The organism is Pseudomonas sp. TYF_14, from assembly GCF_043105275.1.
Classification (GTDB): Bacteria; Pseudomonadota; Gammaproteobacteria; order Pseudomonadales; family Pseudomonadaceae; genus Aquipseudomonas; species Aquipseudomonas alloputida.
Window position 1 is genome coordinate 1 of sequence record NZ_JBICLK010000061.1, and the last position, 57,128, is coordinate 57,128.

General features: G+C 62.6%; 49 protein-coding genes and 1 pseudogene (1 of these 50 running past the window's edge). 38 read left to right on the plus strand and 12 right to left on the minus strand.

Going from position 1 to position 57,128, the window contains the following annotated elements; translation table 11 throughout:
- The 7 genes and pseudogenes from ACF8O8_RS16195 to ACF8O8_RS16225 form a co-directional block, all read left to right on the plus strand.
- On the plus strand, nt 1-867 hold an 867-nt coding region (locus tag ACF8O8_RS16195; protein WP_392509989.1), incomplete at its 5' end, for an RHS repeat domain-containing protein.
- On the plus strand, nt 861-1,337 hold the full coding sequence (locus ACF8O8_RS16200) for a hypothetical protein (RefSeq protein WP_049586064.1): 477 nt from the start codon (nt 861-863) through the stop codon (nt 1,335-1,337). The genes ACF8O8_RS16195 and ACF8O8_RS16200, both read left to right, overlap by 7 nt.
- Before the next feature lie 197 nt (nt 1,338-1,534).
- A pseudogene (locus ACF8O8_RS16205) lies at nt 1,535-2,443 on the plus strand (type IV secretion protein Rhs); the annotation flags it as partial.
- A gap of 171 nt (nt 2,444-2,614) precedes the next feature.
- Nucleotides 2,615-3,790 carry a M20 aminoacylase family protein gene (locus ACF8O8_RS16210; RefSeq protein ID WP_392509990.1) on the plus strand — a complete coding sequence of 392 codons (1,176 nt, stop codon included), beginning with the start codon at nt 2,615-2,617 and terminating at the stop codon, nt 3,788-3,790.
- An 83-nt stretch (nt 3,791-3,873) separates the two neighbouring features.
- Nucleotides 3,874-5,184, plus strand: a complete 1,311-nt coding sequence (locus ACF8O8_RS16215) for a citrate-proton symporter (protein WP_173880463.1) — start codon at nt 3,874-3,876, stop codon at nt 5,182-5,184.
- Nucleotides 5,181-6,638 (plus strand): amidase, encoded by a 1,458-nt coding sequence (locus ACF8O8_RS16220; RefSeq protein WP_350297828.1) that lies wholly within the window; start codon nt 5,181-5,183, stop codon nt 6,636-6,638. Before ACF8O8_RS16215 ends, ACF8O8_RS16220 begins: the two co-directional genes overlap by 4 nt.
- A 64-nt stretch (nt 6,639-6,702) precedes the next feature.
- The gene (locus tag ACF8O8_RS16225; RefSeq protein ID WP_350297829.1) at nt 6,703-7,476 is read left to right on the plus strand and encodes a helix-turn-helix domain-containing protein; all 774 of its coding nucleotides are present in this window, start codon (nt 6,703-6,705) and stop codon (nt 7,474-7,476) included.
- 77 nt (nt 7,477-7,553) lie between these two features.
- On the opposite strand, the gene ACF8O8_RS16230 is transcribed toward ACF8O8_RS16225, so the two are convergent.
- Complete coding sequence (locus ACF8O8_RS16230; RefSeq protein ID WP_392509991.1) at nt 7,554-8,426, minus strand: helix-turn-helix domain-containing protein; 873 nt, start codon at nt 8,424-8,426, stop codon at nt 7,554-7,556.
- A gap of 176 nt (nt 8,427-8,602) precedes the next feature.
- Between ACF8O8_RS16230 and ACF8O8_RS16235 the strand changes: the two genes are divergently transcribed.
- The 4 genes from ACF8O8_RS16235 to ACF8O8_RS16250 are packed head-to-tail and all read left to right on the plus strand — an operon-like array spanning nt 8,603 to nt 12,898.
- Nucleotides 8,603-9,430 (plus strand): SDR family NAD(P)-dependent oxidoreductase, encoded by an 828-nt coding sequence (locus ACF8O8_RS16235; RefSeq protein WP_004374198.1) that lies wholly within the window; start codon nt 8,603-8,605, stop codon nt 9,428-9,430.
- Nucleotides 9,427-11,142: an FAD-dependent oxidoreductase gene (locus tag ACF8O8_RS16240; protein WP_350297830.1), complete on the plus strand. Its 1,716-nt coding sequence runs from the start codon at nt 9,427-9,429 to the stop codon at nt 11,140-11,142. The genes ACF8O8_RS16235 and ACF8O8_RS16240 overlap by 4 nt, the downstream gene beginning before the upstream one ends.
- A complete protein-coding gene (locus tag ACF8O8_RS16245) occupies nt 11,142-11,468 on the plus strand; it encodes an NIPSNAP family protein (protein ID WP_004374204.1) in 327 nt (108 codons plus the stop codon). Before ACF8O8_RS16240 ends, ACF8O8_RS16245 begins: the two co-directional genes overlap by 1 nt.
- A 44-nt stretch (nt 11,469-11,512) precedes the next feature.
- Entirely contained in the window at nt 11,513-12,898 is a 1,386-nt protein-coding gene (locus ACF8O8_RS16250; protein ID WP_392509992.1) for an MFS transporter, read from the plus strand.
- On the opposite strand, the gene ACF8O8_RS16255 is transcribed toward ACF8O8_RS16250, so the two are convergent.
- Nucleotides 12,895-13,578 carry an HAD family hydrolase gene (locus ACF8O8_RS16255; RefSeq protein ID WP_392509993.1) on the minus strand — a complete coding sequence of 228 codons (684 nt, stop codon included), beginning with the start codon at nt 13,576-13,578 and terminating at the stop codon, nt 12,895-12,897. The genes ACF8O8_RS16250 and ACF8O8_RS16255 overlap by 4 nt on opposite strands.
- 91 nt (nt 13,579-13,669) lie before the next feature.
- Between ACF8O8_RS16255 and lexA the strand changes: the two genes are divergently transcribed.
- Genes lexA through ACF8O8_RS16275 form a run of 4 tightly spaced genes read left to right on the plus strand, consistent with a single transcriptional unit; the run spans nt 13,670 to nt 19,409 of the window.
- Complete coding sequence (gene lexA, locus ACF8O8_RS16260) at nt 13,670-14,287, plus strand: transcriptional repressor LexA (protein ID WP_012052394.1); 618 nt, start codon at nt 13,670-13,672, stop codon at nt 14,285-14,287.
- Nucleotides 14,287-14,907 carry a translesion DNA synthesis-associated protein ImuA gene (imuA, locus tag ACF8O8_RS16265; RefSeq protein ID WP_004374214.1) on the plus strand — a complete coding sequence of 207 codons (621 nt, stop codon included), beginning with the start codon at nt 14,287-14,289 and terminating at the stop codon, nt 14,905-14,907. The genes lexA and imuA overlap by 1 nt, the downstream gene beginning before the upstream one ends.
- Nucleotides 14,908-14,913: 6 nt before the next feature.
- Nucleotides 14,914-16,332 (plus strand): DNA polymerase Y family protein, encoded by a 1,419-nt coding sequence (locus ACF8O8_RS16270; RefSeq protein ID WP_010954010.1) that lies wholly within the window; start codon nt 14,914-14,916, stop codon nt 16,330-16,332.
- Complete coding sequence (locus tag ACF8O8_RS16275; protein WP_392509994.1) at nt 16,329-19,409, plus strand: error-prone DNA polymerase; 3,081 nt, start codon at nt 16,329-16,331, stop codon at nt 19,407-19,409. The genes ACF8O8_RS16270 and ACF8O8_RS16275 overlap by 4 nt, the downstream gene beginning before the upstream one ends.
- 182 nt (nt 19,410-19,591) lie before the next feature.
- Here ACF8O8_RS16275 and ACF8O8_RS16280 read toward each other — a convergent pair whose 3' ends face one another.
- Together ACF8O8_RS16280 and ACF8O8_RS16285 are read right to left on the minus strand one after the other, a co-directional pair.
- Complete coding sequence (locus ACF8O8_RS16280) at nt 19,592-20,413, minus strand: aldo/keto reductase (protein ID WP_049587817.1); 822 nt, start codon at nt 20,411-20,413, stop codon at nt 19,592-19,594.
- Complete coding sequence (locus tag ACF8O8_RS16285; RefSeq protein WP_010954013.1) at nt 20,401-21,306, minus strand: LysR family transcriptional regulator; 906 nt, start codon at nt 21,304-21,306, stop codon at nt 20,401-20,403. The genes ACF8O8_RS16280 and ACF8O8_RS16285 overlap by 13 nt, the downstream gene beginning before the upstream one ends.
- A 140-nt stretch (nt 21,307-21,446) precedes the next feature.
- Here ACF8O8_RS16285 and ACF8O8_RS16290 point away from each other — a divergent pair, with 140 nt between their 5' ends.
- From ACF8O8_RS16290 to ACF8O8_RS16330, 9 genes are all read left to right on the plus strand, one after another.
- Nucleotides 21,447-22,145, plus strand: coding sequence for a CoA transferase subunit A (locus tag ACF8O8_RS16290; protein ID WP_004374230.1), 699 nt, complete (start codon nt 21,447-21,449; stop codon nt 22,143-22,145).
- Between the two features lie 35 nt (nt 22,146-22,180).
- Entirely contained in the window at nt 22,181-22,837 is a 657-nt protein-coding gene (locus tag ACF8O8_RS16295) for a CoA transferase subunit B (RefSeq protein WP_010954014.1), read from the plus strand.
- 154 nt (nt 22,838-22,991) lie between these two features.
- Complete coding sequence (locus ACF8O8_RS16300) at nt 22,992-24,410, plus strand: short-chain fatty acid transporter (RefSeq protein WP_004576289.1); 1,419 nt, start codon at nt 22,992-22,994, stop codon at nt 24,408-24,410.
- Between the two features lie 76 nt (nt 24,411-24,486).
- Nucleotides 24,487-25,029 carry a helix-turn-helix domain-containing protein gene (locus ACF8O8_RS16305; protein ID WP_010954015.1) on the plus strand — a complete coding sequence of 181 codons (543 nt, stop codon included), beginning with the start codon at nt 24,487-24,489 and terminating at the stop codon, nt 25,027-25,029.
- Between the two features lie 251 nt (nt 25,030-25,280).
- Nucleotides 25,281-25,457 carry an EPS-associated small membrane protein EppA gene (gene eppA / locus ACF8O8_RS16310; protein WP_004374238.1) on the plus strand — a complete coding sequence of 59 codons (177 nt, stop codon included), beginning with the start codon at nt 25,281-25,283 and terminating at the stop codon, nt 25,455-25,457.
- Between the two features lie 264 nt (nt 25,458-25,721).
- A complete protein-coding gene (locus ACF8O8_RS16315) occupies nt 25,722-26,279 on the plus strand; it encodes a polysaccharide biosynthesis/export family protein (RefSeq protein WP_010954016.1) in 558 nt (185 codons plus the stop codon).
- 24 nt (nt 26,280-26,303) lie between these two features.
- Nucleotides 26,304-27,419, plus strand: a complete 1,116-nt coding sequence (locus ACF8O8_RS16320; RefSeq protein ID WP_274146919.1) for a hypothetical protein — start codon at nt 26,304-26,306, stop codon at nt 27,417-27,419.
- 19 nt (nt 27,420-27,438) lie between these two features.
- Nucleotides 27,439-29,001: a Wzz/FepE/Etk N-terminal domain-containing protein gene (locus tag ACF8O8_RS16325; RefSeq protein WP_060489564.1), complete on the plus strand. Its 1,563-nt coding sequence runs from the start codon at nt 27,439-27,441 to the stop codon at nt 28,999-29,001.
- Between the two features lie 11 nt (nt 29,002-29,012).
- The gene (locus ACF8O8_RS16330; protein ID WP_004576287.1) at nt 29,013-29,819 is read left to right on the plus strand and encodes a CpsD/CapB family tyrosine-protein kinase; all 807 of its coding nucleotides are present in this window, start codon (nt 29,013-29,015) and stop codon (nt 29,817-29,819) included.
- A gap of 62 nt (nt 29,820-29,881) precedes the next feature.
- Here ACF8O8_RS16330 and galE read toward each other — a convergent pair whose 3' ends face one another.
- From galE to ACF8O8_RS16345, 3 genes are all read right to left on the minus strand, one after another.
- Nucleotides 29,882-30,847 carry a UDP-glucose 4-epimerase GalE gene (gene galE / locus ACF8O8_RS16335; protein ID WP_010954018.1) on the minus strand — a complete coding sequence of 322 codons (966 nt, stop codon included), beginning with the start codon at nt 30,845-30,847 and terminating at the stop codon, nt 29,882-29,884.
- 105 nt (nt 30,848-30,952) lie between these two features.
- Nucleotides 30,953-33,553, minus strand: a complete 2,601-nt coding sequence (locus ACF8O8_RS16340) for a glycosyl hydrolase family 5 (protein WP_392509995.1) — start codon at nt 33,551-33,553, stop codon at nt 30,953-30,955.
- A 5-nt stretch (nt 33,554-33,558) separates the two neighbouring features.
- Nucleotides 33,559-35,085 carry an O-antigen ligase gene (locus ACF8O8_RS16345; RefSeq protein ID WP_010954020.1) on the minus strand — a complete coding sequence of 509 codons (1,527 nt, stop codon included), beginning with the start codon at nt 35,083-35,085 and terminating at the stop codon, nt 33,559-33,561.
- Between the two features lie 95 nt (nt 35,086-35,180).
- Between ACF8O8_RS16345 and ACF8O8_RS16350 the strand changes: the two genes are divergently transcribed.
- The 11 genes from ACF8O8_RS16350 (at nt 35,181) to ACF8O8_RS16400 (ending at nt 47,248) form a co-directional block, all read left to right on the plus strand.
- Entirely contained in the window at nt 35,181-36,557 is a 1,377-nt protein-coding gene (locus ACF8O8_RS16350; protein ID WP_010954021.1) for an oligosaccharide flippase family protein, read from the plus strand.
- Nucleotides 36,558-36,793: 236 nt separating this feature from the next.
- Entirely contained in the window at nt 36,794-38,260 is a 1,467-nt protein-coding gene (locus tag ACF8O8_RS16355) for a GMC oxidoreductase (RefSeq protein WP_010954022.1), read from the plus strand.
- A gap of 103 nt (nt 38,261-38,363) precedes the next feature.
- Nucleotides 38,364-38,972, plus strand: coding sequence for an acyltransferase (locus ACF8O8_RS16360; RefSeq protein WP_029615442.1), 609 nt, complete (start codon nt 38,364-38,366; stop codon nt 38,970-38,972).
- A gap of 1 nt (nt 38,973) precedes the next feature.
- A complete protein-coding gene (locus ACF8O8_RS16365) occupies nt 38,974-39,930 on the plus strand; it encodes a glycosyltransferase family 2 protein (RefSeq protein WP_010954024.1) in 957 nt (318 codons plus the stop codon).
- An 8-nt stretch (nt 39,931-39,938) separates the two neighbouring features.
- Nucleotides 39,939-40,463 carry a serine acetyltransferase gene (locus ACF8O8_RS16370; RefSeq protein ID WP_350297839.1) on the plus strand — a complete coding sequence of 175 codons (525 nt, stop codon included), beginning with the start codon at nt 39,939-39,941 and terminating at the stop codon, nt 40,461-40,463.
- 5 nt (nt 40,464-40,468) lie between these two features.
- Nucleotides 40,469-41,446: a glycosyltransferase family 2 protein gene (locus tag ACF8O8_RS16375; RefSeq protein WP_392509996.1), complete on the plus strand. Its 978-nt coding sequence runs from the start codon at nt 40,469-40,471 to the stop codon at nt 41,444-41,446.
- Nucleotides 41,447-41,455: 9 nt separating this feature from the next.
- Nucleotides 41,456-42,460, plus strand: coding sequence for a VirK/YbjX family protein (locus ACF8O8_RS16380; protein WP_049587811.1), 1,005 nt, complete (start codon nt 41,456-41,458; stop codon nt 42,458-42,460).
- 49 nt (nt 42,461-42,509) lie between these two features.
- On the plus strand, nt 42,510-43,712 hold the full coding sequence (locus tag ACF8O8_RS16385; protein WP_392509997.1) for a glycosyltransferase: 1,203 nt from the start codon (nt 42,510-42,512) through the stop codon (nt 43,710-43,712).
- A complete protein-coding gene (locus ACF8O8_RS16390; RefSeq protein ID WP_010954029.1) occupies nt 43,709-44,896 on the plus strand; it encodes a glycosyltransferase family 2 protein in 1,188 nt (395 codons plus the stop codon). The genes ACF8O8_RS16385 and ACF8O8_RS16390 overlap by 4 nt, the downstream gene beginning before the upstream one ends.
- On the plus strand, nt 44,896-45,648 hold the full coding sequence (locus ACF8O8_RS16395) for a WecB/TagA/CpsF family glycosyltransferase (RefSeq protein ID WP_010954030.1): 753 nt from the start codon (nt 44,896-44,898) through the stop codon (nt 45,646-45,648). The genes ACF8O8_RS16390 and ACF8O8_RS16395 overlap by 1 nt, the downstream gene beginning before the upstream one ends.
- Nucleotides 45,649-45,826: 178 nt before the next feature.
- Nucleotides 45,827-47,248 (plus strand): undecaprenyl-phosphate glucose phosphotransferase, encoded by a 1,422-nt coding sequence (locus ACF8O8_RS16400; protein WP_010954031.1) that lies wholly within the window; start codon nt 45,827-45,829, stop codon nt 47,246-47,248.
- Nucleotides 47,249-47,282: 34 nt separating this feature from the next.
- On the opposite strand, the gene ACF8O8_RS16405 is transcribed toward ACF8O8_RS16400, so the two are convergent.
- The gene (locus tag ACF8O8_RS16405) at nt 47,283-48,224 is read right to left on the minus strand and encodes a LysR substrate-binding domain-containing protein (protein WP_012052371.1); all 942 of its coding nucleotides are present in this window, start codon (nt 48,222-48,224) and stop codon (nt 47,283-47,285) included.
- Nucleotides 48,225-48,370: 146 nt separating this feature from the next.
- Here ACF8O8_RS16405 and ACF8O8_RS16410 point away from each other — a divergent pair, with 146 nt between their 5' ends.
- The gene (locus tag ACF8O8_RS16410) at nt 48,371-49,747 is read left to right on the plus strand and encodes an L-serine ammonia-lyase (RefSeq protein ID WP_350297843.1); all 1,377 of its coding nucleotides are present in this window, start codon (nt 48,371-48,373) and stop codon (nt 49,745-49,747) included.
- An 87-nt stretch (nt 49,748-49,834) separates the two neighbouring features.
- On the opposite strand, the gene ACF8O8_RS16415 is transcribed toward ACF8O8_RS16410, so the two are convergent.
- The 4 genes from ACF8O8_RS16415 to ACF8O8_RS16430 form a co-directional block, all read right to left on the minus strand.
- Nucleotides 49,835-50,512 carry a DUF3313 domain-containing protein gene (locus ACF8O8_RS16415; RefSeq protein ID WP_350297844.1) on the minus strand — a complete coding sequence of 226 codons (678 nt, stop codon included), beginning with the start codon at nt 50,510-50,512 and terminating at the stop codon, nt 49,835-49,837.
- 140 nt (nt 50,513-50,652) lie between these two features.
- A complete protein-coding gene (locus tag ACF8O8_RS16420) occupies nt 50,653-51,948 on the minus strand; it encodes an FAD-binding oxidoreductase (protein WP_010954035.1) in 1,296 nt (431 codons plus the stop codon).
- A 13-nt stretch (nt 51,949-51,961) separates the two neighbouring features.
- On the minus strand, nt 51,962-53,050 hold the full coding sequence (locus tag ACF8O8_RS16425; RefSeq protein ID WP_010954036.1) for a polyamine ABC transporter substrate-binding protein: 1,089 nt from the start codon (nt 53,048-53,050) through the stop codon (nt 51,962-51,964).
- Nucleotides 53,051-53,130: 80 nt separating this feature from the next.
- Nucleotides 53,131-54,489, minus strand: a complete 1,359-nt coding sequence (locus ACF8O8_RS16430) for a glutamine synthetase family protein (protein WP_010954037.1) — start codon at nt 54,487-54,489, stop codon at nt 53,131-53,133.
- Between the two features lie 183 nt (nt 54,490-54,672).
- Here ACF8O8_RS16430 and ACF8O8_RS16435 point away from each other — a divergent pair, with 183 nt between their 5' ends.
- Nucleotides 54,673-55,572 (plus strand): helix-turn-helix domain-containing protein, encoded by a 900-nt coding sequence (locus ACF8O8_RS16435; protein WP_049587807.1) that lies wholly within the window; start codon nt 54,673-54,675, stop codon nt 55,570-55,572.
- An 83-nt stretch (nt 55,573-55,655) separates the two neighbouring features.
- Nucleotides 55,656-57,128, plus strand: partial view of an AAA family ATPase gene (locus tag ACF8O8_RS16440; protein ID WP_049587821.1) — the 5' portion only. Its footprint extends 438 nt past the window's final position; only the first 1,473 of its 1,911 coding nucleotides appear in the window; its start codon is at nt 55,656-55,658; its stop codon lies beyond the right edge, outside the window.

The window sequence follows — 57,128 nt, forward strand, 5'->3', positions numbered from 1 at the left end:
GGCAAGCTGGATAGCCAAGGCGAGTACCGGTACGACAGCTTGGGGAGGCGAATAGCCAAGCAGGCTGAAATCAATGGCGAGGTCGAGCAGAAGCGCTTCCTCTGGCAGGGGCTGAGGATGCTGCGGGAGGAAACGCCAGGGCAGAGCATCTTGTACCTGTACGAGCCGGGTAGCTATGCGCCGTTAGCGCGGGTCGATCAAGTTGAAGGGGAAGAGCAGAAGGTCTATTACTTCCATACGGATCAGATTGGGACGCCGCTTGAGCTGACGGATAGCGAGGGTGAGATTGTTTGGCAGGCGACGTATCGCTCTTGGGGCACGATAGAAACTTTGTCGATCAAAGAGGTCGATCAGAATCTGCGCTTCCAAGGTCAGTACTTTGATGCTGAAACAGGGCTGCACTATAATACCTTCCGATATTATTATTCTGAAGTGGGACGTTATGTCACTCAGGACCCTATTGGTTTAGATGGCGGGCTAAATCTTTATCGCTATGGTCAGAATCCGGCAGGGTGGATCGACCCGTGGGGATGGGAGTGTTGGAGTACTGCTCGAAAAAACTATTGGAAAGCTGAGGCCAAAGCACCTACTCGTGCCTACTCACCCACAAACCTTGTGCGTATGGCTGAGGGGAAAGCGCCCAAAATGACAGTTGAGGTGATTTCGCGCAAGACCGATAAAATATCAATTAGAGAGTATGCATTAGAACTTCATCATAATGATATTCCTCAGCGAGTGGGTGGGGCGGGTGTACATGATTCGTCAAATTTGCTCGCGCTTACTCCATGGGAGCATGAGGCTGTCGACCAGTTTAGGCATGTAGGGTCTGACTTGATTAGAGTAATTAAAGGAGTTGATGTATGGTAATCAATGGCGGTTCATTGGCGGAGAATCTAGTTGGGTCGTCTGCTTATAGGGAGTTACTTGCGGAGCTAGTCGACGCTACAGGTATTGAGGTTGAGTCGGAATATGCAGAAGTATTCGCTCGCCTCGACTCTGCTAAGATTGTAAAGGCAAAGGTTGATATTGATGACTTGATGTCCATATTGACAAACAAAATGGATCTTATAAAGCAGTATTCTATTTGTAAGTTCCAAGCGCTTTCAGATGAGGAGGATGAGGAAGAGTATCCCGTTGGCGCAGAGCCTTCTGGCGATGAAAGAAGTAAAACTCTTTCGGTTGGGAAATATTCACAAGGTTTTTTGTTGACCAATCTTATTGAATTTGCATTGGCGATGTCTGGTCGTGAATGCCTGCTGGAATATATTAAATTGTGTAGAATCCCAAATGCAAAAAAATATACTGATCAAATAATCAAGTTGACAGGTCTTGGGTAGCGCTGACTGTCGCTATGGTTGGTTTTGTTTGAATTTGCTAATTGTATTTTGCAGGTGTCCGTAGTTCTTTAATAACATGTTAGGTAGTATTTCGGGGCGAAAGCCCCGATGACCCTATAAATCGTCAATTCAGAAATTGCGTCTTTCATAGGAAGGGCGCCACTTCTTTGGCAGCACTACCACAGGTCTGCACCGAAGGTGGCCACTACCGCTGGGAAACCCTCAGCGGCAAACCGCGCGTGGTCGAGCACTGGACCAGCGACGGCGAGCACTACCACTTCCGCTGATAGCCGCACCAGCCGGGCCACCGACGTACTTGGCCGCGAGCTGGAAGTGCAGTACAACGCCGACCACCGCGTGGTCGCCAGCCGCGATTATGGCGGGGAGCGTTACGCCATCGAGCTGGACGAACACGGCAATATGGTTGGCCTGACCTTGCCGGACGGTAACCGCCTGCAATTCAAGTACGACGAATTCTCCCGCTTGCTCGAAGAGACCGACCCGCTGGGCCGCAAGACCACCTACGAATATCACCACCTGACCACGCTGGTGAACCAGGTCAGCTACCCGGATGGCAGCACTTGGCGAGCGCGCTACGACGACAAGGGCAACCTGCTCTCCGAATTCGATGCCCTCGGCCAGATGACCGAGTACCTGAACAGCGATGACGGCCTGCCGCACACGATCATCGATGCGACCTACAAGTCCAAGTACCTGTGGTGGAACACCCTGGCCCAGGTCGAGCGCTACCAGGACTGTTCGGGCAAGAGTACGTACTACCGCTATGACGAACGCCAGCACCTGGTGGCGGTGACCGATGCGCTGAACCAGACCACCACGCTGGCGCGCAAGCCCGACGGCGAAGTGCTGCGCATCAGCCACCCGGACGGCACCACGGAAAGCTTCACCTACAACGTCTACGGTCAGGTGCTCAGCCACACCGACGGCAAGGGCCAGACCACCCGCCTGATGCGCACGGCCCGCGGCCTGCCGAGCAGCCGCCAGGATGCCAAGGGCCAGCGGGTTCGCTACGAGTACGACAAGGCCGCCTGACCGCACTATTCAACGAAAACAACGCCACGTACAGCTTTACCTACGACTCCAGCTCCACACCCATTCCGCTTCTCCCCCCGACTGGTTCCGCTGGGCGGAACCACATTCGTTTGTGATCCCGCGTCACTCGCGCTTATCTGTGAGCCAAGCACGACCTGCCTCACCTGTCGTGACCTGAAGGCGAACAACAAGAACGGGAAACCACCCGCGCGAGGAGACTCCACATGTCCCGACATCAGCATATCCAGGCCTGGCTCGCCGACGTGGCCAGCGACCTGCACGCGATCCGTCACGATATCCACGCTCACCCGGAACTGGGCTTTGAAGAAAGCCGCACCTCGGCATTGGTCGCCCGACTGCTGGAGGAATGGGGCTATGAAGTGCACACCGGTATCGGCAAGACCGGCGTGGTCGGCGTGCTGCGCAATGGCAGCAGCCCCCGCCGGCTGGGCTTGCGCGCCGACATGGACGCGCTGCCCGTCCACGAAGCATCGGGTGCGGCATACAGCAGCCAGCACCCAGGCTGCATGCACGCCTGTGGTCATGACGGGCACACCACCATGCTGCTTGGCGCCGCACGCTACCTGGCGGCCACCCGGCAGTTCGACGGCACGCTGACACTGATCTTCCAGCCGGCCGAGGAGGGCCAGGGCGGGGCCGAGGCGATGCTGGCCGACGGCCTGCTGGAGCGCTTCCCATGTGATGCGCTATTTGGCATGCACAACATGCCAGGGCTGCCGGCCGGACACCTGGGGTTTCGTGAAGGGCCGATGATGGCTTCGCAAGACCTGCTGACGGTGACCCTGGACGGGGTGGGTGGCCATGGCTCGATGCCGCACCTGACCGTCGACCCGCTGGTGGCGGCCGCCAGTGTGGTGATGGCGCTGCAAACCGTGGTGGCGCGCAATATCGATGCGCAGGAGGCGGCAGTGGTTACCGTCGGCGCGTTGCAGGCCGGCGAAGCGGCCAACGTGATTCCGCAACAGGCGCTGTTGCGCCTTAGCCTGCGCGCGCTGAACGCCGAGGTGCGGGCGCAGGCCCTTGAGCGGGTGCGGGCAATCATCGTCAGTCAGGCCGAGAGCTTTGGCTGCCGCGCCAGCATCGAGCACCGCCCGGCCTACCCGGTGCTGGTCAACCATGCCGCTGAAAACGCCTTTGCTACCCAGGTAGGGGTCGAGTTGCTGGGCGCCCAGGCGGTGGATGGCAACACCCGCAAGCTGATGGGCAGCGAAGACTTCGCCTGGATGCTGCAGCGCTGCCCGGGGGCCTACCTGTTCATCGGCAATGGTGTATCGCGGCCGATGGTGCACAACCCGGCCTACGACTTCAACGACGACATCCTGCTGACCGGCGCCGCCTATTGGGGCGCGCTGGCAGAGCGCTGGCTTGCACCTGCCTGATTGTCCCTTTTTGACCACTGCCGCTGGAACCCGGGCGCGACTGCGCCTGGGCGATCACCCAATCATTGTGTGGAGTGTTCCCTATGCAGACTTCGAGCACCGGCGTGTCGCGTACCCGGCAAGTGGTGGCCGCCGTTATTGGCAACGCCCTGGAATGGTATGACTTTATCGTGTATGGCTTTCTGGCCAGCATCATCGCCCGGCAGTTCTTCCCGTCCGACGACGCGTACGCCTCGCTGCTGATGGCCCTTGCCACCTTCGGCGTCGGGTTTTTCATGCGCCCGGTGGGCGGCGTGCTGCTGGGCATGTATTCCGACCGCAAGGGCCGCAAGGCAGCCATGCAGATGATCATCCGCCTGATGACCGTGTCCATCGCCATGATCGCCTTCGCGCCCGACTACCTGGCCATCGGCATGGCTGCGCCGCTGCTGATCGTGGTGGCGCGCATGCTGCAGGGCTTTGCCACCGGTGGTGAATACGCCAGCGCCACGGCATTTCTGGTGGAAAGCGCGCCTGCCCACCGCAAGGGCCTGTATGGTTCGTGGCAATTGGTAGGGCAGTGCCTGGCGGTGTTTTCCGGGGCGGCAATGGTGGCGTTGGTTACCCACCTGTGCTCGCCTGAGGCGCTGGACAGCTGGGGCTGGCGCATCCCGTTCGTGCTGGGCCTGCTGATCGGGCCGGTCGGGCTGTGGATTCGCAAGCATATGGAGGAGCCTGAGGCGTTTGTCGAGGCGCGTCGCCATGCCAAGGGCCAGTCGCCCGGCCTGTGGCAGGTGCTGCGTGAACACCGGCGCAGCCTGCTGGTGTCGATGGGGTTGGCCTGCGGCGCGACGGTTTCGTTCTACGTGGTGCTGGTGAACATGCCGACCTTCGCCCACAAAAGCCTAGGCCTGCCGCTGGACCAGGTGCTGCTGGTGCAGATGCTCGCCGTGGGGCTGATGACCCTCGTGATTCCGTTGTCCGGGGCGCTGTCTGACCGGCTGGGGCGGCGCCCGGTGCTGATGGCCTTCACCCTGGCGTTCTTCGTGATGGTCTACCCACTGTATGTGTGGGTGGCCGCTGCGCCTTCACTGGAGCGCCTGTTGGTCATGCAACTGCTGTTGTGCACGGCCATCGGTGGTTTCTTCGGCCCGGCACCTACTGCCCTGGCCGAACAGTTCCCGGTCCAGGTGCGTTCCACCGGCGTGTCGGTGGCCTACAACGTGGCGGTGATGGTGTTCGGTGGCTTTGCCCCGTTGATCGTGACCTGGCTCACCCAGGTGCTCGGCACCCCAGTGGCGCCGGCGTTCTACGTGCTGTTTGCCTGCGTGCTGACATTGCTGGGCACCTATTGCCTGAAAGAAGCACCGCGGGCAGTCAAGCCTGCCGCCTTCAACCTTGGAGTAAAACCGTGAAGCCGCTAGCCATCGACCCCATTGTTGCCCTTGATGCCGAGGCACTGTCCCAGGCCATCCATGCCCGCCAGTTGTCATGCCGGGAGGTGATGCAGGCCTACCTGGGGCATGTCGAGCGCTTCAATCGGCAGGTCAATGCACTGGTCTCGCTGCGCCCGGCCGAAGTGCTGCTGGCCGAGGCCGAGACGCGTGACCGCGAACTGGCCTGTGGCCATTCGCGCGGCTGGATGCATGGCATGCCGCAGGCAATCAAGGACCTCGCCGCCACGGCCGGGCTGCGTACCACGCTCGGCTCGCCGCTGTTTGCCGAGCAGGTACCCGAACAGGATGCGATCAGCGTGGCGCGGGTGCGGGCGAGCGGGGCATTGATCATGGGCAAGAGCAATGTGCCTGAGTTTGGCCTGGGCTCGCAAAGCTACAACCCCTTGTTTGGCACCACCACCAACGCCTACGACCCGTCGCGGGTGGCGGGTGGCAGCAGCGGTGGGGCTGCAGCGGCGCTGGCCATGCGCTTGCTGCCGGTGGCCGACGGCAGCGACATGATGGGCTCGCTGCGCAACCCGGCGGCGTTCAATAACCTGTTCGGCCTGCGCCCATCGCAGGGCCGCGTGCCGCATGGGCCGGCGCCCGAGCTGTTCGTGCAGCAGTTGGCCACAGAAGGGCCGATGGGCCGCAGTGTGGTCGACGTGGCGCGGCTGCTGTCGATACAGGCGGGTGTTGATGCCCGGGCGCCGCTGTCGCTGAGCGAAGGCCGGCGCGATTTTGCCGTTGGCTTGCCGCGCGATTTTCGCGGTGTACGGGTGGGCTGGCTGGGCGACTACAACGGCTATCTGCCGATGGATGACGGGGTAATGAGCCTGTGCGAGTCGGCGCTGGCCGACTTTGCCGAGCTGGGCTGCCAGGTCGAGGCCTGCCAGCCGGCATTCGACCTGGCGCGCTTGTGGCAATGCTGGCTGACCCACCGCCACTTCCTGGTGCATGGCAACCTCGGCGCAGCCTATGCCGACCCTGGCAAGCGTGCATTGCTCAAGCCCGAAGCACAGTGGGAGGTGGAAGGTGGCTTGCAGCTGAGTGCGGCGGCGCTGTACCAGGCTTCGTTGGACCGCAGCGACTGGTACCGCGCCATGGGCAAGCTGTTCGAGCGTTACGACTTTCTGCTGTTGCCCTCGGCCCAGGTGTTCCCTTTCGATGCACGCCAGCCATGGCCGACGGTGGTTGGGGGGCGGGCAATGGACACCTACCACCGCTGGATGGAAGTGGTGATCGGGCCGACCCTGGCCGGTTTGCCGAGCATCAGCGTGCCGGTGGGGTTCAATGCCGCCGGGTTGCCCATGGGCCTGCAAATCATAGGCCCGGCGCAGGCCGACCATGCCGTGCTGCAGCTGGCGTATGCCCATGAACAGCTCACCCGCTGGGTGGTGCGCTGCCCGCCACAACGCCTGCTTGCGCCATGAAAGCATGGGCAGGCGCGGATCTTGCTGGCTATCCTGACCATCCCGCTACAAGGAGGTCATACCCATGGGCATCACGGCAGACAGCGGCGGCGTGCGTTCGGTGGAGCGGGCGCTGGCCATTGTCGACCTGCTGGGCGAACACCAGGCGTTGGGCCTGGAAGAACTGCACTACCTGACGGCGCTGCCCAAGGCCACGGTGTCGCGCATGATCGCCACCTTGCAGGCGCAAGGCTGGGTGTACCGCGGCCTTGCCGACCGGCGCTACCGGCTGTGCGCGCGACGCCTGTTCGGTGACCGCCAGTTGCGTTTCAAGCGGCGCCTGGTGGAAAGCGCAGCGCCCATGCTGCTGGAGCTGAGTGAGCGCACCGGGCTGGTCGCTGACCTGTCGTGTTTCGACGGCCAGCGGCTGGAGGTGATGGAAAGCGCCATTCCCCAGGTGCTGCGCAAGCGCTATCCGCTCACCAGTCAGATCGTTGGGCAGCATGCCAGCCTGTTTCATTCGGCAATGGGGCGGGCGTGCCTGGGGGAGCTGGCGGTGGACGAAGTGCAGCGCCTGGCGGCCCATGAGCGGCTGGGTGACGACGGGTTGTTGCGCGATATCGAAGAACAAGCGCACAAGGGCTTTGGTCAGCGCACCGAAGGCTACTGGGAATACCCGGTGCGCCTGCCGTTCCTGATTCGCGCCATTGCCTTGCCGGTATATGCCGAAGGGCGCCTGGCCGGCAGCATTGCCTTGCAATGGCCGCTGGATCAGGCGCCGGTGGAGCGGGTGTCGAGCCTGCACCTGAGCAGTTTGGCGACCACGGTGGGGGAAGTGCAGCGGGCCTTGGCTGTTTGATGTTTCCTGCACGGGTTTCTTCGCGGGTAAGCCACAGACGCGTGCATTGCCAGTACCGCCCACAGAACCTGCGGGCGTTATTGGCCCTCCCGAAATCCGCTAGGGCTCACCCCCGCCTGCTTGCGAAAGAACCGGCTGAAATACCCCACATCGGCAAACCCCAGCTCATGGGCGATCTCTTTCACGCTCAGGCTCGAATGCCCGAGCATGCGCTTGGCCTCCAGCACCAATCGGGCATTGATCACATTCATCGGCGTCATGCCCAGGTGTTCCTGGCACAACCGCCCCAACGTCACCAGGGTCATGCCCAACTCGGCGGCGTATTCCGCCAGTGGCCAGTGCGCGCGGTAGTGCATGTCTACCAGCTCGCGATAAGCAGTCAGCTGCTGGCTGCGTCTTGATACTGGGCGCTGCTCACCTGCGGGCATGTACGGCTCATGGCGCAGGACATGGATCATCAGTGCCAGCAATAGCGCCATGCTGCTGGCCACATGCTCGCGGGCGCGATTGTGGTATTCCTCGCGCAGGGCCCGAAACAGGGGCAACAACGGGTCTTCATCGGCGGCCCAGTGGGGCAGGGCAATCACCTGTGGTTTGCGCAGTTGCACCAGCACGCTGGGTGCCAGCACCTGGGCGATGCTATCCAGCGGGTGCTGCGCAGCCGTGATTACCTGGCCTTCTACCTGGCTGGCCCAATGAAAACCATGCACCACCTGCGCCGGGACGTACACCACGCAGGGCGCATGAACCTGAAACCGGTCACTGTCGAACAGCACCTCGCCGCCACCGCTTTGCAGGTACAACAGCTGCAGCAAGCCTTCGTGACGGTGTGCGGCAATCTCCCAGTTGTGCGCGCCAGAGCGCTGGGATATCTGCTCCACATGCAAGGCTTCGTGCCACACCGGCTGCGCGGTTTCACCGTACAGGGCGTAATTGGGGATCTTGTTCATGGTGTTGTAATTGTTCTGTTCAGTACCCGCTACTGTGCCATAGCTGCCCGCAGGCTTCAGGGCGCAGTGGGCAAATTGACGGGAATGTGGGGCTGGTTGCAGGTTTTGTCCATTCTGCCGGTGGGCCTGCCGGCCATAGCCTGTTACCCAGAACAAGCAACGCTCTGGAGAACAGCATGCACAACAACAAGATCCTTTCTCAGTGGCTAGGCCTGGAGTCGGCCGTATGCGTGGTGACCGGCGCGGCCGGCGGCATTGGCGCAGCGTTGGCCGCAGCCTTGGTGGAGCAGCAGGCCCACGTGGTGCTGCTTGACCGCGACCTGGACAAATGCCGCGAACTGGCGGCCACCCTGGGGGAACACAGTGCAGGCGAAGTCAGTGCCCTGGCCTGCGACATTGCCGACCCGGCCAGCGTGGAGCAGGCTGCGGCCCAGGTACAGGCGCTGCATGGGCGCTGCGATGTACTGGTCAACAATGCCAGCGTGCTGCGCCCCGGCGCGCTGGACACGCTAAGCCTGGAACAATGGAATCAGGTGCTGGCGGTCAACCTCAGTGGCTACCTTTTGTGTGCCCAGGCCTTTGGCCGTTCCATGCTGGACTGCGGCCAGGGCCGTATCGTGCATGTGGCCTCGATTGCAGCACATTACCCGCAACCCAACAGTGGCGCCTACAGCGCGGCGAAGGCAGGCGTCAGCATGTTGTCGCGGCAGATCGCCGTGGAATGGGGGCCACGCGGTGTGCGCAGCAACGCCGTATGCCCGGGTTTGATCCGCACGCCATTGTCGGCGGCGTTCTATGCCGACCCACAGGTGGAGCGCCGGCGTAGCGCCATGACCGCCAACCAGCGCATCGGTGAGCCGCAAGACATCGCCGAAGCCGTGCTGTTTCTGGCCAGCCGCCGCGCCGACTATATCAACGGCGCCGAGCTGACCGTGGATGGCGGACTGGAAAGCATGCCCATGGCATTGATCCCGCGCCCTGGCTTCGAGGGGGCAGGCCAATGAATACGCGTAGCTGCGATGTACTGGTCATCGGTGCGGGTGCTGGCGGCCTGGCGACAGCCATCACGGCGAAAAAGCTTGGCCTGGATGTGATCGTCATCGAAAAGGAGGCGTGCTTCGGCGGCACCACGGCGTTTTCCGGCGGCGTGCTGTGGGTGCCGGGCACCCGGCACGGGAGCAATGACAGCCAAGCAGCGGCCATGACCTACCTGCGCAACGAAACCGGTGCCTGCTTCGATGCGGCCGGGGTGGAGGCATTCTTGCGCTACGCGCCGCAGATGGTTGAGTTTTTCGAGCGCGAGACGGCAGTCAAGTTCGTGCCCACGTTGTACCCCGATTATCACCCGCAGGTGGAAGGCGGCGTCGATGTGGGCCGCTCGATACTGGCCGCACCTTACGACATCCGTGGTCTGGGGCCCGACATGGCGCGGTTGCGCCCGCCGCTGAAGACCATCACCTTCATCGGCATGATGTTCAACTCGTCGAATGCCGACCTCAAACACTTCTTCAATGTCACCCGTTCGTTGACCTCGTTCGCCTACGTGGCCAAACGCCTGCTGACCCATTTGAAGGAGCTGGCCTTGTACCGACGCGGCACCCAGGTCACCAGTGGCAATGCCCTGGCAGCACGGCTGGTACGCTCGGCACTGGACCTGGGCATTCCGATTCTCACAGGCACCCCGGCGCGGCAGTTGCTGCGCGAAGGGGCGCGGGTAGTGGGGGCGGTGACCGGGCAGGCCGGCAGCGAGCAGCGCATCGAGGCCCGGCGTGGGGTGGTGCTGGCCTGTGGCGGTTTCTCCCATGACCTGCAACGGCTGCGCCAGGCCTACCCGCATGTACGGCGTGGCGGCGAGCATTTTTCACCGGTGCCAGCGGGCAACACCGGCGATGGCGCGCGCATGGCCGAGGCGCTGGGAGCAAAGGTCGATATCTGCCTGCAGGCACCTGCAGCCTGGATGCCGGTATCGAAGGTGCCGGTGGGTGGTGGGCGGCATATTGCCTTTCCGCATTTGCTCGACCGCTACAAGCCGGGTGTGATCGGCGTGCTGCGTTCGGGGCAGCGATTCACCAATGAGTCGAATGCCTACCACGACGTAGGCGCAGCGCTGATCGAGGCGTGTTCCGACCAGGCAGAAACCGCCATGTGGCTGGTGTGCGACCGCCGCACCCTGGCCAAATACGGGCTGGGCTTTGCCAAGCCTGCGCCGATGCCGCTGGGGCCATTGCTGCGCAACGGCTACCTGCTCAAAGGCCAGACCCTGGCGGAGTTGGCCGGCAAGGCCGGTATCGATGCGCAAGGGCTGGAGCAGACTGTGCGCGAGTACAACCTTGGCGCTGTCCACGGCGAAGACCGTCAGTTCGGCCGCGGCAGCACCAGCTTCAATCGCTACCTGGCCGACCCGCAGCAACAACCCAACCCGTGCGTAGCGCCGGTTGGCGAGGGACCGTACTTTGCCGTGAAAGTGATCATGGGCGATCTGGGCACTTTCGACGGGCTGCGCACCCGTGTGACCGGTGAAGTGTTGGCGGCCGACGGGCAAGTCATCGACGGCCTGTATGCGGTGGGTAACGACCGCGCCAGCATCATGGGCGGCAACTACCCCGGGGCGGGCATCACCCTGGGGCCGATCATGACCTTTGCCTACATCACCGGGCGCCACCTGGCGGGTGTCGAGCAGGGGCTGGCGGCGGGCAACGCACGGGAGGTGGCGTGATGGACAAGCCTGTGGTCGACCACCGCATCTACACCATTCGCCCGCGCGGCATGGCGGCCTTTCTCGAGGCGTTCGACCAGCTGGCGATGCCGATCCTGCTGCGCCACCTCGGTGCACCCCTGGCGTTTTACACCAGCAGCATCGGGCCGTTGAACCAGGTGGTGCACTTGTGGGGCTATGACAGCCTCGATGACTTCGAGAAGCGCAGCGCAGCGCGGGATGCCGACCCGGACTTTGCCGCGTACCTGCATGCTACCCGCGACCTGGTGGTGGCTCAGGAGACACGCATCATAAGGCCTGTGCGCTTACCCAGCCTTTTCCACTAGGGCTGCGACAAACACCGTCATAAAAACAACAACAGGTGATACCTATGAACAACACGCTCGACGTGCGCCAACTGATCGACCAGCAACCCATCGGCCGCTACCAGAAATGGGTGGTGTTCCTTGGCTTTCTCATCATCGCCCTGGACGGCCTGGACGTCGCCATCATCGGCTTCATTGCCCCGCAATTGAAAAGCGACTGGGGCCTGGATGCGCAAAGTCTGGGCCCGGTATTGAGCGCCGCGTTGATCGGCCTGGCACTTGGCGCCCTGATTGCCGGCCCCTTGGCGGACCGTTACGGGCGCAAGGCGGTGTTGCTGTGCAGCGTCCTGCTGTTCGGCCTCTGGACACTGGCCTCGGCCTTTTCACCCAACCTGGAAGCCCTGGTCGCGTTGCGCTTTCTGACCGGCCTGGGCCTGGGCGCAGCCATGCCCAATGCCAGCACCCTGGTCAGCGAGTATGCCCCGGCACGCAGCCGCTCGCTGCTCATTACCCTGGCATTCTGCGGCTTCTCCCTGGGCGCGGCGGCAGGTGGTTTCGTCAGCGCCTGGATGATTCCGAACCTGGGCTGGCGCAGTGTCCTGGCATTGGGTGGGGTGTTGCCGCTAATGGTTCTGCCGTTGCTGTATTGGCGCCTGCCGGAATCGGTGACGTTCCTGGTCAGCAAAGGGGCGGACCGCAAGCGCATTCTGGCCATTGTCCGTCGCCTGGCACATGAGCATGTCAACGCCGACACGACCTTTGTCTTGCCCGGTAAAGCCCAGGCTGCAGGCGGTGCAATCGGCACTATCCTCTCTGCGCGGTATCGCTTTGGTACCTGCATGCTCTGGGGCGGGTACGTGCTGGCGCTGTTCCTGGTCTATCTGTTCAGCGGCTGGTTGCCGACGCTGGTGAAGGAGGGGGGCGGGTTCTCGGTGGCCGAAGCGGCCATCGTCACGGCCTGTTTCCAGATTGGCGGCCCGTTGGGCGCAATTTCGGTGGGTTGGGCCATGGATCGTTACCCGGCGCAGCGCGTGCTGGTACTGACCTTCCTGTTCAGTGGTGCGGTGATTTTTGCAATTGGTCAGGTCGCTGCGGACTTAGCCTGGTTGTGCGCGGTTGCGAGCGCTGTGGGCTTTGGCCTTAATGGGGCAAGTGTTGGCATGAATGCACTGGCGGCGGCTTTTTACCCGACTGAAGCACGGGCGACCGGCGCCAGCTGGATGAGCGGCATCGGGCGCCTGGGTGCGATTCTCAGTGCCTTTGCCGGGGCACAGATGCTGGCGCTGGGCTGGAGTTTTGCCCAGGTGTTCGCTTCGTTGTTGCTACCCGCAGGGTTGGCGGCTTTGGCGGTATGGCTGCAGGGGCGAAATGCGGCGTCACGGCTTAGCGTTCAAGGCTGTACATCCGGCACCCCGGCTGCAGCGCCAGCAGGTTCGGCTCCCACTCCCTAGCCTTCGGGAACACACTCCCTATCTGAAGCCATACGCTCGATCAACGCCCACAACGCTGCATCATTGAAATCGTCGACAACCAGCCTGGCGCCCGCCGCCAGCAACCGCTCCGGGGTCTGCGTCGTGGCCACGCCCACGGTAAAGATCCCCGCGCCACTGGCCGCGGCCGTCCCCGGCAATGAGTCCTCGAAGGCCAGCGCTTGCCCGGCCTCGACACCCAGCCGCTGCAGGCCGGTGAGGTAGGGCAGCGGGTCCGGTTTGGGCCGTGCCAGCTCTTCGGCCACCAGCACATGTTCAAAGTGCTGGCCCAGGCCCATGGCGTTCAGCATGTGCTCGGCGTTCAGCCGCGGTGCGTTGGTCACCACGCACATGCCGATGCCATGAGCCTGGGCATGCTCCAGCAGGCGCAACAGGCCTGGCATTGGCTCAAGCGACGGCGACATCGCACGAAACAGCGCTTCCTTGCGGTCGGCCAACGCCTGGCACTGTTCGACACTGGCGCCGCTGAACAGCTCGGCGAACAGCTCGCCGTTGGCGCGGCCGCTGACCTGGGCGTCGAACTGCGCCTGGCTCAGCTCACGGCCGTCGTGTTCGCGCAGCAGTTGGCGAAAGGCCTGCAGGTGCAGGGTGTCAGTGTCGGTGAGGGTACCGTCAAGGTCGAACAGCAGGGCGGTCAGCATGGGATATCCAGATGAAAAAACACAAGCCAGGGGATCATAACCAAAGCTGACGACGAAGGGGGCTGTTCAGCGTGCTCCGAAAAGAGTACAAATGTGCTCCATGGACACTCTTACCCCCAAACGCCGCGCCATTTTCGAATTTATCCGTGAGCGCATTGCCGAGCATGGTCAGCCGCCGAGCCTGGCCGATATCGCCACGCGCTTCGGTTTTGCCTCGCGCAGCGTTGCGCGCAAGCACATCACCGCCCTGTGCCAGGCCGGTTACATCGATGTCACGCCAAACCAGGCCCGGGGCATACGCCTGGCCGAACCGCTGCGCCGGCCGGAAATCCTCGAAATACCCGTGCTGGGCCAGGTGGCGGCGGGTGCCCCCATCGGCCCGGACCTGGACATCCACGAGCAGTTGCTGCTCGACCCCAGCCTGTTCCGCCGTACCCCCGACTACCTGCTGAAGGTGCGGGGCGACTCGATGATCGACGACGGCATCTTTGACGGTGACCTGGTCGGCATCCTGCAACAGGCTGACGCCCGCGACGGGCAAATCGTGGTTGCGCGCCTGGACGGCGAAGTGACCATCAAGCGCCTGCAACGCCAAGGCGGCACTTACCGGCTGTTGCCACGCAACCCGGCCTATGCGCCGATCGATGTGCAGCCCGAACAGGACTTTTTCATCGAAGGCGTGTTCTGCGGCTTGCTGAGGCGCGACTGATGGGCGCCGTGGTCGACCTCGACAGGCTGCTGGAACAGCGCCGGGTATGGCGCGGCCGGCAGGCCCAGGCGCGGCCACTCGGGCTGCAGCCCACCGGCCATGCGGCCCTCGACGAACGTTTGCCGGAAGGTGGCTGGCCGGCGGCAGCACTGAGCGAGCTGTTGCTGGCCAACCCCGGCTGTGGCGAATTGCAGTTGCTGTGGCCAACCCTGGCCCGGCTGAGTGCAGAAGCCAGCAGAGTGGTGCTGGTGGCTCCACCCTTCATCCCTTTTGCACCGGCCTGGCAGGCAGCGGGGGTGGACCTGCGCTGGCTGGTACAGGTGGATGCCGAGCCTGCCGATGCCCTGTGGGCTGCCGAACAGTGCCTGCGCTCGGGCAGTTGCGCGGCGGTGCTGTGCTGGCCGGAACGCGCCGATGACCGCGCCCTGCGGCGCTTGCAGGTAGCGGCCGAAACCGGGCAGGCACTGGCGTTCGCCTGCAGGCCGCAGCAGGCGTCGCACAACCCTTCACCCGCAGCGCTGCGCATTGCAGTCGACACGCGCCCGGCGCAATGGCGCGTGCTGAAAAGCCGGGGTGGCATGCCGCCAGCGCTGCCAATACCCTGCCCGGGGCGGGGCTGATGCACCATGCTCTGGGCCTGCATCTTGCTCCCGCAGCTTGCGTTGGACACCGTCCTGCGTGAGCGTGACGACCCTGACACGCCTTTGGTGCTGATTGGCGGGCCGACCCAGCGTCGCGTGTTGCAGGCAGTCAACCCGGCGGCCGCTGCACTGGGCCTGCGGGCCGGGCAAACCCTGACCGCAGCGCGTGCCTTGGCCGATGGCTTCACCTGTGTCGAAGCCGACCCCAAACGCATCGATCAGGTGCAACAGCTGCTGGCGGCCTGGGCATACCGCTTCAGTGCCCAGGTCAGCCTGCATTACCCACGGGCGCTGCTGCTGGAAGTGGGCTCCAGCCTGCAACTGTTCGGGCCCTGGCCTTTGTTCGAGGCGCGTCTGCGTCAGGAGTTGGCAGAACTGGGCCTGCGTCAACGCATTGTCCTGGCCAGCAACCCGGTGGCTGCTCGCATGCTCGCCAATGGCCACGATGGCCTGGCCGTGGGCGATGTCGACGCCACCCGAGCGGCGCTGCTTGGCATGCCCATCACGCGCGTCGGCCTGCCGGCAGAGGCGGCCGAAGCGTTTGCCCGCATGGGCTTGCACCAGCTGGGCCAGGTATTGGCCTTGCCGCGCGATACCTTGGCCAGGCGCTTTGCGGCCCAGGTGCAGCTGCACCTCGACCAGTTGCTCGGCCTGCGCAACCTGGGGCTGGATTTCTACCAGCCACCGGACCGTTTCGAAACCCGGCTGGAACTCAATTTCGACGTCGAGTCGCACCAGGCGCTGTTGTTCCCGCTGCGGCGCATGCTCAACGACCTTGCTGCATTTCTGGCCGGGCGAGACTGTGGCGTGCAGCGCTTCTGCCTGCATCTGGAGCACGCCGAGGGGCCGGATACTCTGCTCAAGGTGGGTTTGCTGGCGGCCGAACGCGATGCTGCGATGCTGTTCGAGCTGGCCCGTGGGCGCCTTGAGCCGCTGCGCATACCCGCACCGGTGCGCAACCTGCGGCTGGTTGCCGAGGACTTGCCACCCTTCGTGCCACAGCATCAGGCGTTGTTCGACCCGCGGGCGCAACAGGCGCAACCCTGGGCGCAATTGCGTGAGCGGTTGCGCGCCCGCCTGGGGGATGAGGCCGTCAAGGGGCTTGGCGCAGCCGCCGATCACCGCCCCGAATGCGCCTGGCATTTGGCGGAGCAGGGTGCCCAAGGCAACATGCCGGTTGCACCGGGCAGCCGCCCGGGGTGGCTGTTGTCGGCACCGATCGCGCTGGATGACGCCGCCTACCAGGTGCAGGGCTATGCCGAACGCATCGAATCAGGTTGGTGGGATGGCGGCGATGTGCGTCGCGACTACTACCGCATCGAAACCCGTGACGGCCTGCGCGGCTGGGCCTACCGCGACCTGAGCCAGGCCGGCCCGCTTTGGCTGCAGGGTTGGTTCGCATGAACACCCCGGGTTATGCCGAGCTGCATTGCCTTTCCAACTTCAGCTTCCAGCGCGGTGCGTCGAGCGCCGACGAGCTGTTCCGGCGTGCGCGCGAGCAGGGCTACCAGGCCTTGGCAATCACTGACGAATGCACGCTGGCCGGTATCGTGCGCGCCTGGCAGGCAGCCAAGGTGCACCAGTTGCGGCTGATCGTCGGCAGCGAGGTGCAATTGTGCGACGGGCCCAAGCTGGTGCTGCTGGTCGAAAACCTGACGGGTTACCAGAACCTGTGCGCGCTGATCACCCGTGCCCGGCGGCGGGCAGAGAAGGGGGCGTACCAGCTGTTTCGTGATGACTTGCTGCTGCACCACCAAGGCCTGCTGGCCTTGTGGGTGGCCGCTGACAGTGGCGATACTGCTACCGGCGCGTGGCTGCGCAGTGTGTTCGCTGAGCGCCTGTGGCTGGCCGTGCACCTGCATCGGGGCAGTGACGATGCCGTGCGCCTGCAACGGTTGCGGGCACTGGCGGCTGATGTGGGTATCCGCGCTGTGGCCTGTGGCGACGTGCACATGCACGTGCGTGGTCGCCGTGCCTTGCAGGACTGCATGACTGCCATCCGCCAGCATTGCCAGGTGAGCGAGGCCGGGCGCTTTCTGTTTGCCAATGGCGAACGGCACCTGCGCAGCCAGGCGCAACTGGCCGAGCTGTATCCGCTCGACCTGCTGGCCGAGACCCTGGTCATTGCCCGGCGCTGCCAGTTTGACCTGAGCGAACTGAACTACCAGTACCCACGCGAACTGGTGCCCGAGGGGCATACCCCGGCAAGCTGGCTGCGCGAATTGTGCGAGCAAGGCATGCCGCTGCGCTGGCCAGACGGGCCCAGTGGCAAGGTGCGTGATGTGCTTGCCAAGGAACTGGGGCTGATCGAAGAGCTGGGCTACGAAAGCTACTTCCTGACAGTGCACGACATTGTCGCCTTCGCCCGCAGCCAGCGCATTCTATGCCAGGGCCGGGGGTCGGCAGCCAACTCGGTGGTGTGCTTCGTGCTAGGCATCACCGAGCTTGACCCCATGAAACACCACCTGCTGTTCGAGCGCTTCCTGTCGCGCGAGCGCAACGAGCCGCCGGACATCGACGTGGACTTCGAGCACGACCGGCGCGAGGAGGTGATCCAGTATGTGTTCCGTCGCTATGGCCGGCACCGGGCGGCGCTCACTGCGGTAGTCAACACCTACCATGCCGCCGGTGCGGTGCGGGATGTGGCGCGGGCGCTGGGGCTACCTGCCGATCAGGTGGATGCCCTGGCCAAATGTTGTGGTCGCTGGAGCGATCGCATACCCGATGACCAGCGCCTGGCCGAGGCCGGTTTCGAAGCGGGCAGCCCTTCGCTGCGGCGGGTGCTGGTGCTGGCCGGCGAACTGATCGGCTTCCCCCGGCACCTGTCACAGCACCCGGGCGGTTTTGTCATCTCCCAGCAACCGCTGGACCAGCTGGTGCCGGTGGAGAATGCCGCGATGCCGGAGCGCACGGTGATCCAGTGGGACAAGGATGACCTGGACATGGTCGGCCTGCTCAAGGTCGACGTGCTGGCGTTGGGCATGCTCAGCGCCTTGCGTCGCTGCTTCGACCTGCTGCAGCACCACCGTGGCCGGCACCTGACCCTGGCGACCATCCCCAGCGAAGATCCGGCCACCTACGCCATGATCAGCCGCGCCGAGACCATGGGTGTGTTCCAGATCGAGTCGCGCGCGCAGATGGCCATGTTGCCGCGGCTGCGGCCCCAAAAGTTCTACGACCTGGTCATCGAGGTAGCCATTGTCCGTCCCGGGCCGATTCAGGGCGACATGGTCCACCCTTACCTGCGCCGGCGCCTGAAGCAGGAGCCGGTCACGTATCCGTCGCCGCAACTGAAGGAAGTGTTCGAACGTACCTTGGGCGTGCCGCTGTTCCAGGAGCAGGTGATGGAGCTGGCGATGGTCGCGGCCGACTATACCCCGGGCGAGGCCGACCAGTTGCGTCGCAGCATGGCAGCCTGGAAGCGCCACGGCGGCCTGGAACCGCACCGCGAACGGCTGGTGCAGGGCATGTTGCGCAATGGTTACACGCTGGCGTTTGCCGAGCGCATCTTCGAGCAGATCAAGGGGTTTGGCAGCTATGGCTTCCCTGAGTCGCATGCGGCCAGCTTTGCCTTGCTGTGCTATGCCAGCAGTTGGCTGAAGTGCCATGAGCCGGCGATTTTCACCTGTGCGTTGGTCAACAGTTGGCCGATGGGCTTCTACAGCCCTGATCAGCTGCTGCAAGAGGCTCGCCGCCAAGGTATCGAGGTACGGCCGGTGGATGTCTGCCACAGCGACTGGGACTGCACCCTGGAGCCTGATGCTGAGGGCACCCTTGCCATTCGCATGGGCCTGCGACTGGTGCGTGGCCTGGCCGAAGCCGATGCCAGGCGCGTGCAGCAGGCGAGGGCGCAGCGGCCGTGGCGCAACGTCGAAGACCTGTGCCTGCGCGCCGGCCTGGACGCACGGGCCCGTGCCCGCCTGGCTGATGGCGGTGCGCTGCGCGCCTTGGCCAGTGATCGGCATCAGGCGCGCTGGCAGGTGGCGGCGGTGCAGCCGCAGCTGCCGTTGTTCGCCGATGTGCAGGCCTTGCCTGAAGAACCGGTGCAATTGCCCGTGCCAACCGTGGGCGAGGACCTGATGGCCGATTATCAAACCCTCGGCACTACGCTTGGCCCACATCCGCTGGCGCTGTTGCGCGCTCGCCTGAGGGCGCTGGGGTGTCGCAGCTCCAGTGAATTGCAGGGTGTGGAGCATGGCGACAACATTGCCGTGGCCGGGCTGGTGGTGGGCCGGCAACGGCCTCAAACCGCCAGCGGTGTGACCTTCGTTACTCTGGAAGACGAACATGGCATGGTCAACGTGGTGGTGTGGCGTGCGCTGGCCGAACGGCAGCGACGGGCGCTGGTGGGTTCGCAGCTGCTCAAGGTCAGTGGGCGGTTGGAGCAGGAGAATGGGGTGCGGCACCTGATTGCGCGGCGGTTGGAGGATGTGAGTCCGCTGCTGCAAGGGCTGGATGTGCGCAGCCGGGATTTTCACTGAAACCCCAACGCTCGGTACTTGCACGGTTTCCCGTGCGGGCGAGCCCGCGAAGCAGCCACCGCGTTGCAAGGCACCGGCCTTGCCGGTGTTCGCGGGCATGCCCGCTCCCACAGGGATCGCGCCAGCTTTTAGAAATTGAGCAAGACAGCTGCTCCCAAAGGTCGCGTCCAGATTGCGCTCGCCTACACCATCGCCAACCGCTGCTTGCGCGTCGGTGCAGGGAACGCCCGGTCGATCGCCCGCAGGTCTTCACCGGTCAAGGTCAGCGCTCCCGCCGCCGCATTGAGCCGCACGTGCTCGGGCGCCACCGCCTTGGGGATGGCGATCACGCCGTCATCGCGGGTCACCCAGGCCAGGCAGACCTGGGCCGGTGTGGCGCCATGGCGCTCGGCGATTTCCGCCAGTACCGGGTGCTGCAACAAGCGCCCGGCCTGCGCCAGCGGGCAGTAGGCCATGGTTGGCAAGCCACGTTTTCCGCACCACGGTAGCAAGTCGAATTCGATGCCGCGTTGGGCCGGGTTGTACAACACCTGGTTGGTGGCACAATCAGGGTTGTGCAGTTCGCGCAGGTCGTCGACGTCGAAGTTGGACACGCCCCAACGCTTGATCTTGCCTTGCTCGCGCAAGCGCTCGAAGCCTTCGACGGTTTCCTCCAGCGGGTGCTGACCACGCCAGTGCAGCAGGTACAAGTCGATGCAATCGGTGCCCAGCCGAGTGAGGCTGCGCTCGCAGGCTGCCGCCATGCCGCGCAGGCTGGCATTGTGCGGGTAGACCTTGCTGACCAGAAATACCCGGTCGCGGCGCCCGGCAATGGCTTGGCCAACGACCTCTTCTGCCCCCCCTTCGGCATACATCTCGGCGGTGTCGATCAGGTTCAGGCCCAGCTCGATGCCCTGTTGCAGCGCCGCGACTTCGGCAGCCTTGCGACCTGGGTCTTCGCCCATGTACCAGGTGCCTTGGCCGATGGCTGCAACGCTCGTGCCTGCCAGATTTACGTAACGCATGTCACCTCCGGGATCCGGGTATTGGAAAGAAGCACTTCAAGCAGTGCTTGTGCTGCGGTGGAAAGCTTGTGCTCGCTGAGGGCAATCACGCCGATGCGCCGCTCGACTGTGGGCTCGACCAAGGTGACGCAGCGGGCACCCAGCTCCTGCATCTGGTTGATGCACAGGGCCGGCACGGCACTGACCCCCAGGCCGCTGGCCACCATGCGGCCGATGGTCGTCAGCTGGTGGCTTTCGAACGCGACTGCCAGCTTGCCGTGGCGGGCCGCCACATTCTGCTCCATCAGCAGGCGCACCGCCGAAGGGCGCTGCAGGGCCACGAAATCTTCGGCCATCAGCTGTGCCCAGCTGACCTGGGGCAGCAGTGCCAAGGGCGAGTCGGCGGCCACTACGGCAACGAAGCGGTCCATGTACAACGGGTGGAAGTCCAGCCCATCGATGTTATCCGGCTCGAAGCCGATGCCCAGTTCGACGCGGCGATGGCGTACCAGTTCCTGTACCTGTTCGTTGATCACGTCGTGCACCGTGACGTTGACCTTGGGGTAGCGCTGGCGAAACACCTTGAGCGAGTGGGGCAACAGGTTGCCGGCAAAAGCCGGCATGGCTGCCACCGACACACGGCCCAATTGCAGGGTGAAGCGCTGGCGCAGCATCTCTTCGGTGTCGTCCCAGTCGGCCAGCAGGCGGCGTGCCAGTGGCAGCAGCACTTCGCCTTCGGCAGTCAGGCTGACGCTGCGCGTGGTGCGGCTGAGCAGGGCGCCGCCGAGGTTTTCTTCCAGCGCCTTGATGGTCAGGCTCAGTGCGGGCTGTGAGACGTGCAGGTGTTCACCGGCCTGGGCGAAGCTCTGGTACTTGGCAACGGCGACAAAGGCGCGCAGTTGTTTGACGTTCATGTCGGGCCTATCGTTTGTTTTGTAAAAATTATCAATCGATGACGAAAACAAAATTAACAAATCAGTCGCTTGCGGTGAAGATGTCTGCACACGCTCACCGACAGCCTCGTCGGTTAAACAACTACAAAAGGCGGATCAGCATGGCCGGACTGGACAAGCGCGTTGCAACCTATGAGCAGGCCCTCGAAGGCCTGACCGACAACATGACGGTACTGGCCGGTGGTTTCGGCCTGTGCGGCATCCCGGAAAACCTTATCAGCGAAATCAAGCGGCGCGGCGTCAAGGGCCTGACCGTGGTCTCCAACAACTGCGGCGTTGACGGTTTTGGTCTGGGCGTGCTGCTGGAAGACCGGCAGATTCGCAAGATGATCGCCTCCTACGTGGGCGAAAACGCCGAGTTCGAACGCCAGTTGCTCAGTGGCGAGCTGGAAGTGGAACTGACCCCACAGGGCACCCTCGCCGAAAAAATGCGCGCAGGTGGTGCCGGCATTCCGGCGTTCTACACCGCCACCGGCTATGGCACCCCGGTTGCCGATGGCAAGGAAGTCCGCGAGTTCAAGGGCCGCAAGTACATCCTGGAAGAATCCATCACCGGTGACTTCGCCATCGTCAAGGGCTGGAAGGCCGACCACTACGGCAACGTGGTGTATCGCAACACTGCGCAAAACTTCAACCCGCTGGCGGCCACCGCCGGCAAGATCACCGTGGTCGAAGTGGAAGAAATCGTCGAGCCCGGCGTGCTGCTGCCAAGCGAAATCCACACCCCGGGCATCTATGTGGACCGTGTCATCGTCGGCACCTTCGAAAAGCGTATCGAAAAGCGCACCGTCAAGGCCTGAGCGCCATCCACCCGAACAATAAAGAGATCCTGACCATGGCACTGACCCGCGAACAGATGGCGCAACGCGTTGCCCGTGAACTGAAGGACGGCTACTACGTCAATCTGGGCATCGGCATCCCCACCTTGGTGGCCAACTATGTACCCGCCGACATGGATGTGATGCTGCAATCGGAAAACGGCTTGCTCGGCATGGGCGAATTCCCCACCGAAAGCACCCTCGATGCCGACATGATCAACGCCGGCAAGCAAACTGTCACCGCCCGCCGCGGCGCCTCGATTTTCGATTCGGCACAATCGTTCGCCATGATCCGTGGCGGCCACGTCGACCTGACCGTACTGGGTGCTTTCGAGGTGGACGTGCAGGGCAACATCGCCTCGTGGATGATTCCGGGCAAGCTGGTCAAGGGCATGGGCGGGGCCATGGACCTGGTGGCCGGTGCCGACAACATCATCGTCACCATGACCCACGCCTCCAAGGACGGCGAGTCCAAGTTGCTGCCAAAGTGCAGCCTGCCGCTGACCGGTGCGGGCTGCATCCGCAAGGTGCTGACCGACCTGGCCTACCTGGAAATCGAAGACGGCGCCTTCATTCTGCGCGAGACCGCGCCTGGGGTCAGCGTCGAGGAAATCATCGAGAAAACCGCCGGCAAACTGATCGTGCCGGATGATGTGAAGGAAATGACCTTCTAAGGCATGACGTGATCTCACCCTGTAGGCGCGGGTTTACCCGCGAATGCGTCGGTACATTGACCGCCGCATTCGCGGGTAAGCCTGTTCCTACAGGTTTTTTGCGTTGCCTGGCAATACCGCTTCATCCCATAAAACCAATAAAAGGAATTCAACCGTGGCCGCTGAAATTCAAGACAGCCGCTCCGCGCGCTTTGCCTTGCGCTGCTCCAACTGGGCTGAACGCTGGTTCCCCGACTCCTGGGTGTTCGCCGCGCTGGCGGTGCTGCTGGTGTGTATCGGCGCACTGGCCATGGGCGCCAAACCGACCGACACCGCCAAGGCGTTTGGCGACGGCTTCTGGAGCCTGATACCGTTCACCATGCAGATGGCATTCGTGGTCATCGGCGGTTATGTGGTGGCCAGCTCGCCGCCCGCCGCGAGGCTGATCGATCGTTTGGCGCGCATCCCCGGCAATGGGCGCTCGGCAGTGTGCTGGGTAGCACTGATCTCGATGCTGGCCTCCTTGCTCAACTGGGGGCTGTCGCTGGTGTTTGGAGGTTTGCTGGTGCGCGCCCTGGCAAGGCGCACCGACCTGAAGATGGATTACCGCGCAGCGGGTGCGGCCGCTTACCTGGGCCTGGGTGCGGTGTGGGCGTTGGGCCTGTCATCCTCGGCGGCGCAGCTGCAGGCCAACCCGGCCAGCCTGCCACCTTCAATCCTGTCGATAACCGGGGTGATCCCCTTTACCGAAACCATCTTTCTCTGGCAGTCCGGCGTGATGCTGGCGGCGCTGGTGGTGGTCTCGCTGGTGATCGCCTACGCCACCGCTCCGGGCCCGAACAGCGCCCGTAGCGCAGAAGACTGCGGTGTCGACCCCAGCTTCACAGCGCCACCCGCGCCGCAACGCACGCGCCCGGGAGAGTGGCTGGAACACAGCCCGATCCTTATCCTGCTGTTGGTGGCCTTGGCTGCTGGCTGGCTGTATCAGGAGTTTGCGACGAAACCTGCGATTACCGCCATCTCGGGGCTCAACACCTACAACCTGTTGTTCATCATGCTCGGTGCTTTGCTGCACTGGCGCCCACGCAGCTTCCTTGACGCGGTGGCGCGTGCGGTACCGACCACCACCGGTGTGCTGATCCAGTTCCCGCTGTATGGTTCGATCGCCGCCATCCTCACCCAGGTGAAGGGCGTCGATGAACAGACCCTGGCCCACCATATTTCACTGTTCTTCACCCAGATTGCCACCCATGACACGTATGCCGTGCTGATGGGCGTGTATTCGGCTGTGCTGGGCTTCTTCATCCCTTCGGGCGGCGGTAAGTGGATCATCGAGGCCCCTTACGTGATGCTGGTGGCCAACGACCTGCAGTACCACCTGGGGTGGGCCGTGCAGATCTACAACGCGGCCGAAGCCTTGCCGAACCTGATCAACCCGTTCTACATGCTGCCGTTGCTGGGCGTGCTGGGGCTCAAGGCGCGCGACCTGATCGGTTTCTCGTTCGTGCAATTGCTGGTGCATGTGCCGTTGGTGCTGGTGTTACTGTGGGCGCTGGGTACAACGCTGCAGTACGTGCCGCCAGTGATGCCTTGATTCAAGGCCCCTGGAGGCTTGGCGTCAGCTTTCAGACGCGTATCATGGCTGCCTCAGCCTGGGAAACTCGCGTCACATGTCTATCCGATTGAAACTGCTGCGTAAGAAACTGGGGATGACCCTGGAAATGCTGGCCGAAAAGACTGGCATGACCAAAAGCTACCTGTCCAAGGTCGAGCGCGGCCTCAACACGCCCTCGATCGCTGCGGCGCTGAAACTGGCGAGGGCGCTGAACGTCAATGTCGAAGAGCTCTTCGCCGAAGAGCAGGCCGGGCAGAGCCGCTACAGCCTGGTGCGCCGTACCGAGCGCCAGGCCCTGGTTGGCGATGGGCAAGGGCCGGGGTACGCGGCCCTCACCAGTCAGATTGGCCAGCGCAGCCTGCTGCCGTTTCTGATTCAGCCGCCGTCCGAGTTCAGCGACCCTACGTTCAAGGAACACCAGGGCGAAGAGTTCCTGTTTGTTCACACAGGCCAGGTGGAAGTGGATTTCATGAGTGAGCGGGTGTTGCTGGAGCAGGGCGACGCCCTGCATTTCAACGCCCAGACACCGCACCGGCTGCGCTCGGTAGGTGTGACGCCGGCGCAGTTACTGGTTGTTGTTCACCACGCAGACGAATGAAAGCGCAAGGGGGGCAACTATGCCCCCCACACGTTCTCAGGCGTGAAACGCCAGGTTCATCGCGACCGCCCTCCCTTGCATAATCTGCATGTCGTTTTTTTGACGAATGCGCCCATTGCCCATTGAATTTTATTATGGTGTCGGATCATTGACGTAGTGTCATTGTGCCCATAAGCTCAAATCAAATACGAAACAACCCCCGCAGCACCGCATTAATAACTCATTGATTTTCCTGTTTTTAGGAGGGGAGTATGCGCACGACTCTGATAATCAAATCGATGTTCTTGCTGGTGATGCTAAGTGGTGCTGCCCGCGCGGCAGATTCGTATATAAATCAGAACAGTATCATTCCTGTTTCAACTGCTGGCTGGTTCTTTGCCTTTGCTGTGGTCGGTTTTGTTGCCGTTGCCAACCGCAGAAAGATCTGAGCCGGCTGCCTTGTACCTGAAGTGACTGCTCCTTGCCGCGAAGCCACAGACGTGGCTTGTGAATTCTCCAACCGTTGCTATATTCCCAGTAGCCCGTAGGACCAACATTTACAAGGCGTTGCAGCCACGTCTGTAGCGTCAAGGCAAGGGCCTCCAGGAAGGTCGAGGCCATCGCGGCAGCAGTGCGCCGTGAAGCGGAGCGAGAGTTGGTGTGTTGTTCTCATTCAGTGCTCTTTGTCGGGCCATTTGGCCGGAGGGACCCTCATGGTGCGTTCAATGTTTGCCGCTTTCTGCATGCTGACGGTGTGGTCTGGTGCCGGTAACGCCGACCAGAGCAGTGCTGCCTACCTGCTCAGCCCCGGCGATGTGGTGATGGTTTCGGTATGGCAGGAAGAAAGCCTGCGTCAAGAAGCCACCGTACTTCCCGATGGCAGTATCACCTTCCCCCTGGCCGGGCGCATCGATGTCGCCGGGCTGGACGTAACGGCAGTCGAGAAGCAGGTCGCTGCCAAACTCGAAAAATACCTCCCCGACCCTAACGTAAGCGTTGTCGTCAAAAGCATTGCCGGCAACATGGTCTATGTCCAAGGCAAAGTGATCAAACCCGGGCCTGTGCAAATGGCAGGCCCCACGGCGGTGCTGCAGGCGCTGAGCATGTCGGGTGGCCTGGACAAGTTTGCAGATGAAAGCGAAATCAAGGTGGTCCGCGGCACCGGTGCTTCCCAAAAGATCCTGCCCGTGCGATATAAGGACCTGGTGTCTGGGCGGGACATGTCCACCAACATCCAACTTCAGGCTGGCGATACGCTGGTCGTTCCTTGATCTTGCCTTTAATAAGAACATTTAATGCCTCTTCTTAGAACAACTCGCATTGCAACGGCAATCTTGGTCTTGCCGTTCACGGACGCGGTACTGGCGGCAAATTGGCAGTCTACGGTGGTGGTACCGACATCCGTCGAATACGACAGCAACCCATTGCTGTTGACCTCGGGGGAAAAGGGTATAACGCGCACTATTATCGCGCCGGATTACACCCTGATCGGCACTTTTGACCGTGACGAATTGAGGTTGGGGCTTGGCATGCATCTGCTGCGCTCGTCCGATACGGATATCGTCGATGACCGTGAAGACCCTGATATCAGCCTGGGTTGGCAGCGCACCACCGAGCGGGGGCGGTTTGGCCTGGTGGGGCGCTACAACGAAAGCTCGACGCTGTCGGGCACCGTACTGGATACCGGGGTGATTACCACCGACGGTACGCAGAAGCTTTACACCTTGACTGGCAACTGGAGCCAGGCGGTGACCGAGCGCAGTACCTTGAGCAACGAAACCACCTACAGCCGTGCCCGTTACGACATCAGCACGCTGACAGGCTACGACGAACTGGCGAACGTCTTTACCTGGACTTACGCCTGGAGTGAGCGGGCTGACCTGTATACCCGTTTTGGTGCCCGGCGCTATGAGCCCGAAGAGGACCTTACCGCGACCGCTTCCAACAGCTACAGCCCGGCAGTCGGCATCAAATACCAGCTTGCCGAAGGCTTGAGCGCCGATGCCCATGTTGGCGTCAACCAAGTGTCAGGCGACGACGGCGGCCGGCGCGGGGAGGGTGGGGTTGCGTTGCTGTACACCGGCACGCGTGCCGATGCCAGCCTCACCGCCGAGCGCAGCACGGTGGCGAGCGCCGAAGGCGGCTTCGCCGAACTGGACCAGGTGCGTGGTGTGTGGAGCTATGCGCTGACCGAGTTGTCCCGTGTGGGCGCTGACGCCGCGTGGCAGGACAGCAAAGGGCAGTCGCCCAACACGCTGCAGACTTACAGCGTATGGGCCAGCCGCCAGTTTTCGCCTTACTGGGACCTGCGCCTGTCGCTGATGTACAAGGAACGGCAGCAGGACCATGTACCGGATGCGACCGCTACGATCGTTGGTTTGACGTTGACGTACAGGTACCCCGACATCTGAACTTCAGGCAGGTGGCCCTATGAAGTCTGACTACGAGCTCTCCCTCAGAGATTACATCGCCATTATCAAGGACAGGGCCCTGGTGTTAGGGGTGAGTGCCGCAGTCATTCTCGCCGCGACCGTGGCCGTCGCGTTGATGGTGCCGCCGATCTACCAGTCGACCGGCACCATTCTGGTGGAGTCGCAGCAGATTTCGCCTGAGCTGGTGTCGACCAACAACACCAGCTTTGCCGATGAGCGCATCGAGGTGATCCGTCAACGGGTGATGACCCGCGACAACCTGCTGCGCATCATCGGCAAGTACGACCTCTTCGCCGACAAGCGCTTCAGCGAAAGCGACAAGATCGACCAGATGCGCAACGCGATCGTGGTCGAAACCCTGACCACCTACGTGCGCGGCCGTGGTGAAGCGACCGTGGCGTTCAATGTCTCGTTCGAGCACAAACAGCCACAAGTAGCCAAGGAAGTCGCCGATGAACTGGTGACGCTGTTCCTCAACGAAAACCTCAAGCAGCGCACCGAGCGAGCCAACGAAACCACCGAATTCCTCACCCAGGAAGCCAACAAGCTGGGTGCCGAGCTGGCCAGCCTGGAAAACCAGCTGGCCGATTTCAAGCAGGCCCACGCCAATGCCTTGCCCGAGCACCAGACCCTGCGCATGAACATGCTGTCGCGGGCGGAGCTGGAATTCCGTGAGGTCGACCGTGACTACAAGGCTGCCCAGGAAGAGCTGCGCTACCTGGAACTGGAGCTGTCTGCGGCCAATGCCGGCCTTGCCACCAAGGTTGCCGAGGGCACCCGGCCAACCCGTGCCGACCTGCCCGAAGACCTGCCAAGCCTGAAAGCCGAATACGCGCAACTGCTGACCCGCTACAAGGACGCCCACCCGGATGTCGTGGCGGTCAAGCGCAAGATCCAGGCGCTCGAAGCCAGTGGGGGGCGCACTGCGGCAGTGTCCACGGTCAGCCTCGACGCGGCCCGTGTCCGCGCCAAGATGAGCGCCGCCCAGGTGCGTATTGCCTCGCTGGCAGAGCAAAAGCGTGAGCTGACCCGGAAAATGGAAGGCTACGAAGCCGAGATCCTCGAGGCGCCGCAGGTCGAGCGTGGCCTGGTGACCTTGATGCGAGACCACGACAACGCGCGCAAGAAATACGAAGAGATTCGTGCCAAGGAAATGGGCGCAAAGATTACCGAAAGCCTGGAGCAGGAGAACAAGGCTGAACGCTTTGTGCTGCTGGAGCCTCCCCTGTTGCCTGAGAAGCCGATCAAGCCTAACCGCAAGAAAATCGCTGCGCTGGGCCTGGTGCTGGCACCGGCCGGTGGCGGTGCGCTGGTGATGCTGCTGGAAATGCTCAATCAGCGCGTGCGTGGCGTTGGCGCCCTGGAAAGCCTGCTGGGCAAACGGGTGCTGGTGGCACTGCCCTATATCGATACCCGGGCCGACGTGGCCCGACGCAAGCGCTGGCGCAATCGACTGATCCTGGCGGCACTGGCGTTGGCAGCTATCATGATAGGGCTGGTGCACGTGTTCTACATGCCACTGGATGTGCTGTTGTACAAAGTCATGTCTCGGTTTGTATAGGGAAAGCAGTGATGGACAGGATCAAGCCGGCTGTTGGCAACAATATTCATCAGGTTACCCCAGGTACTCCCCAGGCACTGTCTCCCGCCCCCGGTACGGCGCTGGCCGAAGTGCCGGGTCAGTTCGATTACGTGAACACCAAGGTGGTACCGCTGCGTGCAGACCACCTGGAGCGTAACCGCATCGTGGCGTACAACAAGAACTCCAACATGAACGGGCCGATCGACCTGCTGCGTACGCAGGTGCTCAGGGCCATGGACGAGAACGGCTGGCGTACCTTGGCCATCACCTCGCCAACGCCGGAAGCGGGCAAGACCATGCTGGCGATCAACCTGGCCATGAGTATTGCCCACCACACCACCAAGACTGCGTTACTGGTGGACTTCGACCTGCGCCGGCCCAAGGTCGGCAGTTACCTGGGCCTGCCCATGGAGCAGGCACTGAACGAGTTTCTGACGGACAAGGCCGAGTTGCAGGACTGCCTGGTCAACCCCACCTTGCCGCGCTTCGTGGTGCTGCCAACGCGGGTACCCGTGCCCCTGTCGACCGAGATGCTGTCCTCGCCCAAGGTGAACAACCTGATTGGCGATTTGCGCAACCGCTACGAATCGCGCATCTGCATTTTCGATTTGCCACCGCTGCTCAGCTCGGATGATGCGATCACCGTGTTACCCAAGTTCGACTGCGTGTTGCTGGTGGTGGCCAACGGAATGAACAACAAGAAGGAAATCGAGGATTGCCTGCATCACCTGGGTACGGTGAACCTGATCGGGACAGTGTTGAACAAGGCCGACGAACAGCCACGCACCTATTACTGAGCCTTCTGGCAATACGCTTTCAGGCGCAGCCTTGTGCTGCGCCTGAAAGCTATGAGGCCAACTCAGCGCCTCCAGGGATACTGCAACTCCCACTGCCACGCATGCCGCACAATCTGCTCCAGTGAGGCGAATGCAGGGCGCCAGCCCAGCACCTGCATGGCCTTGCTCGCATCCGCCACCAGCCGTGGCGGGTCGCCGGCGCGGCGCTGTGCGTCAAGGGCAGTGATCTGTCGCCCGGTCACGGCCCGGGCCGTATCGATCACCTGCTGCACCGAAAAGCCCAGGCCATTGCCCAGGTTGAACGCGGCACGCTCGCCACCGTCCAGTAGATAATCCACTGCCAGTGCATGGGCAGCCGCCAGGTCTGCCACATGCACGTAGTCGCGTATGCAGGTGCCATCCGGCGTGTCGTAGTCGCGACCAAACACTGTCACCGCCTCGCGCCGGCCAGATGCAGCCTGCAGGATCAACGGGATCAGATGGGTTTCCGGCTCGTGACGCTCGCCTAGCTGGCCTTCCGGGTCAGCGCCCGCTGCATTGAAATAGCGCAGGCTTACCGACTTCAAACCATAGGCCCGGTCGAAGTCCTCAAGAATCTGCTCGACCATCCATTTGCTCAACCCATACGGGTTGATCGGCCCCTTGGTGTGTGCTTCATCGATCGGCACGTACTGCGGGTTGCCGTATACGGCGGCACTCGAAGAAAACACCAGGTGCCTGATGCCGGCATTGACCATGGCCTGCAGCAGGGAAAGGGTGGCTGCGACGTTGTTCTGGTAGTACTTGCCGGGGGCACTGACCGACTCGCCCACTTGAATGAACGAGGCGAAGTGGAACACCGCATCGAAGCGACACACGCCAAACAGCACATCCAGTGCGGCTTCGTCGGCGATGTCGAGCTTGGCCCACTGGATACCGGGGCCAGGTGAGACCAGGTCCGCCACCAGCACTTCATGGCCGGCGGCGAGCAGGTGCTTGACCATGTGCGAGCCAATGTAGCCCGCACCACCCACAACCAGATATTTCATCCCCACCTCCTGGAATCTGCTGTTTACAGACGCAGTGAACACTCCCTGACACGTGCAGGTGGGATGATCAGCTACAGGTGACCTGAGCGTAGATGGCCATATGCTCTATTTCAAGAATAGCCAATTGGACATGTAGGTACCGTCGAAGGTAATGGTGTATTGCCCATCCTTGTAGGCCACCGGCAGCGGCTTCAGCTGCTCCCGTGCATCGCGGGCGAACAGTTTCAGGCCGGCGGGTGCCTTGATGTCCAGGCTGCCTTCAAGGGGCTCGACATTGAACGGCGTCTTGTCATCGGCCTTGGGCATGGCACGGGTGCCCAGTGACAGCAGAAGCTCGCGCGACTGGCCCAGTGGCTTGCCGTCCAGGCTCTGGACCACGACGCTGGCGTAAGGCGTCTTCATTTGTATCTGAATGGCACCCAGGTTGATCGGGCGGCCGCCCAGCCAGCCGCTGGCGGCCTGGGTCAGTGGCGTGTCGATGGTGTAGATGCCTTGTTGCCAGTTGCGCCTGAGTTCGCCTGTGTCGGTCACCGACTCGGTGGCATCGGCGGCCAGCAGCGCTTGCCCCGGGTCGTGCAGCACCTGCGCGTCTGCCGGGATGGGCGCGGGTTTGAGCCAAGGCAATTCCGGCGTGTGTGGCAGGGCGATCTGCAACTGGCCCTTTTCCATGGCTGTGCGCAGCAGCGGTGAGTTACGCGGGGTGATTTCCTGGTTGTACAGGGTGGCAGGTGTCGGTGCGAACACGTAGCGAGTGGTGGCGGGTTTCACGTCCGCACGGCGATAGAGCAGGGCAGCGGCGGGCAGGGTGGCGATCATCGCCGGGTCATTGTACGCGTGCCAGTTGTCCGCCGTGCGCCAACCGGGGTTGAACGCCTGTTGGCTGTAGGCGTATTGCAGCATGGCGTCCCAGCCTTGGTGGCTGGCGGTGCCGGCGATGTAAATCGGCAGCGAGTGACGGTCAGGCAGCGGGAAGGGCTCGGCGTTCCACTCGGTGACGGTCAGCGGTTTGCCGACGACCTGGGCGGCAGCAATCCAGTCGATCATGCCGTCGCTGGTCAGCGGGTTCTTCTCCAGTTGGCCTGTGTCGCCGTAGCTGTGGGCGTCGATGACATCGCCAACGCTCAATGCCGGCAGTGCGCTAAGCCCATTACCGCCCCAGGTGCTGGTGGTAGCAATGGGGACTTTCACGCCCACGCTGCGCAAGTGGGCGATCATGTCGGCATTGAAGCGTTGTTCCAGCTCGTTGAGCAACAGCTTCGACGGCCCATGCTCCCAGGCACGCCAGGTCAGGTCGGCGGGTAGGTCAAACTGTTTGGCAAAGGCCTTGGCCGCCGTCATGTAGCGCGCACTGTGGCGGGGTACATCCTTGTTCGGCATCAGGGCGTTGCCGTAATGCTGGGTCAGGTCATTCTCGTTGGTGATCAGCACGGCGGCGATGGCGGGGTCGTCCTTGTAGGCCAGGCCCGTGTACTCGTTGACATGGGTCAGGTACTGCTCGGCGAAGCGTTTCATCGCCTGCCGGATACTGTCGTTCACGTAGGCGTAACCCTTCAGGTCGACGCGACCGTCCTGCTCGGGCAGCTCCTTGAAGTCTTCGATGTGGTCGTTGGCGGTAAACGCACGCTGCACATGCATGTCCAGCCAGATGTAGATGCCTTCGTCCTTGAGTGACTTGATCCACAGGTCGAGCTTGCGCAGCGATTCGGTGCTGAGCTGCTGGGTATCGCGCACCACGGTGCCGTCGCCAAAGACGTTGGGGCTGACCCAGGGCGAGTCGTGGTGATGCAGGCGCACCAGGTTGAAACCCAGTGCCGAAAGGCGTTTGGCTTGTTGGCGGATTTCGTCGTCGGGGCTTTTGAACAGCGAGTAGGCCGACAGGTTGGTGCCCCAGAAGCGTACCGGGGTGCTGTCGGCGAACATCAACTGGTCGCCGACAGCCTTGACGAAGCCACGCTTGCCGGCGGGTTTTTCCGCTGCGTTGAGGAACGACAGGTCCACCGGCGAGGTGCGCCAGTCCAGCTGGTCATCAGGCCAGGTGGCGGGGTCTGCCAGGCCGAAGCGCTCGCTGGGTGTCGGGCCGAGTTCGATGTCGCCGGTCACGTTGAGCACGGCCTTGAGCTGCTGGCGGCCGGCGCTGATCGGGTCCTTGTAGAGGAATGCACGCAGCTCGGACGGGTTGCCGCGCTCGAAATAGACCTTGGCCAGTGGCGGGTCGAAACGCATTTCGATGCGTCGCCCCTGGTCAGCCTTGCCCCACGTCCAGCCGCGGTTGTCGGGCAACAATTGCGGGGCGCCCATGCCGCCGGCGATTTGCGCCGGGTCGAACTGGAACACCAGGCCGCCACCCATGACACCGCTCTGGCGGCTGTGGGCGTCGAGATCGAAGGCCCAGCTCAGGGTTTGCGCCTGTTCCTTACGGATGTCAGCCTGCAGGTCGAAGTCCAGTTCCTTGTTCTTGCCCCGCAGCGTGTAGTGGTAAGGGCCATTGACCTTGAAGTCGGTATAGAAACCGGTCCAGCTCCAGTTGGCAGCCCAGAAATCGAATTTGGCCTTCATGACCGGGCCACCGCCGTGTGTCACGTTAGGCAAGCCATTTTGCTCATCGACACTGACCTGCCAGTCTGAAGCCCAGCTGGCCAGCGGCAGCAGGGCCAGGCCGGCAATGGCCGAAAAGCGCACGTAATGACGCAGGGACAGCCTATTCATGAACATTACCTGGGTTGTAGGTCGGGTTCTGCCAGTTCCACGGCCGGGCTGTTGTGCAGCCGGCGAACCATCTGGATGTAGGCCACGCCCAGGCCTGCGATAGACCAGTACACCACCGGGATGAAGGTGATGCTGCTGACCGTGAAGATGATGACCAGAATGCCGATCAGCGTTGCCAGCAACACCCGGCCGAGCTGTCGTCGCTCGTCGTCCTTGTCGGCAAAGCTGAGCATGGCCTTGCGGATACCCCGCAGCACGACGGCAAAGAACGCCACGAACAGACCTAGCCCGACCAGGCCGACCCGCAACGCCAGGTTGATGTAGGTGTTGACGATGTCGATGATGCCGTCGCCCTGGATCATCGCCTGCATTTCGGGTGTGTTGCGGAAGTCGAAGGAGCCGAACAACGGATTGCGCTGGATGACGATCCACGAGTTGTCCATCAGCCGCTCGCGGTAGGTGATGTTCTCTTTCTCGAGGTTACCGATGAACGGCAGCAGGTCCAGCACCTTTTCGCCCCCAGGCACGACGGTCAGCAAGGGCAACGCCAGCATGCCTGCCGCACCTAGCAGCGCCAGGCGCTTGACGGCGCCTTTGCCCAGGGCGATGAACACCACCACGATGACCACGGCGCCGATCCACGGGCCACGCGACAATGGCGCGAACAGCCCGGCGGCCAGCAGCAGGGCGCCCATGGCCTTGTGCAGCGGGCGTTGCACATAGCCCTGCACGAACAGGAACAGGCCGATGGCCACGCTCATCACGTAACCCAGTGCAATCGCCTGGCCGGTGGTGACGCTTGCCCGCAGTGCACCGCCCCGGCTCAGGTAGCCGGACATGCTCCATGGCACGCCCATGGCGTCGACCAGGGCGCTGTACAACAGCCAGTGGCGCACATACTCGGCCACAGCGATCAGCGCCATGACGAAAGAGGCCAGCACGAAGGCCAGCAGGGTGTCCTTGAAGTCGCTGATCTGGCGCAGGCCACGGCTGGCCACGTAATACGGCAGGAGAACGTCGACATACAGGTACAGCGCCTGGCGCAGCGTGTCGGTAAGGGTGGTTTCGCGCAAATAGAGCACGCTCATCAGCAGCAGGCCTGCCGCCAGCAGTTTATCAGCCCAGATGCGGCCAAAGCGCAAGGTGTCACCTTGGCGGCGCAGGTACAGCGCGGCCGGCAGCAGCACGCACAGGGTCAGCAGGCGAATATGGTTCAGGTCGACCAGGTAATTGACCACGCCAAACCCGGGCACCTGCACCGATGCTGGCGGGATCAGGAACAGCAGCATGTAGAACAGCGCCATGGGGTTGTGCTCGCGGCGCCCGGCCAGCAACAGGACGACCGCGCCCACCCCCAGGTACAGCCAGAAGCTGTGGGAGAAAAAAGCCAGCAGGGTCAGCAGGAACCACAGATTGCGCCGGCGCTTGTAGTCGCTGAGCGGAATCAGGTCGGTGGCAGGCCGCCGGGCCATCAGGAAGACCACGCTCGCCAGAAACAGGATGACGATCAACGCACGAAAATGTTCAGGCATCGGCTATGTACACCTTTCCCTTGGTGGGCAACGGCTAGCATCGTGGCTAATTGAAACTATAGTGACTTTTAGCCAATCAGTCAGAGATTGAAGTCATGCCGTCGATTGATGTGTCAGCCGCCGCGAGCCTGCGCAAGCGGGCCCTGAGGGCCGGGTCTTGGAACCTGGTCTCGCAGGTGGCTTCACAGGTGATGCGCCTGGGCGGCAATCTGATCATGGCCCGCTTGCTGCTGCCGGAAATGTTCGGGGTGATGGTCATCGCCACCACTGTTTCGATACTGCTGCATTTGCTTTCCGATGTCGGCCTGCGCCAGAACATCATCCAGAGCCACCGCGGAGACGACCCGGACTTTCTCAACACCGCCTGGACCGTGCAGATCATCCGCGGTTTCCTGCTGTTTGCCCTTACCCTGCTGCTGGCCCTGGGAGCTTGGTTGGCCCAACTGGCTGAGCTGTGGCCGGCCGACTCTACCTATGCCGCGCCGGTACTGCCGATGGTACTGGCGGTCACCGGCCTGTCGGCGGCCATCTGGGGTTTCCAGTCCACCAAGATAGATGTGGCGGTACGAACTTTCCAACAAAAGCGCGTGGTATTGGTCGACCTTGCCTCGCAGGTGGCGGGCCTGGTGGTGATGCTGGTGCTGGGCTTGCTGACCCATTCGATCTGGGCGCTGGTGTTATCAGGCCTGGTTTCGGCGGTCGTCTGGACCGTGCTGGGGCATACCGCCCTGGAGGGGCCCAACAACCACCTGCGCTGGGACCGTTCGGCGCTGACCGAGCTGATCGTGTTTGGCCGCTGGATCCTGTTGTCGTCGATGGTCGGCGTGCTGGCGATGTACGGCGACCGCATATGGTTTGGCGCCAGCATGTCGGCGGCGCAACTGGGTGTGTATTCGATCGCCGTGCTGATCCTGGGTGCGGTGCAGACCGCGCTCATGAAAATTGTCGGCGCGGTGGCGCTGCCTGCTTTCAGCGAAGCGGCCCGGGCCGACGACAAGCCGCGCCTGAAAGCGCTGTATTTCCGCTTTCGGCTGCTGGTCGACCTGCTGGTGCTGTTCATTTGTGGCGGTTTCCTGACCGCCAGCCCGCTGCTGATCGGCTGGATGTATGACGATCGCTACCGCGAAGCCGGGCCGATGCTGGCGATTCTCTCGCTATCGTTCATCGTATTGCGCTATACCTTGGCTCATCAGGTGTGGATTGCCTTGGGCCTGACCAAGTACCAGGCCATGGACAACATCATCCGCCTGGTCTCGTTATGGGGGCTGTTGCCGCTGTTACTGGCGATTGGCGGGGTGGAGTGGGCTATCTGGGGGGTTGCCCTGCATGCTGCGCCAACGCTGGTGCTGGTTGTGTATGTGAACTGCAAACTGGATATCTTCAGCCTCAAACGTGAGCTGGTGGTACTGCCGATGTTGCTGGTCGGGGCGCTGTGCGGGGCACTGTTGACGGCCTTTTTCAACTGGCTGTAGCGCAGTTTGCCGGGTGTAACTTTCATGGCTACAGGTCACGGGAACATGGGGAAGCTCACTTTTTGTACTGCGCAGTTGGGTCGTAGAGGCTTTCTCCAGAGCTGTGTCTTGCTCGGCGCGGGGGGCGCGGTGTTCGGCGCCTCGGCGGCCGTTGCGGGCAAGACGGTCGAAAAGCCCGGGTTCGTGGTAATCAACGGTTGGGTATTGCCGTCCCGTTACTTTCGGAACGCGTCAGCATGATCAAGGACTTTGAGCAGCAGAAGGCGCTGCGCGATCACTATGATTTCTGCATCATCGGGGCCGGCCCGGCGGGTATAACCCTGGGCTTGCGCCTGGCAGCCGCCGGCTGGAGCGTAATGATCGCCGAAGGCGGGGGGCGCGAATATGCGCCGCACTCGCAAGACTTGTACGCGTGCTCATCCACCGGCCTGGAACTGTATGCCGAGGAAACCCGCCTGCGCTACCTGGGTGGCACCTCCAATCACTGGGCTGGCCGGTGCCGACCATTCACCCCTTCGGATTTTGCCGTCGCCCCGCCAGGCGTCTTGCCGGGCTGGCCAATTCCCTACTCGGAGATCGAAGGCTTTCTGCCGGCAGCCATGGAGATCGTCGATCTGGCGCCTGGCTCGGATTTTCGCGCGATGAATGCCGGTCTCAATGGCGGTGACTTCGAGGCGGACCGTTTTCTGCTCAGCACGCCGACACGTTTTGCGCAGAAGTACGCTACAGCACTGGAGCAGACCCCAGGCCTGGATGTGTTCATCAACTGTAATTGCGTTGACCTGGAGTTCGACAAGGCTTCCGGCCACCTGGCTGCGGTGGTTTTGTCTGACTATGAGTGCAATCGTCAACGCCTGGTGGCTGGAAATTTCATTCTGGCCACAGGGGCCATCGAGAATGCCCGGCAGTTGCTGAACAGCGAGACCCTGGTGGCCGCAGGCGTGGTGAGCAAGGAAGGGCTGGTCGGCGGGTGTTTCATGGAACACCTGAATATCGAAATGGGCACTTTCATCCTCAAGTCCGGGCAGGACCCAGAGCCGCGCCAGTACTACACCACCGATGCTTTCGTCGACGAGTACAAGGCCGGTAAAGGCAATGTCACCGCCTCCTTGCTGGCCGATGTGCAAACTTATGGCCGCACTGCCGAGGTGAAGTATTTTCTCGAGAGCCTGGCCTGCGACATGGGGTTTGCCAGCAAGGTCGCCTTCGTCGCCAAGTTCAGCTGCCCTGGTGACGGCGTGATCAGCACCATGATCGAGCAGTTCCCCAACCTGCACAGCCGCATTTCGCTGCTGGACAAGAAGGATGCGCTGGGCGTGGCCAAGGTCAATGTCAATTGGGTGCTTAGCGCCGAAGACCGGCACACCATCAAGTGCATTGGCAGCGAACTGGCCAAGCAGTTCGCCGACATGGACCTGGGGTTCGTCAAGCTCAACGATTTCGTTTACGACACCTCGATACCGCTGAGAATGGCACCCCATGCCCATCACATGGGCACCACGCGCATGGCCGCCTCGCCGCAGTTCGGTGTGGTCGATGCCAATTGCAAGGTGTTCGGTACCGAAAACCTGTATGTCGCCGGCAGCAGCATTTTTGCCAAGGGCGGCGCCTCCAACCCGACCATGCCGCTGTTGCAATTTGCCTTGCGGCTGGCCGACCACCTCGATAACAAGATGAAAGCGGCCAGCGGCGCCGCGGCGTGATGAAGGTTGTACACGGGTGAGTGCGATGCGGTCAGCACCTAGAAGAACGAGACCGGAACGCCTCAGGAGACTCCAGATTGTTCAGATCGCGAGGCCAGGCAGTATGAAAGGATGGATACGCAAGGCAGTGGCGCGCTACGCCCATGCAACCGGGCGAGGTGGCAAATTCTACAGGAGGTTCTGCAACCCCTCTGGTCTTGAATGGGGGGCCTATCTGGCCCGATGGGGCAACTTTCATTCGGTCGGCAGCAATTTCTACGTCAATACAGGCTGCAAGTTTCTCGACCCGTCGCTGGTACGTATCGGTAACAGCGTGGGCTTGTCCGACTGCACGTTGATCGGTCATGACGGGGTGGTATTGCTGATCGAGCATCGCTTTGGCAAGCACCTGGATTCGGTCGGTTTCATCGACATCAAGGACAATTGCTTCATCGGCCATGGTGCGATCGTGATGCCTCGCGTGACCATCGGGCCCGAATCCATCGTGGCGGCAGGGGCGGTGGTGACCAAGGACGTGCCGCCAGGCACCGTCTATGGTGGCAACCCTGCCGAGTTCATTTGTACCACCGAACAGTTGATCAAGCGGGTCGAGGCACGTTGCGAAGCCTACCCATGGATCGATCTGGTGAAGCAGCGCAACGGTGCCTACGACCCGGAAGTGGAACCGTTACTGATGGCGCAAAGACGTCAGTATTTCTTCGGGGACAGCTGAAATGGCTAGCAAACCTGTGGATGTCATGGTGGTCAACTTCAATACCGCTGGACTGTTGCAGCCGATGTTCGATGCGCTGCGCCGGGCCGACAGCGAGCGGCTGGCCAGTTACCTGGTGGTCGACAATGCCTCGCGCGATGACTCGGTGCAGCGCATGGCCCAGGTGTGCCCCGAGGCACTGCTGCTGAGCAACAAGCAGAACGTGGGTTTCGGCCGGGCCAACAACCAGTTGTTGGCGCACCTCAAGGGCAAGTATGCCTTGCTGCTCAATACCGATGCCTTCGTTGCCGCCGACTCGCTGCAAAAAACGCTCGACTACATGGACGCCCACCCGGAGTGCGGCGTACTGGGGGTGCGCCTGGAGGGTCGCGATGGCGACCTGCAGCCCAGTTGTCGCTACTTCCCCACACCGCTCAATGTGTTCGTCGGGCGTACCGGGTTGGGGCGGTTCTTCCCAGGGGTGAAGATGGTCGACGACATGAACTGGGACCACGCCTCGGTGCGCGAGTGTGACTGGTTGCCCGGCTGCTTCTACCTGGTGCGCCGCGAAGTACTCGACAAGGTGGGTTTGTTCGACCCGCGCTACTTCCTTTATTACGAAGAGGTGGACCACTGCAAGCGGGTGAAGGAAGCGGGCTGGAAAGTGGTGTTCTACCCGCATACCACGGTGGTGCACATCGGTGGCGAAAGCTCCAAGTCGGTGGCGGAGCTGGAGGCCGCCAGCCGGCAGATCTCGTCCTATCAGATCGAAAGCGAGTTGCTGTACTTCCGCAAGCATCATGGGGTGGCGGGGCTTGCCCTGCACATGCTGCTGGTCACGCTGGGCGACCTGGTGCTGGCACTCAAGGCGCTGTTGAAACGACGCGGCTGGGGCGCCATTCAGGCCTGCTGGCGTCATTGCCGGGCAACCTGGTCTTTGCTGTTCAAGACCCGGTACGCCAGCCAACCGACAAGGTAGGTGGAGCCATGTTCGATAATATTCGCGCCGACCTGCGGGCCCATGGCGGGGACTGGGGCGCCCAGGGTTTCTGGGTCTTGCTGGTGTACCGCTTTGGCCGCTGGCGTTATACGCTGCGCCCGGCACTGCTGCGCAAACTGTGCTCGCTCATCTACAAGGTGCTGTTCAAATTCGTCCAGATCATCACCGGTATCGAACTGCCGTGCGAGGTGGTGATCGGGCGCAACTTCGTCATCGATCATTTTGGCGGCATCGTTGTCAGCGGCTATGCCCGCTTCGGCGATGACTGCCGTATCCGCAACGGCGTGGTGGTGGGCCTGAAGAATGTCGACGAGCCGATTGCCCCGGTGTTCGGCAACAACGTCGACATTGGCACCGGGGCCAAGGTGCTGGGCAGTATTCGCATCGGCAACAACGTGATCATCGGCGCCAATGCCGTCGTGCTGGTAGATGTGCCTGACAATTCACTGGCAGTGGGGGTGCCGGCCATCATCAAGGCCCGGCAACCGGCCGCCGTGGCATCGGTCGAGTGAGGCCTATGGCAACGGTGATCGGGGTGGTGGTGATCGGCCGCAATGAAGGCCAGCGTCTCGAGCGCTGCCTTGTTTCGCTGGCGCAGGGGGCCGACAAAGTCATGTACGTCGACTCGGGTTCCACCGATGGTTCGCTGCAGTTGGCCGCCAACCTTGGCGTGGCAGTACTGGCGCTGGACATGAGTATCCCGTTCACCGCCGCACGCGCCCGCAATGAAGGTTTTGCCGCCTTGCAGCGCCTGTTGCCATCGATGCAACTGGTACAGTTCGTCGATGGCGACTGCGAGGTGAATGCCAGCTGGCTGGCCACGGCGCAGGCTTTTCTTGAGCAGCACCCCGCCGTGGCAGTGGTGTGTGGTCGCCGGCGTGAGCGCTTCCCGCAGCGTTCGGTGTACAACTTGCTGTGCGACCTGGAGTGGGATACCCCGGTCGGTGAGGCCAAGGCCTGTGGCGGCGATGCGCTGATGCGGGCAGACGCCTTTGCTGCCGTGGGTGGCTTCCGTCCTGACCTGATCGCCGGAGAAGAGCCGGAACTGTGCGTGCGTTTGCGGGCCCGCGGCTGGAAAGTCTGGCGACTGGCTGCCGAGATGACCCTGCACGATGCCGGCATGACGCGTTTCAGCCAATGGTGGCGGCGTAGCCTGCGCGCTGGGCATGCCTATGCCGAGGGCGCCTACCTGCATGGCCAGCCACCCGAGCGGCATTGGCTGCGTGAGTCACGTCGGGCCTGGTTGTGGGGCCTGGGCATACCTTTGGTGATCGCGCTGGCCTGCCTGCTGCTGGGCGGCTGGGGCCTGCTGTTGCTGTTGATCTACCCACTGCAGGCGGTGCGCCTGGCGCGCCGTGGCGGCAAGTGGACGCGCGAGAACTGGCTGCAGGCCGTGTTCCTGGTGTTGGGCAAGTTCCCGGAAATGCTCGGCCAACTGAAGTTCCTGCGCCACCGCCTTGCGGCTGGCAAATCGGCTTTGATCGAGTACAAGTGAGAGAAACCCATGATGCTCGGCACCCTCGTGAAAAGCGTGTTTACCTTGCAACCGGGTTACTCGTTGCGGGCGATGCACAACAAGTACAAGTTGGCACGGCAGATCGCCAGGCAGTGGCCTGAGCTGAACGGGTTCATGCAGCGCATGACGGCGGCGCTGGGGCCGCATGGTCTGCAGCGGCTGGGTGTGGATTGTATCGGTGTCGTGCAATGGCCTTACATCAGCCGATGCTGGGAGGCGCCACAGCGTCTGGAGGTGGTGGCTACGCACTTTGAACGGGTGGCTGGGCAGTTCCCGGCGTTGCTGTTGCTGGGGCGCGACGAAAACCTGAGGCTGTGTGACCTGTCCAGCCACTCGCCGGGCTGTTGCCTGGTACTGGACCGGCCAATCTGGTTCAAGCGCGAAGGCGAGCTGGTGCTGAACCTGTTCCAGGCCGACCTGCGTGTGGCATCCCTTGCCTTCACCCTGGGCCGCAGCCAGGGTGAAACCTGCCTGTTCATCGGTGCGGTGCAGGGCATCCACAAAGGTATCGACAGCGAAACCTCGCTGGCCATCTACCGTGACCTGACCAAGGACTTCGAAGGGCTGCGGCCACGCAGCCTGTTGCTCGAAGCGTTGAAATGCCTGGGCAGAACCTTGGGTGTGACACAGCTGTATGCCGTCAGCGACGCCTGCCGGCACCATCGCCATCCCTATTTTGGCAGCGACAAGGGCCAGGACCTGGCGGCCAACTACGACGTGATCTGGCAAGAACACGGTGCCACAGCGTCTGACCGTGAGGATTTTTTCAGCCTGCCATTAGCGCCGGCGCAACGGGCGGAAACTGACATCCCGGCCAAGAAACGGGCGATGTACCGCCGCCGCCAGGCATTGCTCGACGATGTTTTCACCCGTTTGCAGGCAGCATTGCCAAGCAGCAATCACAACCTTGGACTACAAGGAAAACAGGGGGATGCATTTGCTGTGAGTGCATCGGCAGTAGACGGACCGCCCGTAGTCGACAGCCTGAAGTGAAGGTTGCCAGGGAAGGTTGGTCATCAAGCGGGTTTGGATCTGGATTCGTATGCGCATTGCTTACTTCATCAATCAGTACCCGAAAGTCAGCCACAGTTTCATCCGTCGCGAAATACTGGCGCTGGAGCGCCAAGGGGTTGAGGTGCAACGTATAGCCCTGCGTGGGTGGGACGCCGAAGTGCAGGATGCCGAGGACGCAAGCGAACGGGGCAAGACCCGCTACGTATTGCAAGGTGGGCTCAAGGGGTTGTTGGCACCGACGTGGCAGGTACTGCGTACGCAGCCGCGGCGGTTTTTCCAGGCGCTGTGGCTGGCCATGCGCCTCGGCTTGCGGGCCGACCGTGCCTGGCCCTACCACCTGGTCTACCTGGCCGAGGCCTGCCAGGTGCTGCAGTGGTTGCAGGCAGGGGAGGCGACACATGTGCACGCGCATTTCGGCACCAACTCTACTGAAGTGGTCATGCTGGCCAACGCCCTGGGCGGGCCGGCATACAGCTTTACCGTGCACGGCCCTGAAGAATTCGACAAGCCACAGTTCCTGCACTTGGGTGAGAAAGTACGGCGCGCCGCCTTTGTCGCGGCGGTGAGCTCGTACGGGCGCAGCCAGCTGTACCGTTGGGTGGCGCACGAGCACTGGGGCAAGGTGAAGGTGGTGCACTGCGGCCTGGAGCGTGGCTTTCATGAGGTGGCGCCGGTCGCTGTGCCGTCGGCGCCACGGCTGGTGTGTATCGGGCGCCTGTGCGAACAGAAGGGCCAGCTGCTGTTGCTGGAAGCGGCGCGCTGTCTCGCTGCCCAGTCGATCGCCTTCGAGCTGGTGCTGGCGGGTGACGGTGAAATGCGCGAGCAGATCGAGGCCTTGATTGCCCGGCACGGCTTGCAGCAGCAAGTGCGTATCACTGGCTGGATCAGCAGTGCGCAGGTACGCGAGGAAATCCTGGCCGCCCGTGCGCTGGTGCTACCCAGCTTCGCCGAGGGCTTGCCCGTGGTCATCATGGAGGCCATGGCCTTGCGCCGGCCCGTGCTGACCACCTATGTAGCGGGTATCCCCGAGCTGGTGCGGCCTGGCGAAAACGGCTGGCTGTTCCCAGCCGGTGCCGTGGACGAGCTGGCAACAGCCATGGCCGACTGCCTGGCGCAACCGGCCGAGGTACTGCAGCGCATGGGCGAGGTGGCCTACCAGCGTGCCGTGCAACGGCATGACATCGATACCGAGGCGGCCAGGCTGGCCGACTATTTCAAGGCATACGCATGATAAGTGTATTGGGTTGGTTACTGGGCCTGTTGGCGATCATCGTCCTGGTACCGGTGTCGGTGCTGTTGCTGCAAGTGTTGCTGGCTTGCCTGCCGGCGCGGTCCAGGCCCAAGGGCATTGGCGAGCGCCCGCGAGTGGCGGTGTTGGTGCCCGCCCACGATGAGGCGCTGGTCATTCGTGCGATGCTGGCCAGCGTTACGCCGCAACTGCTGGACGGCGACCGCTTGCTGGTCGTGGCAGACAACTGTTCGGATGACACGGCCCGGTTGGCACGCGCGTCCGGTGCCGAAGTGGTAGAGCGCCACGATACGCGCTTGCGCGGCAAAGGTTACGCATTGGATTTCGGCGTGCGCCACCTGGCTCAGCGGCCGCCCGAGGTGGTCATCGTGGTGGATGCCGACTGCCAGGTGGGCGAGGGGGCGATCGACTGCCTGGCGCGCCGCTGCCACGCACTTGCCCGCCCGGTACAGTCGCTGTATCTGATGCGTGCACCGGCAGGTGCTGGGTTGAGGGTGCAGGTTGCCGAGTTTGCCTGGCGGGTCAAGAACCTGGTGCGGCCACGTGGCTGGGCGCGCCTGGGCCTGCCATGCCAACTGATGGGCGCGGGCATGGCGTTCGGCTGGCACGATCTGAGTCTGATCAACCTGGCCAATGGTCATCTGGTCGAGGATGTGAAGCTGGGCCTGGACCTTTGCCAGCAGGGCAAACCGCCTGCTTTCTGCCCCGAGGCACTGGTCACTAGCCAGTTCCCACTTAGCCAGCAGGGCCTCAACAGCCAACGCACCCGCTGGGAGCACGGCCATCTGGGCTTGATGCTTGCCGACGCACCCAAGCGGGCGATGGCTGCCATCACCCAGCGTAACGCTAGCCTGGCGGCCTTGACCCTGGACTTGCTGGTGCCGCCCCTGGCGTTGCTGGTACTGACCTTGCTCGGGCTTAACCTGGTGACCTGGCTGGCGTACCTGCTGTTCGGCCTGGCGGCGCCCGCGTGGCTCGCCTTTGCCGGTTTGGCCTTGCTGGCCTTTGCCGTGGTGTTGGCCTGGGCGCGCTTCTGCCGTGAAGTGATACCGTTCTCGGTGCTGCTGTACGCGCCGTTTTACGCGGCCAGGAAAATTCCCTTGTACCTGAGTTTCCTGATCAAGCGCCAGGTTGAATGGGTGCGTTCAAAACGGGATGACGACTGATGGCTCAGTGGCAGAATCGCTGGAAGCGTGTGATCGACCAGCTGGCAGTGATCGCTGATGACGCCGCCGTGCAGCACCTGCTCGATCGCCTGGCCACACCGGATACGGCCACCGTGCTGGGCTTCGTCAACGCCCATGCGATGAACCTGGTGGTGCGCGATGGTGGCTACAGCCAGGCGCTGTCGGCCGCAGATGTACTGCTGCGCGATGGTGCCGGCATGGCGATCCTGTATCGCTGCCTGGGCCTGGAACCCGGGCTCAACATGAACGGCACAGACTTCATTCCCAGGCTCATGGCTGCTTACCGAGGGCGCAAGGTCGCCTTCTGGGGCACCCGGCAACCCTACCTGGACCAGGCTGTGCAGCGCTGTAAAGCCGAATTCGGCATTGTGCCAGTGTCGGTTCACGATGGCTTCGCCAGCCTGCAAACCTATCTGCAGTTGGCCCGCGTCCAGCAACCCGAGCTGATCGTGCTGGGCATGGGCATGCCCAAGCAGGAAGCGGTGGCAGCGGCGTTGGCAGCCACTGGCGGGCCATGCCTGATCGTGTGCGGTGGGGCGATCCTGGACTTTCTCGGCGGCAAGGTCAGCCGTGCCCCCGAATGGCTGCGGCGTTTGGGGGGCGAGTGGCTGTACCGCCTGCTGCGCGAGCCCAAGCGCCTGTTCATGCGTTATGTGGTGGGCAATCCGCTATTCCTGTTGCGTACCCTGTTGTACCGGCGGGCGGCGGTTTCGGCCAGGCGGGCCCTATGAATCGGCCAAAAATCGCAAAAGCGGTGATCCCGGGTACGCCAGCGCCGGGTGGCTGCTACAGTGATATCAATCGCTTGAGGGCGCCACGAGCCTGCTGCACGGTTTTTGCTTAAGTCGGTTTTCAAGACTTGCTGTTTGATGGAAGGCACTTGCTACGCTCATCTTGATGAGGTCTGAAATGGTTTTCGAACCCAGAAGCAGTCGTTCCTTACTCCAGAGAAGAAGCAGTGTCAGTAACGCCATCCAGGCCGGCCTCGATGGTATTGCCGTCACCGGTATTGCCTGGTACCTGATCTACGACCAGTTCGGCTATATCACATCCGATTACGTGATCATGCTGCTGCTGCTGATTGGCGCACTGGCAGTCATTTATGATCATTACGCGATCTACCGCACCAACGTCGGGCTTTCGATCAAGGCGTTCCGCCTGTTCAAGGCCTGGTCGGCAACCTTTTGTTTCCTGGTGGTCATGGCTTTCCTGACCAAGCAGAGCGAGACCTATTCGCGGTTGCTGATGGGGCAGTTGTTCGTCATTGGTTATTTCGCGCAATTGTTCTTGCACTTTGCCGTGCGTGAACTGCAAAAACGCTTTACCGCCCACGCGCGTCTGGATAATGCCCTTATCATCGGCAACGGTGACCTGGCCAACTTCCTCTATCAGAAAATCAGCAACAACCCGTGGTTTGGCGAGCGGGTGCTGGGGTGCGTGGTGCTTGACAAGGGCGATGAGCAAGGGCCGGAAAGTGCCGAAGGCAAGCAGCGCCTGCCGGTGCTGGGGCATATTGGCGACCTCGACGAGCTGGTGGCCCGGCATGGCATTCGTACGGTGTACCTGGTGACGCCGCTGGGGGGCTCCGAAGTCATCAACGATGTGTACTTCAAATTGCTCGACAAGTGCATTGCGGTCAATTGGGTGCCCGACATCTTCTCGTTACGCCTGATCAACCATAGCGTGCGTGAAATTGCCGGCATTCCGGTGCTGACCTTGTCGGAAACACCCTTGACGGGCATGAGCCTGTTCTTGAAAAACCTTGAAGACCGGGTGCTGGCCGCGTTGATTTTGCTGTTTGCATCACCCGTATTGCTGGCTGTTGCGCTGGCCATCAAGATCGATAGCCGCGGCCCGGTGTTCTTCCGCCAGGAACGTACCGGCTGGACAGGAGAATCGTTCCGCATCTGGAAGTTTCGCAGCATGCATGTTCACCAACCGGAAGCAGGTGTGGTCAAGCAGGCGCAGAAGAACGACCCAAGGTTGACCCGGGTCGGCGCCTTTATCCGGCGGACAAGCCTTGATGAACTGCCACAACTGTTCAATGTGCTGACCGGGGAAATGTCCCTGGTAGGGCCGCGGCCACATGCCTTGCAACATGACACTTTGTATTCGCAGGATATCGTTGACTACTTTGCCCGCCACAATATCAAGCCCGGCATGACAGGTTTGGCGCAGGTGCGCGGGTTCAGGGGGGAGACCAAGGATATCGAGCAAATGATCCAGCGAGTCGACTCGGACATCGAGTACATCAACAACTGGTCGTTGTGGCTGGACTTCGTGATCCTGGTGCGCACGCTTAATGCCTTCACCGGTAAGCAGGCTTATTGAGCGAAGCGCTCCTGCACCAAGCGCGCCCAGCTGGTTATTCCTTGTTCAACGGATGCAACGCCCTGAACCCCCGCGCTTCTTCCACCAGCCAGTCATGCACCGCCCGCGCACCTGGCTGGTTCAAGCCGCCTGGCGGGTAATGCACCACATAACGCTTGTGGTTGGCGATCGGTACACCAAACGGCACGATCAGTGCCCCGCGTTCCAGTTCATCATTGAGCAGCGTGCGGCGGGCAATCGCCACGCCGATACCGGCAATAGCCGCCTCGATGGTCAGGTGGTTGCGGTTGAAGGTGTGACCGCGCCGCACATCCAGGCCGGCGGCGCCGATGCCTTCCAGGTAGAACTCCCACTCGGCATATTCCGAACTGCCACGCCAGGCGGTGATGTCATGCAGCAGCGGGTAGTGCGCCAGGTCAGCGGGGCCATGCAGCGGCGGGCGCCCGCGCAGCAGGGCAGGTGAGCACACCGGGAAGATCTGCTCGTCCAGCAGCGGCGTCGAGAGCATGCCTGGGTAACTGCCATCGTTCAGGTCGATGGCAAGGTCGAAGTCGCCCGGCGTCAGCGCCTGGGCACTGTCCTCAGCCACCAGGCGCAACTCGATGTCCGGGTAACGTTGTTGAAAACGCGGCAAGCGCGGCGTGAGCCATTTGGCCAGGAACGACGGGATCGAACGCACACGCAATGTGCCGCGGATTTCCCCCGCGTCCAGCCGCAGCAGCTCGGCTTCGATACTGCCGTAGGCCTCGGCCACCGTCTGGGCCAGGCGTTGCCCCTCGGCGCTCAGCTCCACGCCGCGCGCCCGGCGCAGGAACAGCCGGTAGCCCAGGCGCTCTTCCAGTTGGCGCATCTGCTGGCTGACCGCGCCCGGGGTGATGTGCAGCTCTTCGGCACAGCGGGTGAAGGACAGGTGCCGGGCTGCGCAGGCAAATACATGCAGCCAGACGAACATCTGACCATTGAGTTGTCGTCGCATCGTTTAGTACCACTAAAGGCTTGCTTAGGAAGTTTCGTTGGTCATCCGTGAGCCAGCGCGGCAGTATCGCGCAAAATCGCAATAACGCTCAATTTCTTCAGACAACCCTACCCTGGATGCATGTCAGGGCAGGGTCAGGCATTAGCATGGCTATCAGTGTTTTCGACCTTTTCAAAATTGGCATCGGGCCGTCCAGTTCCCATACCGTCGGCCCGATGCGCGCGGCGGCCACCTTTGCCCAGGCTTTGCGTGAGCAGGGGCTGCTGGCCCAGGTAACGCGCGTGCAAGTGCGGCTGTATGGCTCGCTGTCGGCCACTGGGGTTGGCCATGCCACCGACCGCGCGTGCCTGCTAGGCTTGATGGGCCAGTGGCCGGACTGTATCGACCCGTCCACGATCGAATCGCGCATCGGCCAGGTCCTGCAAGAGCACTGCCTGATGCTCGACGGCAGCCATCCGCTGGCCTTCGACTACGGCCGTGACATGCTGCTGCTCGACGAGAGCCTGCCTTATCACCCCAATGCCATGAGCCTGGAAGCCATGGACGGGCAGCGCAGCCTGTTGAGCCAGACCTATTTTTCGGTGGGCGGCGGCTTCATCGTCGAGCAAGCCGAGATCGATGCGCCGGCAAGCGAAATGAATGCCGTGATGCTGCCTTATGAGTTCGACAGTGGTGCGCAACTGCTGGCGTTGTGCAAGGCCCACAACCTGAGCGTGGCGCAACTGATGATGGCCAACGAATGCGCCTGGCGCCCGGAGGCCGAGGTGCGCGAAGGCTTGTTGCGCATCTGGGCGGCCATGCGTGAGTGCGTGGCGAACGGCCTGCGCAACGAGGGCATCCTGCCGGGCGGCTTGCACGTCAAGCGCCGCGCCGCGCGGTTGCATCGCAGCCTGCAGGAGCTGGGCAAACCCAACGTGATCGGCTCGACCCTTGGTGCCATGGAGTGGGTCAACCTGTTCGCCTTGGCGGTCAATGAAGAAAATGCTGCCGGTGGGCGTATGGTTACCGCGCCCACCAACGGGGCAGCCGGCATTATCCCGGCGGTGTTGCACTACTACATGAAGTTCAACCCCAATGCCTGCGATGCTGATGTGGTGGACTTCCTGCTTGGCGCAGCGGCGGTTGGCATCCTGTGCAAAAAGAACGCCTCGATTTCCGGTGCCGAGGTGGGTTGTCAGGGGGAGGTGGGCTCGGCCTGTTCGATGGCTGCTGCCGGCCTGGCGCAGGTACTGGGCGCTACGCCGCCCCAGCTTGAAAACGCCGCCGAAATTGCCCTGGAGCACAACCTTGGGCTGACCTGCGACCCGGTGGGCGGCCTGGTGCAGGTGCCGTGCATCGAGCGCAATGCGATTGCTGCGGTCAAGGCGATCAACGCTGTGCAGATGGCGCTGCGGGGGGATGGCGAGCACTTCATCTCGCTCGATCGGGTGATCCGCACCATGCGTGATACTGGCGCGGACATGCATGCCAATTACAAGGAAACCTCGCGCGGCGGTTTGGCGGTCGCTTTTGTCGAGTGCTGATGTTTAACGCGGTCAATTGGAGCGGCCTTGTGTCTCGATGGGCCGCTCCTTCACCAGGTTGCGTTGACCTGCTGGGTCAGCGCTGACTCAGCGGCCTTTCTGCTTCGCTGCCAGGAAGCTCGCACGCATGTCCTTGGCCCAGCCATCGAGCACCGGCTTGACGTCATTCAAGGTCAGCTTCTGGGTATCGTTCTCCAGCTCCTGGCCCGCGCCCTTGCGGACCACCTGGGCCAGTACCTTCTGGCTGGAGCCGTCCAGGAACGCTGCCTCCACACCGACATCCACGTCCTGGTCACGGCCACCCATGGCGGTATTCACACCTGCCGCGATAAGCGCGATAGGGATCACCTCGTAAGGCCTGAGGCCCTCGTTACTGGTGGACACTGCCGTGATCGCCGGGCGCACCACGATCACGCCCGGGCCAGGCCCCTTGGCCAACGGCATCACGCTGGCCATTTCGCGGCGCAGGGCCTCGTTGAAGTAGCGGGTGATTTCCTGCAGCGTCTGCTGCGAGATAACCGCTGTTGGCTGCGGCTTGGGGTAGAACTGGCTTGGCTCGACGAACACCTGGCTGTACTGGTTGATATTGACCTTGGGGTCGATCCAGCGCATCACCGGGTCACCCGACGGGCTCTTGGCTTCTTGCAGCCGGCTGTAGTCTTTGAGGAAGCCGGAGTAATCCTTGGGGTCCACGCGGTTGCTGGAGCAGGCGGCCACGGCAAGCAGCGCGGCGCACAACAGGGTAATGCGAGGCAATGATTTCATGATGAAAAGGCATCCGTGAGAGGTCGGCCTCAACAACGCTAGCAGGTGCGAGGCAGTTGGCCAGTGGACGGGGTAATCCTCTTTGAAAAGAACACAGTGCGTGGCTCGCCCTGAGGGGCGCTGCAAACGTTGCTGCCCACTCAACCCAGGGCCTCACGCAAGCGGTACCACAACATGCCCAGTGCCAGCAGGGGTGAGCGCAGGGCCTTGCCGCCAGGGAAGGTCAGGTGCGGCACGGCGCTGAACACATCCAGGCCGTGGCTGTGGCCGAGGGCGATGCTTTCGGCCAGCAGTTTCGCCGTCCAGTGCGTCACGTTCAGCCCGTGCCCGGAATAGCCCTGGGCGTAATACACGTTAGGGTGCTGGTTCAGGCGCCCGACCTGAGGGAAACGGTTGGCGGTGATGCCGATCATGCCACCCCACTGGTAGTCGATGCGCACGTTGGCCAGTTGCGGGAATACTTTCAGCACCTTGGGCCGCATATAGGCAGCGATGTCCTTGGGGTGTCGTCCAGAATAGTGGCAGGCGCCGCCGAACAGCAGGCGGCGGTCTGCGGTGAGGCGGTAGTAGTCCAGGCCGACCTTCTGGTCGCACAGCGCCATGTTCTGCGGGATCAGGCTGCTGGCCAGCGCTTCGGGCAAGGGTTCGGTGGCCACCACATAGCTGCCGGCCGGCAGTACCTTGCCGCTCAGGCGCGGTTCCAGTTCATCCAGGTGAGCGTTGCAGCCCAGCACCAGGCTGCTTGCGCGCACCTTGCCGCGCGCCGTGTGCAGCGTCAACCTGGGCCCGTGCTCAATGCGCAGCACCGGGCTTTGTTCGAAAATGCGCACGCCCAGGCTGTGGGCCGCGCGGGCTTCGCCCTGCACCAGATCCAGCGGGTGCAGGTGGCCCGAGCCCATGTCGACCAGGCCGCCAGCGTACTGGTCGCTGGCGACGATTTCGTTCAACTGCCCGGCGCTGACCAGGCGTGTTTCATGGCGATAGCCCAGGGCGGCCAGGTCGTCCTGTTCCTCCTTGAAGGCGGCGAACTGCGCCGCGGTGTTGGCCAGTTCGCAGAAGCCCCAGCGCAGATCGCAGGCAATGCCGTAGCGGGCGATGCGCTCGGCCACCAGTTCCACTGAGTCGATGCCGGCCTGCTTCAGGTAGCGCACACCGTCCTGGCCGACATGCCGGGCAAAGCCGCTGACATCATGGCCAATACCGCGAATCAGCTGGCCGCCGTTGCGCCCACTGGCGCCCCAGCCGATGCGTCGGGCTTCCAGCAGCACCACCGAGAGGCCGCGCTCGGCCAGCTCCAGGGCTGTATTGACCCCAGTCAGTCCGCCGCCGATCACGCATACGTCGGCCGTCAGTTCGCTGTCCAGGCTGGGGTAGGGTGCCGCGTCGCGCGCTGTGGCGGCGTAGTACGAGGCGGTGTGTTGGGTATTGAAAGACATGAGCGTTCTCGACTCAGCGGTTGGACTTGATCTTGCTCCAGGAGCGGGTCATGACGCGCATGATTTTCGGGCTCGGGGTGCTGGAGATGTACAGCTTGTCCAGCACCTCCTGGGGTGGGTAGATCTCGGGGTTGTTCACCAGCGATGCATCCATGTAGGCCTTGGCGTCCGGGTTGGCGTTGGCATAGCCGACCGTGGCGCTGACCTTGGCAATCACTTTGGGGTCGAGCAGGTAGTTGATGAACGCCAGGGCCTGCTCGGGGTTGTTGGCGTCCTTGGGGATGGCCAGCAGGTCGAACCACAGGTTGCTGCCTTCCTTGGGAATGCTGTAGGCGACCTTCACGCCGTTTTTCGCCTCTACGGCGCGGTTGGCAGCCTGGAACACGTCGCCGGAGTAGCCGAACGCGATGCAGACATCACCGTTCGCCAGGTCAGAGACGTACTTGGAGGAGTGGAAGTAGGTGATGTAGGGGCGCAGTTCGAGCAGGCGGGCCTCGGCCTTGGCGTAGTCGCCCGGTTTTTCGCTGCGCGGGTCCATGCCCAGGTAGTTGAGCACGGCCGGGAACAGCTCGTCGGGCGAGTCCATGAATGCCACGCCGCACTGCTTGAGCTTTTTCAGGTTTTCGGGCTCGAACAGCACCGCCCACGAGTCGATATGGTCCACACCCAGTGCCGCCTTGACCTTGTCGACGTTGTAGCCGATGCCATTGGTGCCCCACAGGTAAGGCACGGCGTACTGGTTGCCGGGGTCGTTCTGTTCAAGTTGCTTGAGCAGTTTGGGGTCCAGGTGCTGCCAGTTCGGCAGCTTGCTGCGGTCCAATGGCAGGAAGGCGCCGGCCTGGGCCTGGCGGGCGAGGAAGTGGTTGGACGGTACCACCACGTCATAACCCGTACGCCCGGCCAACAGCTTGCCTTCAAGGGTTTCGTTGGAGTCGAACACGTCATAGACCACCTTGATTCCGCTGCTGGCCTGGAAGTCGGCCAGGGTGGTGTCACCGATGTAGTCGGTCCAGTTGTACACACTGACCGTGGGCGCGGCCTGGGTGGTGGTGGCGAACAGCAGGGTGAATGCAGCGGGGATCAGGGCTTGCAGATGACGCATGGGAACACCTCGTTGGTCTTGTTCTTCGAGTTCGGAGCAGGCTTGCCTGTGCATGGGGTGCAAAGCACCCCCGCGGTGGATCAGACACTCAGCATCAGGAATTCACGCTCCCATGAGCTGATGACGCGCTTGTAGTTCTCGTGCTCGGCGCGCTTGACCGCCACGTAGCCCTGGACGAACTGCTTGCCCAGGTACTGCTGCACGGTTTCGCAGTCCTCCATGTGCTGCAGCGCATCCTCGATGGTGATCGGCAGGCGCAGGTTGCGGCGTTCATAGGCGCGGCCCTGCACCGGTGCGCTAGGGTCGATCTGCTCGACCATGCCCAGGTAGCCGCACAGCAGGCTGGCAGCGATGGCCAGGTACGGGTTGGCATCGGCGCCCGGCAGGCGGTTTTCCACCCGCATCGCCTCAGGGCTGGAGGTGGGCACGCGCAGGCCGGCCGTGCGGTTTTCTTCGCCCCACTCGACGTTGACCGGTGCCGAGGTATCCGGCAGGAAGCGGCGGAACGAGTTGACGTTGGGCGCGAACATCGGCAGCAGCTTGGGGATGTACTTCTGCAAGCCGCCGATGTGATGCAAAAACAGCTGGCTCATGCTGCCGTCTTCGTTGGCAAAGATCGGTTTGCCAGTGGCGATGTCGACCACGCTCTGGTGCAGGTGCATGGCACTGCCGGGTTCATCGGTGATCGGCTTGGCCATGAACGTGGCGGCCACGTTGTGCTTGAGCGCGGCCTCGCGCATGGTGCGCTTGAACACGGTGATCTGGTCGGCCAGGTCCAGCGCGTCGCCGTGGCGGAAGTTGATCTCCATCTGCGCCGGGCCGTCTTCGTGGATCAGCGTATCCAGGTCCAGGCCCTGGATCTCGCACCAGTCGTAGACGTCTTCGAACAGTGGGTCGAATTCGTTGGCGGCGTCGATCGAGAACGACTGGCGGCCACTTTCAGCACGGCCGGAACGCCCCAGTGGTACCTGCAGTGGCAAATCCGGGTCTTCGCAGCGCTTGGTCAGGTAGAACTCCATCTCGGGCGCGACGATCGGCTGCCAGCCCTTGTCGGCGTACAGCTTGAGCACCTTTTTCAGGACGTTGCGTGGCGAAAGCTCGATAGGGTTGCCTTGCTTGTCGAAGGTGTCGTGGATCACGATCGCGGTTGGCTCGATCGCCCACGGGATCTGGTAAACGGCGGTGGGATCGGGGCGGCAGACCATGTCGATGTCGGCGGCGTCGAGCAGGTTGTAATAGATGTCATCGTCGACGTAGTCGCCGGTGACCGTCTGCAGCAGCACGCTTTCTGGCAGACGCATGCCTCGCTCATGGAGGAACTTGGCGGTAGGCGCAATCTTGCCGCGGGCGATGCCGGTCAAGTCGCTGATCACGCATTCGACTTCGGTGATCCGGTGTTCTTTCAGCCAGGTGGACAGCTGATCGAAGGGGGCGTTCATACAGACCTCTTGGTTGGGTTTTAGTGGGGGAGCGTGGGCGCTTGCGAAAACCGTTGGACAGTTGCGAAGGCGTTACGCTTCCCAGGTGACGCGCTGCAGACTATCTTGGTCGCAGCCCCCCGGGGCGATCTATCCACTTTCTTCAGTATCGAATGCACCAAAAGAGTGCATACAGGACGATGTGTGACAACCGCCAATGCGTTGAAGGTCCAGGCTTTCCACACCACTGACGTCACCGAGCAAGTGCGCGCCACCCCTGGCTGGCAGCAGCAGTACCGGCAGATGTCGCCCGGGTACTTCAGCGGTGAGCTGCGGTGTCTGGGGTTGGATGGTGTGGAGGTGTACGAAGAGCGCCTGAACACCCGGGTGGAGCAATTCTTTCGCGCGCCAAGCGGCTCGCTGGCGTTTTGCTTCGACCGCAGCGAGAACAGCCTGTACCTGCTGAACGAACAAAGCCGCAATATCTGGATCACGCCGGAGAACTACCAGGAGGTGGCGGTCGTGTTCGACCAGGCCTTTCTGGCCCGCCATGGCCTGGACCCGCAGCGCCTGGAAGGGTTGTTCATGGTGCCACTGGGCAGCGGCCAGAATGCGCTGTTCGGCAGCTGGCTCAGCGCCACCTTGACCCGGTTGGGCGAGGAGGGTTGCCCGTTGCAAGGGCAGGCCCTGGCTGAGCAGCTGCTGGAGGACTGCCTGTTCATTCTCGACAACGCCAGCCAGCGTTTGCAGGGCGTGGCCCTGGGGCGGCGGGACGAGGAAAGGGCGATCATGCACCGGGTCAGCGAATGGGCGGCCGACTGCCCGGAAGAGACGCTGAATCTGCTTGAGCTGGCAGACGTGGCTGGGGTTTCCCTGCGCCAGTTGCAGCAGGCGTTCAAGGCGTTTACCGGCATGCCGCCGGCGCACTGGCTGCGCCTGCGCCGGCTCAACGGTGCGCGGCGTGATCTGTTGCGCGGTGGCGGCGTGACCGTGGCCGAGGTGGCGATGCGCTGGTCGTTCTGGCATTTAGGAAGGTTTTCAGAGAGTTACCGGCAGTTGTTCAAGGAGTTTCCCAGTGAAACATTGAAGCGCTGCAGGGTTTGAGGCGGCCAGCCCAGGCAACACTGAACCCAGCATTCCACGCCAAAAGTTGCTATCGTGCCGCCCTGATTTCACCCGAGGTGCCGATGTTCTACCTGCCTTTGCCCAGCGACCAGGCCGACCGCCTCGCCAGCGCGGCCGTTACCGAGTTCTTCACCACCGCCAGTGTTGTCGATGCCGCTACCGTTCTGTTCGTGCAAAACCTGCCACGCCAGCCTGCCACCGCCTCGGCCGACGCGCAGGAGCGTCGTTTCGCCGAAATCGTGCGCATCGCCAACGAAGTCGAAGGTGTCGCCCCCGGGCGCTTCCAGGCCCAGGTAGCACAGCAATTCGATCGCGAAGCGTTCGCCATGGGCCTGGGCATGCTGGGCGAAAACGGCATTGCACTGCTGTCGGCCGAAGTGCAGTACCAGGCGGACGAATGGCTGGATGACGAAGGCCAGTGGAACTTCCAGTTCGCCGACCGCTACCGCCAACGGGCCACGCCGCTGCACCCGGTGTACCTGCCGTCGCTGGCCAGTGACTTGATGCTCAGCGACCAGCAGAACCGCCTGCTGCGCGAATTCCTCAGTGGCATCGACGAGTCTGTGGCTGTGCAAGGTTTCGCCGGCACCGGCAAGACCTTCCTGATTCACCAGTTCGCCCGGCTGCTGGAGCCACAGCGCACCTTGCTGCTGGCCTTGACTGAAGGCCAGTTGCGCGCGCTGCAGGCGCGGGTCAAGGACGCTGCCGCCTATACCGCGCTGACCTTCGGCCAACTGGCTGACGAGCTGCTCAACCGTGACCTCACCAGCAACGGCTGGCGATTGCGCGATCCGTACCGCACCAAGCTGTCCTGGCGCCCCCAGGAAGCGCAAGTGGTGCGCTGGCTGTCCATCCCAGATATCGGCCCGCTCGCAGCGCGTGATGTGGTTGCCTTGTGTATCCGCGCCGTGCGCACGTTCTGCCACAGTGCCGATACCCAGCTTCAGCTGCACCACTTGCCCTGGGCCGGGCCTGGCACCTCGCCGCTGGATCAGGAGGTGCTGCTGGAAAAGGCACGCCTGTACTGGCAAGAGCTGATTCGCCCGTCGGCGCGGGACATTCAGCTGCCGGTGCGTGACTACCACCGGGTCAAGCTGCTGTCGCTGACCGAGCATGTGATCGACAGCCGTTACACTCATGTCATCGTCGACGAAGCCCACGAGCTGTCGGCACCGATGCTGGCGGTACTCGATCGCAGTCCGCAGTCGATCATTACCCTGGGTGACGAACTGCAAAACCTCAACGGCCTCAGCCCGCACCATGGCAGCTTCATCCGGCAACGCTGCATCGACCATTCACTGCGCGCCGGGCCGGCAATGGACAATGTGCTCAACCCGTTGATCCAGGCGCACCCGGCCACGATCCAGGCGGCCTTCAGTGGCAGCGCCGAGCACTACACCCGGGTCAGCTTCTTCGATACGGTGATGGTGCCGGAACAGCCCACGGCGCTTATCGTCGATGATGAATGGGGCCTGTTTGGCTGGTTCCAGCGCCTCACGCATCAGGGGGTGCCGTTCTTGTTGCTGAAAAGCGCT

Excerpts from the sequence above, each read along its gene's own strand:
- ACF8O8_RS16420 (WP_010954035.1), bottom strand. The coding sequence starts at position 51,948 with ATGTCTTTCAATACCCAACACACCGCCTCGTACTACGCCGCCACAGCG.
- ACF8O8_RS16320 (WP_274146919.1), top strand. The coding sequence starts at position 26,304 with ATGCCTCTTCTTAGAACAACTCGCATTGCAACGGCAATCTTGGTCTTG.
- ACF8O8_RS16365 (WP_010954024.1), top strand. The coding sequence starts at position 38,974 with ATGGCTAGCAAACCTGTGGATGTCATGGTGGTCAACTTCAATACCGCT.
- ACF8O8_RS16230 (WP_392509991.1), bottom strand. The coding sequence starts at position 8,426 with ATGAACAAGATCCCCAATTACGCCCTGTACGGTGAAACCGCGCAGCCG.
- ACF8O8_RS16395 (WP_010954030.1), top strand. The coding sequence starts at position 44,896 with ATGGCTCAGTGGCAGAATCGCTGGAAGCGTGTGATCGACCAGCTGGCA.
- ACF8O8_RS16270 (WP_010954010.1), top strand. The coding sequence starts at position 14,914 with ATGCTCTGGGCCTGCATCTTGCTCCCGCAGCTTGCGTTGGACACCGTC.
- ACF8O8_RS16235 (WP_004374198.1), top strand. The coding sequence starts at position 8,603 with ATGCACAACAACAAGATCCTTTCTCAGTGGCTAGGCCTGGAGTCGGCC.
- ACF8O8_RS16380 (WP_049587811.1), top strand. The coding sequence starts at position 41,456 with ATGATGCTCGGCACCCTCGTGAAAAGCGTGTTTACCTTGCAACCGGGT.
- ACF8O8_RS16245 (WP_004374204.1), top strand. The coding sequence starts at position 11,142 with ATGGACAAGCCTGTGGTCGACCACCGCATCTACACCATTCGCCCGCGC.
- galE (WP_010954018.1), bottom strand. The coding sequence starts at position 30,847 with ATGAAATATCTGGTTGTGGGTGGTGCGGGCTACATTGGCTCGCACATG.
- ACF8O8_RS16385 (WP_392509997.1), top strand. The coding sequence starts at position 42,510 with ATGCGCATTGCTTACTTCATCAATCAGTACCCGAAAGTCAGCCACAGT.
- ACF8O8_RS16280 (WP_049587817.1), bottom strand. The coding sequence starts at position 20,413 with ATGCGTTACGTAAATCTGGCAGGCACGAGCGTTGCAGCCATCGGCCAA.
- ACF8O8_RS16425 (WP_010954036.1), bottom strand. The coding sequence starts at position 53,050 with ATGCGTCATCTGCAAGCCCTGATCCCCGCTGCATTCACCCTGCTGTTC.
- ACF8O8_RS16360 (WP_029615442.1), top strand. The coding sequence starts at position 38,364 with ATGAAAGGATGGATACGCAAGGCAGTGGCGCGCTACGCCCATGCAACC.
- ACF8O8_RS16225 (WP_350297829.1), top strand. The coding sequence starts at position 6,703 with ATGGGCATCACGGCAGACAGCGGCGGCGTGCGTTCGGTGGAGCGGGCG.
- ACF8O8_RS16390 (WP_010954029.1), top strand. The coding sequence starts at position 43,709 with ATGATAAGTGTATTGGGTTGGTTACTGGGCCTGTTGGCGATCATCGTC.
- ACF8O8_RS16375 (WP_392509996.1), top strand. The coding sequence starts at position 40,469 with ATGGCAACGGTGATCGGGGTGGTGGTGATCGGCCGCAATGAAGGCCAG.
- ACF8O8_RS16330 (WP_004576287.1), top strand. The coding sequence starts at position 29,013 with ATGGACAGGATCAAGCCGGCTGTTGGCAACAATATTCATCAGGTTACC.
- ACF8O8_RS16405 (WP_012052371.1), bottom strand. The coding sequence starts at position 48,224 with ATGCGACGACAACTCAATGGTCAGATGTTCGTCTGGCTGCATGTATTT.
- ACF8O8_RS16350 (WP_010954021.1), top strand. The coding sequence starts at position 35,181 with ATGCCGTCGATTGATGTGTCAGCCGCCGCGAGCCTGCGCAAGCGGGCC.
- ACF8O8_RS16325 (WP_060489564.1), top strand. The coding sequence starts at position 27,439 with ATGAAGTCTGACTACGAGCTCTCCCTCAGAGATTACATCGCCATTATC.
- ACF8O8_RS16210 (WP_392509990.1), top strand. The coding sequence starts at position 2,615 with ATGTCCCGACATCAGCATATCCAGGCCTGGCTCGCCGACGTGGCCAGC.
- ACF8O8_RS16275 (WP_392509994.1), top strand. The coding sequence starts at position 16,329 with ATGAACACCCCGGGTTATGCCGAGCTGCATTGCCTTTCCAACTTCAGC.
- eppA (WP_004374238.1), top strand. The coding sequence starts at position 25,281 with ATGCGCACGACTCTGATAATCAAATCGATGTTCTTGCTGGTGATGCTA.
- ACF8O8_RS16340 (WP_392509995.1), bottom strand. The coding sequence starts at position 33,553 with ATGAATAGGCTGTCCCTGCGTCATTACGTGCGCTTTTCGGCCATTGCC.
- ACF8O8_RS16285 (WP_010954013.1), bottom strand. The coding sequence starts at position 21,306 with ATGAACGTCAAACAACTGCGCGCCTTTGTCGCCGTTGCCAAGTACCAG.
- ACF8O8_RS16255 (WP_392509993.1), bottom strand. The coding sequence starts at position 13,578 with ATGCTGACCGCCCTGCTGTTCGACCTTGACGGTACCCTCACCGACACT.
- ACF8O8_RS16295 (WP_010954014.1), top strand. The coding sequence starts at position 22,181 with ATGGCACTGACCCGCGAACAGATGGCGCAACGCGTTGCCCGTGAACTG.
- ACF8O8_RS16345 (WP_010954020.1), bottom strand. The coding sequence starts at position 35,085 with ATGCCTGAACATTTTCGTGCGTTGATCGTCATCCTGTTTCTGGCGAGC.
- ACF8O8_RS16200 (WP_049586064.1), top strand. The coding sequence starts at position 861 with ATGGTAATCAATGGCGGTTCATTGGCGGAGAATCTAGTTGGGTCGTCT.
- ACF8O8_RS16215 (WP_173880463.1), top strand. The coding sequence starts at position 3,874 with ATGCAGACTTCGAGCACCGGCGTGTCGCGTACCCGGCAAGTGGTGGCC.
- ACF8O8_RS16370 (WP_350297839.1), top strand. The coding sequence starts at position 39,939 with ATGTTCGATAATATTCGCGCCGACCTGCGGGCCCATGGCGGGGACTGG.
- ACF8O8_RS16430 (WP_010954037.1), bottom strand. The coding sequence starts at position 54,489 with ATGAACGCCCCCTTCGATCAGCTGTCCACCTGGCTGAAAGAACACCGG.
- imuA (WP_004374214.1), top strand. The coding sequence starts at position 14,287 with ATGGGCGCCGTGGTCGACCTCGACAGGCTGCTGGAACAGCGCCGGGTA.
- ACF8O8_RS16250 (WP_392509992.1), top strand. The coding sequence starts at position 11,513 with ATGAACAACACGCTCGACGTGCGCCAACTGATCGACCAGCAACCCATC.
- lexA (WP_012052394.1), top strand. The coding sequence starts at position 13,670 with ATGTGCTCCATGGACACTCTTACCCCCAAACGCCGCGCCATTTTCGAA.
- ACF8O8_RS16355 (WP_010954022.1), top strand. The coding sequence starts at position 36,794 with ATGATCAAGGACTTTGAGCAGCAGAAGGCGCTGCGCGATCACTATGAT.
- ACF8O8_RS16415 (WP_350297844.1), bottom strand. The coding sequence starts at position 50,512 with ATGAAATCATTGCCTCGCATTACCCTGTTGTGCGCCGCGCTGCTTGCC.
- ACF8O8_RS16305 (WP_010954015.1), top strand. The coding sequence starts at position 24,487 with ATGTCTATCCGATTGAAACTGCTGCGTAAGAAACTGGGGATGACCCTG.
- ACF8O8_RS16240 (WP_350297830.1), top strand. The coding sequence starts at position 9,427 with ATGAATACGCGTAGCTGCGATGTACTGGTCATCGGTGCGGGTGCTGGC.
- ACF8O8_RS16290 (WP_004374230.1), top strand. The coding sequence starts at position 21,447 with ATGGCCGGACTGGACAAGCGCGTTGCAACCTATGAGCAGGCCCTCGAA.
- ACF8O8_RS16315 (WP_010954016.1), top strand. The coding sequence starts at position 25,722 with ATGGTGCGTTCAATGTTTGCCGCTTTCTGCATGCTGACGGTGTGGTCT.
- ACF8O8_RS16400 (WP_010954031.1), top strand. The coding sequence starts at position 45,827 with ATGGTTTTCGAACCCAGAAGCAGTCGTTCCTTACTCCAGAGAAGAAGC.
- ACF8O8_RS16410 (WP_350297843.1), top strand. The coding sequence starts at position 48,371 with ATGGCTATCAGTGTTTTCGACCTTTTCAAAATTGGCATCGGGCCGTCC.